Here is a 57,671-nt window from a genome sequence, read left to right as displayed (position 1 = left end):
CTAAATGGGCAAAAAATAGTATTGAATAAAAACAATAACGGTAATTCCCTGCATGGCGGTTTGGTTGGGTTTAGTCAAAAAGTATGGACTGTTGAAAAAGTAACGGATTCAGAAATTACTTTGAGTTATATCAGTCCAGATAATGAGGAAAATTATCCAGGAAGTTTAACAGTCGAGGTAACGTATTCTTTAACTGAAGAAAATGAATTAAAGATTCAATACAATGCAAAAACAACTGAGGATACAATTGTGAATTTGACAAATCATAGTTATTTTAACTTAGATGGCCATTCATCAGATGTGAAAGATCAGGATTTACTTGTAAATACAAACAAGATTTTGGAAGCAACGGCTGACAATATCCCAACTGGTAGGTATTTGGAAGTTGAAAATACAGCTTTTGATTTTTTAACTCCAAAGAAATGCCCTTCCAAAATTGATAATACTTTCGTAGTAACAAAACAAAATGAATTTGCTGCTTCGCTTTTTAATAAAAATAACAATTTAAAAATGACGGTATATACTGATCAGCCTGGAGTTCATATCTACGTTGGCGGAAGCTGTCAAAATAAAGTAAAAGGGAAAGAAAATGCCGATTATCATCCATTGAGCGGTATCTGTTTTGAAACTCAGAATTTTCCTGATGCACCCAATCATGAGCATTTTCCAAGTGCCGTTCTGAAAAAAGGAGAGGAATATACGCAGAATACTGCTTATAAATTCCAATCATTTTAAAATTAGAAAATGCGTAGCAATGAAAAGATTCTTAACTGTTCCGTCAGTGTTTAATTTAAATTAATAGGTTATGAGAAGATTTATTTCAATGACAATTGTTTTGATGGCTTTTTTTACAAGCTGTACTGAGAATAAAGCAATCGCACAACCCAAAACTTCTGCTTTTGCAAAAGGGGGAGATGTGGGCTGGCTGCCACAGATGGAAGCCACAGGATACAAATTTTATGATACTGATGGAGCTGAAAAAGACTGTCTGCAACTGTTGATGGACCGCGGAATGAACACCATCAGACTTCGTGTTTGGGTAAATCCTTCGGATGATAAAGCTAGCGGACACTGCAGTAAAGAAGAAACAGTTGCGATGGCCGTTCGTGCTCAAAAAATAGGAATGCGCATTATGATTGACTTTCATTACAGCGATTCCTGGGCCGATCCAGGGAAACAGAATAAGCCGCTGGCATGGCAAAATCATACTTTTTCAGAATTATTGAATGATGTTTACTTTCATACCGAAGATGTTTTAAATGAACTTAAAAAAGCTGGTGTTACACCGGAATGGGTTCAGGTAGGAAATGAAATTCCGGGAGGAATGCTTTGGCCGGAAGGAAGCACAGACAATTTTAACCAATTGGCACAGCTGCTCAATAAAGGATATGATGCAGTTAAGACCGTAGATAAAAAGATCAAAGTGATTGTTCACTTAGACGAAGGAAATAACAGTGGAAAATTTAGATGGTTTTTTGACAATGCCCAAAAGAACAATGTAAAGTATGACGTGATTGGAATGTCGTATTACCCTTTTTGGATCAAAACAGATTATAAAGAAAATATTACCGATCTGGCAAATAATCTAAATGACATGGCGGCCAGATACAATAAGGAAGTTATGATTGTTGAAGTTGGCGGTGTTGATACACAGGAACAGAATACATATGAAATGCTGGCGGCGGTTATAAAAGCGGTTAAAGCTGTTCCTCATAAAAAAGGGCTTGGCGTGATTTATTGGGAACCTCAAGGTGCTAAATCTTGGAGCGGATATGCATTGAGCGCGTGGAGAGAAGACGGAAAACCATCAATGGCTTTGGATGCATTCAAAGAAAAATAACTGGTACTTTCAGCACAGTTTTTAGCTGAATAGGGCAGGACATAAGAGCCTGTAAAATAGATAGAATAAAATACTTTAGTAATTTCAAAATAACAGTAATTTAAAGAAAATGAACGATTTATTAATTAAAAAAACGACCGATTTTTTTCAAGAGACCTTTGGGAATGCTCCTGAAAAAATAGTACTTTCTCCTGGGAGAATTAACATTATTGGTGAACACATCGATTACAATGACGGCTATGTTTTGCCAGCGGCCATCGACAAGATTATTTGTTTCGCTTTTGCAAAAAGCAATTCGAAGCAGTCTAAAATTGTTGCTATCGATTTAAATGAGGAATTTGAAGTTGATTTGACGCAGGAAATTGTATTGAGCAAAGTCGTTTGGACCAATTATATTTTGGGCGTTATCAAGCAATTGCAGGACAAAGGATTTTCTTTCGACGGATTCAATTGTGTATTCAGCAGTGATATACCAGTTGGTTCTGGATTGTCTTCTTCAGCGGCGCTGGAGTGTGGGACAATTTTTGGAATCAAAGAGCTTTTTGGTTTACAGATTCCTAAAGTTGATATTGCTCTTATGGGGCAAAAAGCAGAACACTGGGTTGGAATCAACTGCGGGATTATGGATCAGTTTTCTAGCGTGATGGGTGAGGAAAACAAAGTAATCAAAATTGACTGCAAAACATTAGAATACGAATACCACAATGCCAATTTTAATGATTATTCACTTATTTTATTTGACAGTAATGTGAAGCATTCTTTGTTTACTTCGGCTTATAATACAAGACGTGAAGAGTGCGAAGAAGGTCTTTCGATCATTAAAAGCAACTTTCCGGAAATTACCAGTTTTAGAGATTGTGACGAAAGCCATGTACTTAGCCTGAAAGATAAAATGTCACCAAATGTGTTTGTTAGATCTCATTTTGTTGTTAAAGAAATTAATCGTGTTGCCCTTGCCTGCGAAGCTTTGGATAACGGAAACATCGAAGAATTAGGCAGACTGCTTTTTGAAACGCACGAAGGATTATCAAAAGAATATTTGGTAAGCTGTGACGAACTTGATTTTATCGTTGATACCTTGAAAAAAGAAAAAGCAGTAATTGGTTCCCGATTAATGGGAGGCGGTTTTGGCGGCTGTACCATCAACTTGATCAAAAAAGGAGAAGAAGAAGCTATCAAAACAAAACTTACTAAATTATACAAAGAAGCTTTTGATATTGATTTAAAAATTTATGATGTAAAAATCGGAAACGGTACATCATTATATGAGCCTGTTGGATAAATAATAATTTAACCGCAAGAAGCGCAATGATTTTTTGAAAAAGAGTGAACACAAAGCTTTGCGCCCCTTGTGGCATATAGATAATTTTTGATAAATCATAGCGCACTTTGCGGTAAAGAACCATAAAATAAATAAGATGAAAAATTTTGATATAAACGAAGATCCGCACAGACGTTTCAATCCGTTAATTAACGAATGGGTATTGGTATCACCGCACAGAGCAACAAGACCTTGGCAGGGACAGAACGAAAAAATCCACACTGATGCACTTCCAGAATATGATCCTGCTTGTTACTTATGTGCAGGAAATGTTCGTGCCAATGGAGAAGTTAATCCTAAATATGAATCTAGTTTTGTTTTCGAAAATGATTTTGCAGCTGTAAAGCAGGAACCAATTTTGTTTGAAGAAGATGCTAAACCTACATTCTTTAAGGCACAGCCGGAAAGAGGTATTGCAAGAGTTGTATGTTTTTCGCCAAGACACGATTTGACTCTGCCTGAAATGGATTTACCAGGAATTGAGACTATTATTAAGACCTGGCAGAAAGAATACACGGATTTAGGAAATGTAGATTACATTAATCACGTTCAGATTTTCGAAAACAAAGGAAGTGTTATGGGATGCAGCAACCCGCACCCGCATGGACAGATCTGGGCACAGTCTTCTTTGCCTACTCAAGTGGAGAAAACACAAAATAGTTTAAAAGCATATTTTGAAAAAAATAACAGTAATCTTTTACTTGATTATCTGCAGGAAGAATTAAAACTGAACGAACGTATCGTTATTGAGAATGAACACTTCGCTGTATTAGTTCCTTTCTGGGCAATCTGGCCATTTGAAACAATGATTATCAGCAAAAGACATATTACAAAAATAACAGAGTTCACTTCTGAAGAAATTTCAGCTTATGCCTCTATTTTAAAGCTATTAACGATAAAATACGATAATCTTTTTGAGACCTCTTTTCCTTATTCTTCAGGAATTCATCAAGCACCTACAGATGGTGAAGAGCATCCGGAGTGGCAGTTTCACATGCATTTTTATCCGCCGTTACTTCGTTCCGCTTCTGTAAAGAAATTTATGGTTGGATACGAGATGATGGGTGAAGCGCAAAGAGATATTACTCCTGAGAAAAGTGCAGCAGTATTAAAAGCACTTTCTGAGGTTCACTATAAAAACAAATAGAATGAAAAAGTTAATCCTTTTAAGCTTTGTTTTCGTTTTTCTTTCTTTAGCTGTAACGGCACAAGAAAAGAAAACGGTTAACGACTGGGAAAATCCGGAAATATTCCAGATTAATAGAGAACCGGCCAGAGCAGCTTTTCTGCCTTATGCTGATGAGCCGTCTGCTATTGCAGATGATTATTCTCGTTCTCCCTGGTTTCTAAACTTAAACGGAAAATGGAAATTCAATTGGTCTCCGACGCCAGATGAAAGACCAATTGATTTTTTCAAAACTAATTTTAATACCACAAATTGGAAAGAAATTTCAGTTCCTGCAAATTGGGAACTGCAGGGTTATGGTATTCCTATTTATACGAATATCACTTATCCATTTGTCAAAAATCCGCCATTTATAGATCATGCCGATAATCCGGTCGGTTCCTATAAACGTACATTTGAACTGCCAGAAAATTGGAACAGCCGAAGAGTTTATCTTCATTTTGAAGCAGGAACTTCGGCAATGTATGTTTGGGTAAATGGAGAAAAAGTGGGGTACAGTGAGAATACTAAAAGCCCGGCGGAATTTGATATTACTAAATATGTGAAAGCAGGTAAAAATCAGCTGGCTGTCGAAGTGTACCGCTGGAGTGATGGTTCCTATTTAGAGGATCAGGATTTTTGGCGTTTATCAGGAATCGATCGCGATGTATATCTGTACAGTACGGCTAATGTTCGTATTGCCGATTTCTTTGCACGTCCTGATTTAGATGCTTCTTATAGAAATGGAAGTATTTCTGTTGATGTAAAGCTTCAGAATAAGAATACGGTTTCAAAAAACAATCATATTGTTGAAGCTAAACTGGTTGACAAAAACGGAACAGTGCTTTTTACAAAAGAAGTTAAGATAAGTGTAAAAGCCAATGCAGCAGAATCAATTTCATTTACTGAGAATGTTGCATCACCTAAATTATGGAGCAACGAAACACCTAATTTATATACTTTACTGCTTTCGCTTAAAGACGAAAACGGCAAACTTATTGAAACGGTGGGAACTTCCATAGGTTTTCGAAAAGTGGAACTGAAAAACGGACAGCTGTTAGTCAATGGTATCCGAATCATGGTTCATGGGGTAAATATTCATGAACACAATCCTAAAACTGGTCACTATCAGGATAAGGAAACGATGATGAAGGATATTAAACTGATGAAGGAATTAAATATTAATGCGGTGCGCTGCAGTCATTATCCTAATAATTTATTATGGGTAAAACTCTGCAATCAATACGGTTTGTTTCTAGTAGACGAAGCTAATATTGAAAGCCACGGCATGGGTTCTCTGCCTTGGATTCCCGATTATGCAAGCCACCCTGCTTACAGACCTGAGTGGCACGCTGCACACATGGACCGAATTTACAGTTTGGTAGAGCGGGATAAGAATCAGCCTTCGGTTATTCTTTGGTCTTTGGGTAATGAATGCGGAAACGGAAAAGTTTTTAAAGATGCTTATAAATGGATTAAAAACAGAGACAATACTCGTTTGGTTCAGTTTGAGCAAGCCATGGAAGAGGATAATACTGATATTGTCTGTCCTATGTATCCAGGTATTGATTACATGAAGGAATATGCTAACCGAAAAGATGTAAAACGTCCATTCATTATGTGTGAGTATTCACATGCAATGGGAAACAGCAGCGGTAATTTTCAGGAATATTGGGATATTATTCACAGCAGTCCAAACATGCAGGGAGGATTTATCTGGGATTGGGTAGATCAGGGTTTTGAAATGACAGATGAAGTAGGCCGAAAATATTGGGCTTACGGCGGGGACATGGGAAGCCAGAATTATACCAACGATGAAAATTTTTGTCATAACGGACTAGTTTGGCCAGACCGTAAACCTCACCCTGGTGCTTTTGAAGTGAAGAAAGTCTATCAGGATATTTTATTCAAAGCGGTGGATTTAAATAAAGGAATAATAGAAATCCAGAACGGTTTCGGTTATACAAACCTTGATAACTATATTTTCAAATACGAAGTTTTAGAAAACGGCCTGGTTATAAAATCAGGTGTGATAGATGTAAATCTTGCGCCGCAGTTAAAAAAGGAAATACAATTAGAATTACCAAAATTAGTGGCAAAAGATGGTGCAGAATATCTTCTGAACATTTATGCTTTCACACGTAATGGTTCCGAAGTTTTGCCTCAAAATTTTGAAGTGGCGAGAGAACAGTTTTCAATTGGTACTGATAATTATTTTGTTAAAGCTTCGAGTAAAGGAGCAAAGCCTATTGTGAAAGAAACTAAAGATGCCGTTACCCTTAGTTCGTCTGGTGTCGAAGTTACAATAAGCAAGCACAATGGTTTAATTCAGGATTATAAATCCAAAGGGGAACGATTTTTCAATCAGCTACCGGTTCCTAATTTCTGGCGTGCGCCTACAGACAATGATTTTGGAAACAATATGCAGTTCGAAAGCAATGTGTGGAGAACTGCTGGGAAATCCAGTAAATTGAATTCTTTTGAAATTAAAGAGATAGGCGGAATAACAACTGTTGTGGCGACGCTGTTCTTGCGAGATGTTGCGTCTTTGTATACTATTGTTTATACTATGAATGCCGACGGAAGTTTGGAGATTTCCAATTCATTCAAAGCAGGAGACAACCCATTGTCCGAAATGCCTCGTTTTGGAATGATATTTTCTCTCAAAAAAGAGCTGGATAATTTTAAATATTATGGAAGAGGCCCTTGGGAAAATTATCAGGATAGAAACACTGCTTCGTTTAAAGGAATTTACAGCAGTAAAGCAGCAGATCAATATGTTCCTTACACACGTCCGCAGGAGAATGGATATAAAACCGATGTCCGCTGGTTAACACTTACTAATAATTCCGGAAACGGAATCGAAATAAATGGTTTACAGCCTTTAGGCGTGAGCGCTCTGCATAATTATCCTGAAGATTTCGATCCGGGCTTGACTAAAAAATACCGTCACCTCAATGATATAACTCCTCGAAATGAAGTAATCGTTTGTGTTGATTTGGCCCAAAGAGGTGTTGGCGGAGATAATAGCTGGGGAGCATTGCCACACAGTCAGTATCAATTAAAAGGGAAGGAATACAGTTATGGGTTTGTTATAAAATCAAAATAATGAATCTTTGAGCTGATTCAATTTACAAAAGAATTTAAAGAAGTAAAAACAAATAAAAATGAGTAAGATAGTCGTTACAGGCGGTTTGGGTTTTATAGGATCTCATACCGTTGTCGAATTACAGAATCAAGGTTTTGAAGTTATAGTGATCGATAATCTTTCCAATTCTTCTATACAAGTATTGGATGGTATCGAACGAATCACGGGTAAAAAACCAATTTTTTCTGGAATCGACTTGAGAGAAAAAAAGGATGTACAGCGTTTTTTCGCAGAACATGATGATGTTGCGGGAGTAATTCATTTTGCTGCTTCTAAAGCAGTAGGCGAAAGTGTGAAAAATCCGTTATTGTATTATGAAAACAACTTGGGAGCTTTGGTTTACATATTACAGGAATTAGAGAAAAAGAAAGAAGCTCATTTTATCTTCAGCTCGTCTTGTACAGTTTACGGTCAGGCCGAAGTAATGCCTATTGCTGAAAATACAGCAATTCAGCCTGCATTGTCTCCTTACGGAAATACAAAACAGATTGGAGAGGAAATTATTGAAGATGTGGTGAAAGTAAGCGGAATCAATGCTATTCTGCTTCGTTATTTCAATCCAATTGGGGCACATCCTTCTGCCGAAATTGGCGAATTGCCAATTGGCGTACCTCAGAATTTAGTTCCATTTATTACTCAAGCAGGAATGGGACTTCGTGCTGAATTATCTGTTTATGGAAATGATTATCCAACTGTGGACGGAACTTGCGTGCGTGATTATATTCATGTAGTCGATTTGGCGAAAGCCCACGTTATAGCACTGCAGAGATTAATAAACAAAAAGAATGCAGAATCATTAGAGATTTTTAATCTGGGAACAGGAACTGGAAGCTCTGTTTTGGAAGTAATAGCTGCTTTTGAGAAAGTAAGCGGGACAAAACTGCCTTATAAGATTGTCGAAAGAAGAGAAGGCGATGTTACTGAGGCCTACGCTAATACGGATAAAGCCAACAATGTTTTAGGCTGGAAAACGGTTTCTACTCTTGAGGAAGCGATGGCAAGTGCCTGGAAATGGGAACAGAAGATTAGAACAAGTCCAGAATTCATGCCGAAAAGTGTTTAGTAAAAAAGATTATTTGGACTTTGTTAATGAGTGTAAAACAAAATAAATGTAAAAAATACATTTATAAGCATTGTCAATATAATTTTTTATTTTACTTTTGGCTTCATAATTCTTAATAAAGTAATAGAATTAAAACATATTTTATATTTTATGTTTGATTTGGGTGAGAAATTCCTCTGTTTTATTGAAAAGATGTGTTATATTGGCACTCCAAAATAGAATAGCATTACAAAATATTAAAAAAGAAAAACAAATATATTAACCTTAAAAAAACTATTTACTCATGAGTAATAACTTGGCTTTTGCAGATTACGCAGTATTTATTATTTATTTTATAGTCGTATCGGTCTATGGATACACTATTTATCGCAAGCGTGAGAGAAACGAGCACGACGCCAAAGCCTATTTCCTTGCAGAAGGAACTTTAACATGGTGGGCGATCGGAGCTTCATTAATCGCTTCAAACATTTCGGCTGAACAATTTATTGGAATGAGCGGGGAAGGATTCTTTTTAGGAATTGCTGTTGCTGCTTATGAGTGGCTTGCTGCTATTGCCTTGATTATTGTAGCAGTTTGGTTTATTCCTGTTTATTTGAAAAACAAGATTTATACCATGCCCCAATTTTTGAAACAAAGATATAACGAATCAACAGCTTTGATTATGGCTGTTTTTTGGCTGTTTTTATATGTTTTTGTAAACTTAACTTCTATTCTATATTTAGGAGCTGTAGCTATCAACGGATTGGCCGGAGGTGAGTATCTTCATGCTATCATGATTGGATTAGCTGTTTTTGCTTTGATTATCTCTTTAGGAGGTATGAAAGTTGTTGCTTATACTGATGTAATTCAGGTAGCCGTTTTGATCATTGGAGGTTTGGTTACTTCTTACATCGCTTTGGCAACTGTTGGAGAATATTTCGGTTTCGGACATGATGCGATTGCAGGTTTCCAAGTATTGATGGAAAAAGCTCCAGAGCATTTCAAAATGATTATCCCAGAGCCTACACAGCAGGTTTCCGCTTCATTTACTCAAAATGATATCGATAAGTATTTAACTTTCCCAGGATTAATGTCATATGCAGCTGGTATTTGGATTATCAACTTGAACTACTGGGGTTGTAACCAATATATTACTCAAAGAGCGTTGGGTGCTGATTTGCAAACCGCCCGTACAGGAATTTTATTCGCTGGTTTCTTGAAATTATTAATGCCGCTTATCGTAATGTTACCTGGTATTGCTGCTTATGTATTATACCAAAATGGACATTTACCACAATTAGTTGGAGGAAAAGACGGTGCTTATTCTGCAATGTTAACTTTCCTTCCTACAGGAATTAAAGGATTATCAGTGGCAGCTTTGACTGCAGCAATTGTTGCTTCTTTGGCTGGAAAAGTAAACAGTATCTCTACTATTTATACTTTAGATGTTCATAAAAAATACATCCAGAAAAATGCTTCAGATAACGCACAGGTAAACATCGGAAGATATACAGTTTTTGCAGCGATGCTTTTAGCTGTATTATTTACTTGGGATGACTTGTTAGGAATTGGCGGTGTAGGTGGTTTTACTTATATCCAAAAATATACTGGATTTATCAGTCCTGGAGTATTTGCTATGTTCTTCCTTGGTATGTTCTGGAAAAGAACAACTGGTACAGCAGCTATCGTTGGTGTAATCTCAGGTTTCTTGCTTTCAGTTTTATTCAATGAATTTGCTCCTGCATTATTTGGAAACCAAACATTATTATACACTGCGTATCAGACTGCCAAAGGAACTTACGAAATTCCTTTCCACATCTGTATGGGATTATCATTCTTATTTACAATGATTTTGATGATTGCTATCAGTATGGCTGGACCAAAAGTGAATCCAAAAGCATTCGAATTGGATACAGAGATGTTCAAATTGAAACCACAGACTACAGTAATGATTATAATCACTTTGTTGGTTATTGCAGCATTATATGTTAAGTTCTGGTAAAATAATATAAATGATTAAAGACGTGAAGCTGAATTTGTTTGGCTTCACGTTTTTTTTTGGTCTAAATATAATTATCCAATATTATTTCTGCGAAAAGCTTAATACAAAGAAGAGCTTTTCGCAGAAAGAAAATTGGTGAAGGCTCAGAATCTTAGCAGATAGATTTGATTTATACTGTGTTGTCTCTGGAAGTTGTTAATGGAATAATTGAAATCAAAAAAGCGGTTTGAAAATATATGTGATTTTCAATCCGCTTTTTTTGCTTTCTCAAACTAGTAATCTTTATTTTTTCTGTGGCATTAAAATTGAAGCTAGAACCGAAATTAAAAGAACACCACCAATTACCATTAAAGAGTACACAGAGTCTACATGATAAAATGGGGAAATGATCATTTTTATTCCAATAAATGATAAAATTATTGCTAATCCATATTGCAGTTTACTAAATAAATGAATGAAATTGTCCAATAGGAAAAACAATGCTCTAAGCCCTAAAATTGCAAAAATATTAGAAGTATATAAAATAAAAGGATCATTTGAAATTGCAAAAATTGCAGGAATAGAATCTACTGCAAATAATAAATCTGTAAACTCAATAACGGTGACTACTACCAAAAGCGGCGTTGCAAGTTTTTTTCCATTTTCCATTGTAAAAAACTTATTTCCGTCATATTTATCGCTTACGCTAAAAAACTTTCGAATTAATCTCGCTCCTCTTGTGTTATTATAATCCACATCATCATCTTCATCTCCCGAAGACCATGATTTGATACCGGCATAAACCAAAAACAATCCAAAAAGAGTCATGATTAAGTTAATGTCATATTTAAATCCTGGATGTCCTGCAAGACTCAAAAGCTTATTTAAATAAGTCAGCTTAATTAAGAAAGCTCCAGAAAAGATAAAAATAGCTCTTAAAACTAACGCTCCGATGATTCCCCAAAACAGCACTTTATGTTTGTTTTGATTGGCAACATCAAAAAAATTAAAGACTAATATAAAAACAAAAAGATTATCAACCGAAAGTGCTTTTTCAATCCAATATGCTGATTGAAATTCATAGAATTTTGATGCTCCTGCAAAGTGAAATATTAAACCGCTAAAAATCATCGCTAAGCTTATCCATACTAATGACCACGTTATGGCTTCTTTATTTGATACTACGTGACTTTTTTTATTGAAGATTCCTAAATCTAATAATAGCATGATAACTACTGCAATCGCAAAAACGATAATTAAGCCGGGATGTTCCAGAAAGATTGGGTGTTGATTCATATTATATATTAATTAAGTTAAATTTAAAATTATGTATTTGCAAATGTCGTCACAATTGCGTTTCCTTCTTCTTTTTTTAGAGAAGTAAATTTTTCCCGTGGCAGTTGTACCGATTAGAATTTATTTTGTCATCGGTTAAATCTTTCAACGAGGAGATTTTTTTTGGTTAGACTAAAGTCATTTACGATAAAAAAAGATAAAATTGCCAGCCACCACCTTTTGCAGCGCAGTTAATTCGTCATTTCTAGCAATATTACGACTAACATGCCATTGAAACAAATATTGGTCATTATAAACTGATAATCCTCGGTTTTCGGATTTGCAGACTGTATCTTAAAAAATTAAGAATTATTAAATTTATTCGATTAGATATTGTAGATTTAGAAAAAATAGCTATACTTGTAGTCAAACTAACCATAAGATTGATTTCCCTTTTTTATGATTGAAGTTCACTTAGAATATAAACTTGATGTCATTTAAGAGGGAAGACAATTTTTAGTCAAGAAAATAACCAGACAAAAATAAAGCAGATGCAGTTATCACTGACCGATAAAATTATTATAGTAACAGGAGGTGCAAAAGGCATTGGTTTAGGAATATGCAGAGTGCTGGCTGCAGAAGGAGCTATTCCCTTTATAGTAGGCCGCAATGAAACTGACAACAAAGCAGTTGTTGCAGCAATTGAAGCTTCGGGCAGGAAAGCATTACAGGTAGCCGCCGATTTGACAAGACCTGACGATTGCCGGATTGCAGTGGAAACTATTATCAAACAATGCGGAGGGATAGATGGTTTGGTGAATAATGCCGGAGTCAATGACGGTGTGGGTTTGGAGAACGGAGATTACGAATCTTTTATGGCGTCGCTTCACAAAAATCTGGTTCATTATTATCTGATGGCGCAGCACGCTTTGCCACATCTTATAAAATCGAAAGGATCAATAGTAAATATAGGTTCCAAAACTGCCGATACAGGTCAGGGAGGTACTTCAGCTTATGCTGCCGCAAATGGAGGACGCAATGCTCTAACCCGAGAATGGGCTGTTGAATTATTAAAATACAATATCCGCGTAAATGCTGTGGTGGTGGCAGAATGTTTTACTCCGCTGTATGAAACGTGGATTAACACATTTGAAAATAAGGAAGAAAAACTAGCCTCAATAACTAGTAAAATTCCTTTCGGGAAACGTATGACAACAGCCGAAGAAATCGCTAATATGACTGCTTTTCTTTTATCCGAAAAATCGAGCCATACTACAGGACAGATTATATATGTCGATGGCGGCTATACCCATTTAGACAGAGCAATTTCTGAATAATGAATTAACAGCTTAATAAAAACACACAAAGTATATGACAGTAAATCCAAAGCAGGAAGAAGTAAACGAAGTTGTTTCTAGTGGAAACAAAAAATGGTTATTCCCTTTTATATTGGTAACCAGTTTGTTCTTCTTCTGGGGATTTGTGCATAATTTAGACCCGATACTTATTCCGCATTTGCGAAAAGCTTTCAATCTTTCAGATTTAGAATCTTCGCTCATTGATTCTTCTGTGTTTATCGCCTATTTTGCTATGGCTTTGCCGGCAGGTTATGTGATGAGAAAATATGGCTATAAATCAGGAATTCTAATCGGGTTAGTTTTATTCGGATTGGGATCTATTTTATTTGTGCCTGCGGCCAATTCGCTTCAGTATATTTATTTCTTGGGCGCTTTATTTATAATTGCCTGCGGACTTACATTTCTGGAAACAGCCGCGAATCCTTATGTGACTATTTTGGGACCGGCTTCGACAGCAACCCGACGATTGAATTTTTCACAATCGTTTAATGGACTTGCTGCTTATATCGCTCCAGCTTACATTGGCCCAATGATTTTGTCAGGCAAAAATTTAACACAAACGGAAATGGATGCCATGAATGCTTCTGAACTGCAAAATTATCTTTTGGAAGAGGCAGCAAGCGTAAAAATGCCATATCTCGTTTTGGGTTTAATTATTTTGGCTGTAGCAGTAGTTATTTATTTTACATCTATGCCTGACATTAAAGATGAAGATAAAGAAGGAGCTGACGGTGCTAGTTTTGCAGGCGCTTTGAAGTCCGTAAAATTAAGATGGGGAATTGTTGCTCAGTTTTTTTACGTGGGAGCACAGGTTTGTGTGGGCAGTTTTTTTATCAAAATGGCGACAACAGCAGCAGGAATAGGAGAGGATTCGGCAGCAAAATATTTAGGTTTTTTTGGGTTAGCATTTATGCTTGGGCGTTTTGCGGGAACTTTTATTATGAAATATATAGATGCACAAAAACTGCTGCTGACGTATGCTTTTATTAATATCCTATTATGCATTTTGGTAATAAACGGAACTGGAATGATAGTGGTGTACGGACTTATAGCTATCGCCTTTTTTATGAGTATAATGTTTCCAACTATTTTTTCGATGGGTATTGAAGATTTAGGACATAATACCAAAATTGGTTCGTCGCTGATTGTAATGGCTATTGTTGGAGGTGCATTATTGCCTCCGGTTTTAGGAATGATTTCAGATAAAACAGGCAGTATTCAAAATGGATATATTGTACCGCTAATATGTTTTGTAGTAATAGTGTTTTTTGCTTTCGCAAGAAGAAATGATAGAATTAATAATAATGCAGGAGAATAAAATGAAAAGATTAGTTGTAAAAATGCATCCTAAAGATAACGTTCTGGTTGCATTAACAGATTTACAAAAAGAGGATGCAGTTGTTTTTGAATCTGAAACATATATTTTAAAAGAAACAATTAAGGCAAAGCATAAGTTTTATATGGCTGATATGACTGCCACTGCTGAAGTGATTATGTATGGCGTTTTGGTTGGAAAAGTGCAGTGTGATGTAAGTAAAGGAAGTTTGATGACTACTGAAAATCTAAAACACGCGGCAGAACCTTATGGATATAAAAAAAGCAGTTTTTCATGGCAGGCTCCTGATGTTTCCAAATATAAAGACAAAACATTTAAAGGATATAAAAGAAAAGACGGCCGTGTGGGAACAGCTAATTACTGGCTGTTTGTACCGACTGTTTTTTGTGAAAATCGAAATTTGGATGTCATCCGTGAAGCGCTTCACAATGAATTGGGTTATTCTGTGAGTGATAAATATACGCAGTTCACGCATCAGTTATTGAAAAGCTATCAAAGCGGTGAAGATATGAATGCCGTTGATTTGCAATTGATGCCAGCCAACACTGCAAATCGTGTTTTTAAAAATGTTGATGGGATAAAATTCCTCAATCATCAGGGCGGTTGTGGCGGTACACGTCAGGATGCGGCTACGCTGAGCGCGTTGTTGGCTTCTTATGCGAATCATCCAAATGTGGGCGGGATTACGGTTTTGAGTTTAGGCTGTCAGCATCTGCAGGTGCAGGATTTTATAAACGATGTCAAAAAACAGAATCCAGCATTTGATAAACCTTTATTTATTTTCGAACAGCAGCAGACTGAAAGTGAAGAAGTATTGATATCCAATGCGATAAAAAAAACATTTCAGGGATTAATAGAAATCAATCAATATGAAAGAGAAGAAGCTCCTTTGAGCGAACTCTGCATTGGCGTAAAGTGTGGCGGAAGCGACGGTTTTAGCGGTGTTTCTGCAAATCCTGCCGTGGGGTATACTTCGGATTTGGTAGTTGGTTTGGGAGGTAAAATTTTGCTTGCTGAATTTCCAGAATTATGCGGAGCCGAACAAGATTTAATTGATCGCTGTGTTTCTGAAGAAACGGCGTATAAATTTATAAATTTGATGGAATCTTATGATGCTTTGGCACATAAAGTAGGTTCAGGTTTTCATATGAATCCTTCGCCAGGGAATATAAAAGACGGTTTGATTACAGATGCAATTAAAAGTGCAGGAGCTGCCAAAAAAGGCGGAACCTCACCAGTAGAAGATGTGCTCGATTATACCGAATTGGTCACAAAACCAGGATTAAGTTTAGTTTGTACACCAGGAAACGATGTGGAAGCTACTACTGGAAAAGCAGCATCTGGCGCAACATTGATTTTGTTTACTACTGGCTTGGGAACACCTACAGGAAATCCTGTCTGTCCAGTTATAAAAGTGGCAACAAATTCTGTTCTGGCTTCAAAAATGAGTGATATCATTGACATAGACTGCGGCCCAATCATTAGCGGAGAAAAAACCATTGAAGAAATGGGTGAAGAAATTTTGGATTACTGCATAAAAGCGGCAAGCGGTGAAATTATTCCAAAAGCAGTACAATTAAACCAAGACGATTTTATTCCTTGGAAAAGAGGAGTGTCGTTGTAAAAAAAGTTGATTTAAGATTTTTGACTAACGATTTAAGATTTCAGAAGGATTAGACTTCGTGAAATTGACAATCTGTAGGTTTCGAATGAGAAAATCAAAAATCAAAAATCGTTAATCTGAAATTAAAAATCATAAATATGTTTTCTTTAAAAAACAAAAAAGCAATTATAACAGGAGGAGGAAGCGGTATTGGAAAAGCAATTTCATTATTATTCGCCAAACAGGGAGCCGAAGTTCATGTTTTGGAACTTTCGCAGGAAAGTGCCCAGTCTACAGTTGATAAAATAACGGCAGATGGAGGCAAAGTGTTTGCACATGCCTGTAATGTTGCCAATCAGCAGGAAGTAATCGCAGCATTCGAAAAAATTGGGAATATTGATATTCTTGTAAATAATGCAGGAATTGCACACGTGGGAAAAGTAGAAACTACTGCCGAGGCAGATTTTGACCGTGTGATGAATGTTAATGTGAAAGGCGTATATAACTGTCTGCATGCTTCGATTCCGCAGTTTAGAAAATCGGGGGGCGGAGTTATTCTTAATTTGGCATCTATTGCATGCTGGGTTGGAATTCCGGACAGGTTTGCTTATTCTACTGGCAAAGGTGCTGTGATGGCAATGACTTTATCGGTAGCTAAGGATTATCTTAATGAAAATATTCGCTGTAATTCGATTTCTCCGGCAAGAGTTCACACTCCTTTTGTGGACGGATTTATCAGCAAAAATTATCCAGGTAATGAAGCCGAAATTTTTGAAAAATTGTCAAAATCACAGCCTATCGGTCGCATGGGACAGCCAGATGAAGTTGCTGCTTTAGCATTATTTCTCTGCAGTGACGAATCTTCTTTCATCACTGGGTCCGATTATCCTATTGACGGCGGCTTTATTAAATTGAATAATTAAAATAGCAACTAAGAATCTAGCTTCTAAGTTGCTAAGATTTTTTGGTTGAAAAAAATAGAAACTTAGATACTCAGAAACTTAGTAACTTAAATAATAAAAAATGAAACTAATACGATTTGGAGAAGCTGGAAAAGAAAAACCAGGTCTTTTAATTAATGATAAAAGAATAGATGTTTCGTCTATTGTAGCTGATTATAATGAAGCTTTTTTCGAAAATAATGGAATAGAAAAACTGCAGGAAGCTATAAAAAACAGCAGTTCTTTTCCAGAAGTTAGCGATACTGTCCGATTGGGATCTCCAGTTGCGAGACCGTCAAAGATTATCTGCATTGGTCTTAATTATGTGGATCATTGCGAAGAAACCGGAGCAGTTATTCCTGCTGAGCCAATTATCTTTTTTAAATCAACGACTTCTTTGTGCGGTCCTGATGATAATCTGGTAATTCCTAAAGACAGCCAAAAAACGGACTGGGAAGTAGAACTGGCTTTTGTCGTAGGTAAAAAAGCAAGCTATGTTTCAGAAGCTGATGCGATGAATTATGTAGCTGGGTACTGCCTGCTTAATGACTATAGCGAAAGAGCCTATCAGCTGGAACGCGGCGGACAATGGGCAAAAGGAAAAGGAAGCGATACTTTCGCTCCTCTTGGACCAGTTTTGGCTACGCCAGACGAGATTGCCGATGTTAATAATTTAACTATGTGGTTAACAGTAAACGGCAAAAAATATCAAAACAGCAACACTTCGAACCTGATTTTTAAAATTCCATTTTTAGTGCATTACTTAAGTCAGTTCATGACATTGCTGCCAGGCGATGTTATTAGTACGGGAACACCTCCAGGAGTTGGTTTGGGAATAAAACCGGAGCCGGTTTATGTAAAAGCTGGTGATGTAATCGAATTAGGAATAGAAGGATTAGGAACCAGTAAACAATTAGCTGTTGCTTATTTTTAAAGTATAAGAACGTAAATCAGCTTTGTTATCTCCATAGGCCTAACAGGTTTTAAAAATCTGTTAGGTCTAACTTTAGCCAGAAATAGCCCAATTTAAAAACTGAACCAATGAAAATCGACAGTCATATTCATTTTTGGAAATATCATCCTGTAAAAGAAGCATGGATTACTGATGATATGAAAGTGATTCAGCGCGATTTTTTGCCAAATGATATTGCTCCGATTCTGGAAGAAAACGCTATCGATGGCTGTATTGCTGTTCAGGCCGATCAGAGTGAAACTGAAACCCATTTTCTGCTACAGCTGGCAGAGGAAAATGATTTTATAAAAGGAGTAGTAGGCTGGATCGATTTTAAAGATTCAAACCTAGAAGAGCGTTTGAAATGTTTCAGTCAATTTAAAAAACTTAAAGGTTTTAGGCATATAGCCGAAGCCGAACCTGATGCTGATTTTTTATTAAATACCGATTTCTGTAACGGTATAGGAAAGTTATCCAAATTTAATTTTAGCTATGACATTCTGGTTTCTGCTCCACAGTTGAAAACAGTTACCGCATTTGCAGAAAAATTTCCTGAACAGTTATTTGTTATCGATCATTTGGCAAAGCCAAATATAAAAAATGCTGATTTTGCAATTTGGGAAAAAGAAATAAAAGCAATTGCAGCATATCCAAATGTACATTGTAAAGTCTCCGGTTTGGTTACTCAAGCCGACTGGAATCAATGGAAAAATGATGATTTCACTTATTGTCTGGATGTTGTTACGTCTGCTTTTGGTATTGAGCGTCTGCTATTTGGCAGTGATTGGCCGGTTAGTTTATTGGCCGCATCCTATAGTCAGTCTACCACAATTCTTCGGGATTATTACAGTCGTTTTTCTCTGGAAGAGCAGAAAGCTTTTTGGGGAAATAATGCGGTTCGTTTTTACAATTTACAATGAAAAGGTTTTTTTGTACCTTAATTTTAGAGAATTAAAAATCGTTTTTCTTACTGTATTACTAAGTTTATTGCCTGAAAACCTATCTACTGTATAATTTTTCCTCTATTTTTTTGTCATATTGAAAAAAGATGCTTATACTTGTAGTCAAATTAACCATAAGTAATTAATTTTTTTTGTGATTCTGTTGTTGTGTTCGAAAGGATAATCTAAACGGATTTAATATTCTAAATAAATAAAATGAAAAAAAACTACTCATTATTATTCTTATTAACTCTTACAGCTTTAGTGGCTCAAGCACAGACAGTCTGGAAAAATGTACAGATTGGGGGTACGGGTTTTGTCACAGGCATTGTTGCAAGTAAAACGGAGGCAAATTTAAAATATGCACGTACTGATGTTGGAGGAGCATATAGATGGGATACCGGCAGTAATACTTGGATTCCTTTGCTGGATTGGACGAGTACTGGACAAGTGGGTTATCAGGGAGTAGAATCGTTAGCTATAGATCCGCAAAATAATAATATTGTTTACATTTTGGCTGGAACGGATTATTTCAATAATGGCAAAACCGCAATTTTGAAATCAGTTGACAGAGGAAATACTTTTACAGAAACAATTGTGACATCGCAATTCAAAGCGCACGGTAACGGTATGGGGCGTTCTAATGGAGAACGATTGGCTGTTGATCCTAATAATTCGAATGTGCTGTTTTGCGGTACAAGACGTAATGGATTGTTTAAAAGTACTGATGGTGGTTCAACTTGGGAGAAAAACAGTGCGCTTCCAGTGACTACTACTGCTAATGATAATGGAATCTGTTTTGTAATATTTGACCCAAATACTGTTTCTGGCGGAAGCACACAGACTATTTATGCAGGAGTTTCCAGAACAGGAGCGTCAAATCTTTATAAAAGTACTGATGGCGGTGCTTCATGGACAGCGGTTGCCAATAGTACAACTGCTTACATGCCACAGCGCGCAGTTCTTGACTCTAACGGAACATTGTTAATTACCTATGCAGATAAAGAAGGACCTTGGAATCCTGGCAGCGGACAAATCTGGAAATTGAATTCGACAGGTACATTGACTAACATAACGCCTGCAGGTGTTACTAAGCCTTTTGGAGGAATTGATGTTGATCCTGCAAATCCTCAGCGAATTGTAGCCTCAACTATGAATACTTATTTACTGCAGTACACGCCGTCGGGTGGCTCTGGAGTTTATGGAGACCGCTTTTTTTTAAGTACGGATGGAGGAACGACTTGGAAAGATCTGGTTGGAACATCGGGGATTAAAATGATGGACAATGGCTGTACTTGGATTTCTGGATCTTCGGCTTCTATTCATTGGACGGGAGACATAAAATTTAATCCGTTCAATACAGCGCAGGCAAGTGTAGTTTCCGGAAATGGGATATTTACTTGTGATGACGTCAATGCTGTACAGACTACTTGGAAGTTTGATGCCAAAGGCCAAGAGGAAAGCGTGCCTTATGATTTAATAAGCATTCCTTCAGGTCCTGCTTTGAGCGTTATTGCCGACTATGATGGATTCAGGCACACAGATGTTTCGGTTTATGCCTCGCAGTATGTTCCTACTATGGGATCGTCCACAGGACTTTCCTATGCAGCCGGCAATACAAATAAATTAGTCAGACTGGGAGATAAAATGTATTATTCTTCAGATCAAGGGACAACTTGGACTTTGACAGCAGCTGCGCTTAAAGGCAATAAAGGCAGTACTGCATTGTCTTATGACGGTACAAAAATGCTGCATTGTCCAGAGAATGCTAACGCAGTATATTACAGCGCAGATAATGGAACGACTTGGACTGCCTCTGCGGGAGTTAATTTCAACACTGTTCCGGTATCAGATCCTGTGACTAATAATAAGTTTTATGTTTATAATTCTGGTAACGGCGATTTGATGGTTAGTACCAATGGAGGTTCTAGTTTTACTAAAGCGGGCAGTGCTGGTTCCGGAGGATCAAAGATAATACGTTCAGTACCAGGAAAGGCAGGTCATCTTTGGATTGCGAAGAATAATGGAGGATTAATCCGTACTATCGATGGCGGAGTAACTTATACTACACCATCAGCTGCGGTAACTGCTGCATCTGCGGTTGGAATTGGGAAAGCAGCTCCAGGAGCAAGCTATCCTACGGTATATATTTGGGGTACCGTAAGTGGTGTGACTGGAGTTTTTCGATCGATTGACCAAGGGCTAACTTGGGAAAGAGTCAATGATGATCTTCATCAATATGGCGGAACTGGTAACGGAAATTTTGTAGTTGGTGATATGAACGTTTATGGGCGTGTGTATATGAGTACCGTGGGCAGAGGAATAGTTTATGGAGATAGTGATCCCACTTTAGGAGTTGATGATTTTGGGAATCCTGCAGATGGTAATGAATTAGGGATTTTTGTTAAGCCAAATCCGGCCAAAGAATATTTTGAAATTAAATTACCCGAAAACACTTCGGATGATTCGGTGAAAGTAACAGTTTATGATGTTTTAGGAAGGATATTGCTTCAGAATAGTTATGAAGTTCAAAATAATACTGTAACTATTTTATTGAATGGAATTTCCATTTCAAAAGGCGTATGTATAGTAACAGTAAAAACAAGTCAAGGAGTATATTCATCTAAAGTATTGAAAGATTAATTCTTAAGTGGCTAAGAGATTAAAATATAAGTTTAGATTTTAAAAAGAGAGTTTTGGTTAGTTATTTAAACTCTGACCCGATAGCCTGATTAACTATCGGGTCTTTTTATATATAACTATTTTGGGATAGCTTATCAGAAGTATTAACCTAGCCTAATGGCTGATATTTATTGGAAATAGAATAAAAGTAAAGTTCAAATACTTGGAATTTTAAACTAAAACTCAAAATTAAATCCTTTTTGAGTCAGCTTCTCATAAATGGCTTGATCGAATTTATATAATTGTGCGGCACGATGGGAAACATCCTGTTGTTTTTCATCTAATGGCACGAGTAGCTTCATGTGTAGTATTTTTCTGCGAAAATTGGATTTATCCATCTCAATCCCTAAAATTTCTTCGTAAAGATGCATGAGCTGCAGCAAAGTAAATTTTTCAGGTAACAGGTTAAAACCTAGTGGAGCTTGACGAACTCTGTTGCGAAGATTTTTAATACTAAAGTCTAATATTTCATTATGATCATAAATTAAATCAGGAATTTCATTAATCTTATACCACTTGGCATCTGAAGCTGTAAAACCAGCCTTTATGTCATAATCTTCTCTTTTTACCAAAGCATAATATCCTATAGTGATAACCCTTCTTAAGGGGAAGCGATCGGGTTCTCCAAATGCTTTTAACTGTTCTAGGTAAATGTTATCCATCCCGGTAAGCTCTGCTAACAGTCGGTGGGCAGCTGCATCTGTACTCTCTTTCTTTTTTATCCATCCTCCCGGTAATCCCCATTTTCCTTTACTAATACCTTCTGCATGTTCGACCAAAAGCACTTCTAGTATACCATTGTCAAAACCAAATATAACACAATCAATAGTAATGGCATTCATCGCAGACTGCTCTGCATTTTGAATTGAATCTTTATCGATAATTTTCTCACTCATAGCCTTACTAAAAATTTTTGGCAATTTAATAATTATTTTAACATTTATATGGCATAAACCTACAAATATTAAAAAAGGGTTTTACAAAAAAGGCTTTTTGTGGAAAAGCTAAAAATTTCATGTTTTTTGTATTATTTGTTGATCAATTTGCTGTTAATCAGTCTTATTTTCTAATATGTGTGTAATCTAAAACCTTTATTTTATTTCTTCATAAACTATCAAATCAATAATTTCACAACTAATTTTTCATATTATCAATAATTTAATTTTAAATTTTTGTTAATATGAAAAATACATCGTATACTTGTAGTCAAATTAACCATAACGTTATGGTTTTTTTGACCAAAAGAGTTATGGTTTTTTTGACCAGAAGTACAAAAGTAGTATTAAGTTGCACATATTAAAAAGAAGATTATGTTTTTTTTAGGAATCGATTTGGGAAGCTCATCTATAAAATTATCAGTATTTGATGCAGATAAAAATAGTACCGTTGTTTCGGTAACTGCTCCTGAATTTGAAATGGATATTATAGCGCATCAATTTGGATGGGCAGAACAAGATCCTAATAAATGGTGGGAATATTTAAAAGATGGCATTCACTCACTTAGGTCAAAACATCATATTGATTTAAAAAAAATTGCTGGAATTGGGATTGCCTATCAAATGCATGGGTTAGTCCTAACGGATGAAAATATAAATCCTGTTCGCTCGTCTATTATTTGGTGTGACAGCAGGGCAGCAGTTATTGGGAATGAAGTTTATGATAGAATGGGACACGAATCCTGTCAGCAGCAGATTCTTGGCAGTCCTGGGAATTTTACTGCTTCAAAATTAAAATGGGTTCAAACTAATGAGCCAGAGGTTTTTCAAAAAGCGGCCTACATGATGCTTCCTGGGGATTTCATCGCTGCAAGACTTTCAGGAAAGGCTCAAATAAGTACTTCGGGCTTATCGGAAGCCGCTTTATGGAACTTCTCGAAAGGAACTTTGGCAACCGAAGTGCTGAATGCTATGGAACTTCCAGTTGATAAGATTCCTGAAATAGTGCCTAATTTTGGTTACCAAGCAACAATTCATCCAGAAGTAGCATCAGAGTTAGGTTTTAATTCGGATGTTAAAATTACGTATCGTGGCGGTGATCAGCCTAATAATGCTATGTCACTGAATGTTCTGAAACCCGGCGAAATTGCAACTACAGCGGGTACATCTGCAGTAGTCTACGCAGTCAGCAATCAGGACATTTACGATAAAGAAAACCGTATTAATACTTTTTTGCATGTAAATAATACCGAAACCGAAAAAAATAACGGGGTGATGCTTTGTATTAATGGTTCAGGAATTTTATACCAATGGCTCCGCAAAATTATGTCGGTAGATAGAACCAGTTTAATTGCTTATGACTCTCTTAATGCTGAAGCAGCAAAAGTTGCAGCAGGAAGTAATGGCTTGCGTTTTTATCCATTTGGCAATGGTGTTGAACGTATTTTTAATAATAAAAATGTCAATTCTGGTATTCAAAATCTAAATTTTAATATTCATCAGTCGGGACATCTTATCCGTTCAGCTTGTGAAGGAATTGTTTTTGCCATGAATTATGGTTTCGATGTTATGAAATCAGTTGGGGCATCAGGGGAAATTGTTAGAGCAGGCAATACTAATCTTTTTTTAAGCCCTGTTTTTAGAGAAATTTTCACGAATACTACACAAACTACATTAGAATTATATAACACTTCGGGGTCTGAAGGAGCTGCAAGAGGAGCTGCGTATGGTTTTGGCTATTATGCTTCTTTGGAACAGGCTTTTGAAGGTTTAAAATGTATAGAAAGAGTTGAGCCAAATCCGATATTGACTTCTCAGTATCAGGAAATTTATCAAGAATGGAAAAATAATATTAAAATAGAATTATAGAATGAGTACAACAACAACACAATCGTATTTTAAAAATATCGATACTATAAAATTTGAAGGTAAGGACAGTTCTAATCCTTTAGCTTTTAAATGGTATGATGAAAATCGCATAGTAGCAGGTAAAACTTTGAAGGAACATTTACGTTTTTCTATGGCTTACTGGCATACTTTATGTAACACCGGAGGCGATCCTTTTGGTGCTGGAACCGAAACATTTGAGTGGAATAAAAGCGAAGATGTTATTCAGCGTGCCAAAGATAAAATGGATGCCGCTTTTGAATTTATGACTAAATTAGGAATACCGTACTATTGTTTTCACGATATCGATATGGTTGATGATGCGCCTACTTTGGAAGAGTTTGAACAGCGTGTAAAAGCTCTGGTTGCTTACGCAAAAATCAAGCAGGAAGAAACCGGAATCAAATTATTGTGGGGAACTTCAAATTTATTTAGCAATCCTCGCTATATGAACGGAGCTTCTACAAATCCAAATTTTGATGTAGTGGCTTATGCGGCAGCTCAAGCTAAAATTGCTATTGATGCAACAATCGCTCTTGGTGGTGAAAATTATGTTTTCTGGGGAGGTAGAGAAGGCTACATGAGTCTTTTGAATACTGATATGAAAAGAGAATTGGAGCACATGGGACGTTTCTTGACTATCTGCAGAGATTATGCCCGCAAACAAGGTTTCAAAGGAACTTTTCTTATTGAGCCAAAGCCAATGGAACCAATGAAACATCAATATGATTTTGATGCGGCTACAACTTTAGGTTTTCTTCATAAGCACGGGCTTCAAAATGATTTCAAACTGAATTTAGAAGTAAATCACGCAACACTTGCAGGACATTCTTTCGAGCATGAATTACAAGTTGCTGTTGATGCTGGAATGTTAGGAAGTATTGATGCAAACCGCGGTGATTACCAAAACGGTTGGGATACAGATCAATTCCCTGTTGATGTTTTTGAAATTGCACAATCAATGCTGGTTATTCTTGAAGGCGGAGGAATTCAAGGCGGAGGAATAAACTTTGACGCAAAAGTAAGAAGAAACTCAATCGATATCGAAGATAAATTTATTGCACACATTGCTGGAATGGATGTTTTTGCCAGAGGACTTATCTGTGCAGATCATATTTTAAAAAATACAAAATACAAAGAATTACGTTCACAACGTTACGGTTCGTTTGACGTAGCGAATGGTGCTAAATATGAAAGTGGAGAATTAACTCTGGAAGATCTTAGCGCTATTGCACGTGCAAACGGTGAGCCTAAACCAATCAGCGGGAAACAAGAATTATTTGAGCAAATTATTGCCAATGCATATTAACTTAGATTAAAAACTTACTAACAACAAATTTAACCAAATTATTAATTATTATGAAAAGCAATTACTGTATTAAAACAACAATGCTCCAGTTTTGCATGGTGCTGTTGCTTACCGTATTTTCTTTGCAGTCTGGTTTTGCACAACAGCAATCCAGATCTGTAAGCGGAAATGTAAAATCGACAGGAGATAACATGGCGATACCTGGTGCAACTATTACAAATGAAGCAACAAAAAAGGCTGCGTCAACAGATTTCGATGGAAAATTTACTTTAGAAGCAAAAACTGGAGATGTACTTGTATTCAGTTTTATGGGGTTTAGAACTCAACGCATCACACTCGGAAATCAAAATACAATCAATGTTTCGCTTCAGACAGAAGTAGCTGACCTTAAGGAAGTTGTGGTTATAGGTTATGGTTCGATGAAGAAAAAGTTGGTAACAAATGCGGTTACTCAGGTTACTGGTGAATCTCTTGCAAAAACAAATACTACCAATGCACTTCAGGCACTTCAAGGACAAGCTGCTGGGCTACAAATTACTTCTACTTCAGGGCAGCCTGGAGAAGGTTTAAATGTGGTTATTAGGGGAGTTGGTTCTACTGGAGGAAGTACTCCTCTGTATGTTGTAGACGGAATTCTTACTAGTGATATATCTTATTTAAGCAATTCAGATATTGAATCTATTTCTGTTTTAAAAGATGCCGCTTCTGCAGCTATTTATGGTTCGCAGGCTTCTAATGGAGTTATCTTGGTATCAACGAAGAAAGGGAAACGCGGTTCTGCAGGTAAAATCACTTTTGATCAATATTATGGTATTCAATCTGTAGCTAGAAAAGTTGATTTGCTAGATGCGACAGAATATGCTACTATTTTAAATGAAGCCTCAGTAAACTCAGGTAAAGCTCCTTATTTTACAAATGCTCAAATTGCAACCTTAGGTAAAGGTACTAATTGGATGGACAAAATGTTAGTTGACAATGCAGCTACTAAAAATTTTGCATTCGGTGCTTCAGGAGGATCAGATAATTCTGTTTATTCAACATCATTGTCTTATTTAGGGCAAGAAGGAGTTGTGGGAGGTAAAGATTTATCAAATTATGAGCGCTATAATTTTAGATTCAATTCAGAACATAAATTATATAAGGATGTAGTTACTTTAGGGGAAAACGTAAGCTTTGCTTATATTAATAAAAACGGTATTGGTGTTGGTAATCAATATAATAATTCTTTAAGAAGTTCTTTTCAAACAACTCCATTATTACCAATGTATGATGACAATGGGGATTATTTTGACACAACTAATAGTACTGAACCTTGGTTAGCAGGTGTTGCAAATCCATACGCAACAATGGTCTATAATAATCAGAATGAAAGTAATAACCAAAAATTATTGGGGAATGTTTATTTACAGATTGAGCCGATCAAAAATTTGACATTTAAGACCACTTTAGGTCTTGATTATTATGCTGGTGAAAATCATTCGTATTCTCCTGAATATCAGTTGTCAATTTATGCATTTAGCAGATTTGACAAAGTCTTTCAAAGCATGAATAAGGGTAAAACACTTACTTGGGACAATTTAGCAACTTATAAATTTAAAGTTGCCGAGAATCATCATTTTGAAACTATGTTAGGTACATCGTCGATTAATTACGATGGAACTTCTATGAGCAGTAGTAATACGGATGCTGTATATAGTGATTTAGATCACGCTTGGATAAATAATACTACTAATAAAGATGGATCCAAAATAGCAATTCGCGGTGCAAAAGAAGAGACTAAAAGAATGTCTTATTATGGAAGATTGAATTACGATTTTAAAGAAACGTATTTAATTAATGCAACTTTTAGAATGGACGGTTCTTCTATTTTTTCTAAGGAAAATCAATGGGGTTATTTTCCTTCAGTATCTGCTGGTTGGGTTGTGTCAAACGAAGCATTTTTGAAAAACTCAAAAGCTATAAACTTTCTTAAAGTAAGAGCAAGCTGGGGACAGGTTGGAAATCAAAATGCAAGGCCTTTTCAATATTTATCACCAATAAAAACAGATTACACTAATTATATATACGGAGATAAGGAAGGTGTTCTTACACCGGGTGCTTACCCTAATAGATTAGCAAATCCAGACTTAAAATGGGAAACCTCAGAACAAATAGATTTAGGTTTCGATGCTAAATTCTTAGACAATGCCTTAAGTGTTACTTTTGATGCGTATCAAAAAACCAATAAAGATTGGATAATTTTAGCACCAGTATTGGCTACTGCCGGTGCTGATGCACCTTATATTAATGGAGGAGATGTAGTTAATAAAGGTTTAGAATTATCATTGCAGTATCAGAATAAAATTGGAGAATTTAATTATAGTGTTAGTGCAAATGGTGCTTATAATGAAAACAAAGTTGGAAAAATACCAACAGAAGATGGCATTATTCACGGACTTAGTAATGAACTTTACGATAATGCCGGCGAATTTTATAGAGCAGAAAATGGTCATCCTTTAGGATATTTTTGGGGATATAAAACAGGAGGTGTTTTTCAAAATCAAGCAGAAATTGATAACTACAAATCAGCAAACGGTGTAGTATTACAGCCTAGTGCGTCTCCTGGAGATATTATTTATCAAAATCTTAATGGAGATGATAAAATTGATACTTTGGATAAGACGGAAATTGGAAAGCCTAATGCAGATTTTACTTATGGTTTTTCTTTAGCAGCAAATTATAAAGCTTTTGATTTTGTAGTTATGGCAAATGGTGTAGCTGGAAATCAAATTGTGCAGTCTTATAGAAATCAAACAGGAGCTTATGGCAACTATACAAGTGAAATATTGAGTCGTTGGCATGGTGAAGGTTCTTCAAATTCAATGCCGAGAGTTACTGAAGATAATAGAAACTTCACTCAGTTTTCAGATTTATATATTAAGAATGGGGATTTCTTGAGAATTAGTACAGTTACAATAGGGTATGATTTTGCAAAATTGAAACTAGGAAAACCATTTTTTGCAAGCCAATTTAGACTTTACTTTTCAGCATTAAATCTATATACTTTTACTAAGTATAATGGTATGGATCCTGAAATAGGATTTGGTTCCTCAAATAATGATCAAAGATTTTCTTCGGGTGTTGATGTAGGATACTATCCAAGACCAAGAACATTCATGATGGGATTAAATGTTAAACTTTAATAAATAAAATAATGAAAAATACATATCTATATATTTTCTGTTTGAGTTTATTGTGTCTAAGTTCTTGTAGTTTAGAAACAGAACCTATTGTTGACCAAACAGATACGAATTTTTACAAAACTACGGCTGATGCTAATTCTGCATTAGTAGGGTGTTATGATGGATTGCAGGTTGCGACGGGAACTAGCGGTGGTGTTGGTGTTCCAGTGATGAGTGAAGTGATGTCTGATGATTGTTTCGGGGGAACTGGAGCTTCAGATGGATACAATTATGCACTTATAGATGAATTTGACCCTGCACGCTCTCCTTCAGATGTAGATTTGCTGAATAATAACTGGATTGCATATTATAAAGCGATTTATCGTTGTAATGTTTTCTTGATGAAAATGGATCAAATTGATTGGAAAGGAGATACAGCTTTAAGAAATACGTATGAGTCCGAAACTAAATTTATTAGAGCCTATATTTATTTTGAAATGGTACGCATATGGGGTAATATTCCTTTATTGACAGTTCCTTCTTCTGAAAATATCCCGCAATCGGATCCAGAGGCGGTTTATAAAGTTATTGCTGAAGATTTAGTTTTTGCTTCAAACAATCTGCCTGCCGTAGCATATAGCGCTACAGTTAATGGACATGCTACAAAATGGGCAGCAAAATCTTTATTAGGCCGAGTATTTTTATATTACACAGGTTATTATGGGAAAACTGACTTAGCAGGTGTTGTAACTAAACCTCAAGCCTTAGGACACTTAGAAGATGTTATCACTTCTAGCGGACATGGTTTGGTGGATGATTTCTCAACATTATGGCCAGCAGCTTCTGGTAATAAATATGCAGGAGAAAGTAATAAAGAAAATGTATTTTCTATAAAATATACATACACTAGTGATTATAACGGAAATACTGATGGTAATGCATGGATGGTTATGTTTGGAATGAGAGAGTTTTCTTCTTTCCCGTATGCTCATGGATGGGGAGTGACAGTTAACTCGAAATTATGGGACGCTTACAATGCCAATGATACAAGAAGAGCTGCAACTGTAATTGGAATTGAGGAAGAAAGTATTCCATTTGATAAGATTAATAGCCAGCGTGAATATACAGGATATTATAACAAAAAATATTCACCGATGATTAATGAAGCTGGAGTAGAGCTTCCAATTGCGATGGGGAGTGCGTTTTGGGATATTAGTCAATTCCAGGATTATACTGTAATGAGATATGCTGATGTTTTATTAATGGCTGCTGAATTAGGAAGTGGTAATGCTCAATCTTATTTTGATCAGGTTAGACAAAGAGCCTATAAAGCTAGTTTTGTAACTCTTCCAGTAAATCAAACTAATATACTGAAAGAAAGACATTTAGAATTTGCCCTTGAAGGAATTAGATATTATGATTTATTGCGTCAAGGTATTGGTGTAGCATCTTCAACTATTGCAGAAACTACAACTTTGCTAAGTGGCGGTGTTGCTGGTACAAAAACAATTTCGGCAGCTAAAATACAAGCTACTCAAGGATTGCAGCAAATCCCTAATACACAAATTACTTTGTCTGGAGGAGTTTTAAAACAAAATGCTGGTTGGTAATTTTAACTAAAATTTAAAAAAAATGAAAAAGACTAAATTATTAATTGCATCATTTTTGATGTCGATGGTACTACTGGTATCATCTTGTTCGCCTGATACTTATTCTTTAGACGATACGATCGATAAATCGGATATATCTTTTGATGTTACTCAGGATTTTGTAACTAATCCTGGAGGGAATGTTATAAAGTTAAAAAACTTAACGCCGGATATTATTCCTTATTGGAGCTATACTGATAGCAAAGGCAATGAGATAGGGCATTCTAATTTGAGTGAGACTACTATTTCGTTGCCATTTGCTGGCACATATAATGTTAGTCTTACGGTTTTTGGACAAGGTGGTTCAGTAACTTCTACTAAAGTAATAACAGTTGAAAAAAATGATACAAGTTTATTTAACGATCCAAGATGGAATTTACTAACCAACGGAGTTAATGGTAAAACATGGGTTCTGTATATGACTGCACCTTTGGAATTTATTGGGAAACCAGCATCATATGAAAATATTGAAACAAATGGTCATGGTTGGTGGCCAATTCTTTCTGATATTTCTTGGGCAGGTCTAGAAAACAAAGATTGGGGCGAAGTTACTTTTGATCTTGATGGAGGTTATAATGTTTCAGTAAAACAAACAGATCCAACAATCGGAAGTACTGTACAACAAACTAAAACAGGAACATTCAATCTTAGCTTGACAGAGGGTTCAAAAAATGACAGAATCGGTTTTAATGGAGGAACAGAAATGTTACATCCAAATGAAGCAAGTTATTTTAGTACTTCATTTAGCTTTACAAATGTACAAATTGTAGAACTTACTGAAACCACTTTGGCTATCATTGCCATCAGAGCAGATAAAGATTATATGATTTATCATTATGTGGTGAAATAAATTCAATACTAATCTAGTTTTGAATAGATACCATGTAAGAATTATGCATTATCAAGAGCTAGTAGTCAAATACTACAGCTCTTGATTGCATATTCAAAAAAACAGGTATTTAAAAATTAAATAAAGATTAAAAAATAATTTAATTTATTGGTAGGTAGTTGTTTACACTTTAATTATATTTAAGACATTATAATTTTTATTGAATGAAAAATATACGCAATTTTATACAAGTGTTGTCACTATTGGGAATTACAGTCCTAGTAATGTCGTATACTGGGAAAGAAAAAGAAACTATTTGCAATTCCAGAAAAACGGCATTCAATTTAGGTTGGAGTTTTCATTTGAACGACAGTATAAAAGATAAAGATACTATTAACAGCTCTACAGCTTGGAGAACATTAAACTTGCCGCACGATTGGAGTATCGAAGGTAAATTTGATGAAAAAAGCGCTGCCGGATATGGCGGAGGCGCTCTTAACGGAGGATTGGGATGGTATAAAAAAACGTTTAAAGTTGCTTTAGAAAACAAAGAAAAAATCACGGCGATCGTTTTTGACGGAGTGTATAAAAACAGCCAAGTCTGGATTAACGGACATTATCTTGGGAAACGACCAAATGGTTATATTGGTTTTCAATACGACCTTTCTCCTTATTTAAATTACGGAGATAAAACCAATGAAATTATCGTTAAAGTTGACAATTCAAAACAGCCTAATTCACGCTGGTATTCCGGTTCAGGAATATTTAGAAACGTATGGTTAGAAACAACCGATAAATTACATGTTGACCAGTGGGGAACATACATTACAACCCCAAAAGTTACTGCCGATAAAGCTTCGGTAAAAATTGAAACTGCAGTTAAAAATCAAAATTCAGTTTCCAAAAATGCGATAGTCACTACGGCTATTTTCAAAAATGATACTAAAGTAACTTCGGTTACCCAAAATATAACAATTGCAGCAAATGCAAATCAGGTTCTCAATCAAGACTTAATTGTTAACAGCCCGATTTTATGGTCTGACGAAAAACCGGAACTGTACACTGCGGTTACCACAATCAGCATTGATAACAAAATTGTTGACGAATATAAGACCAGCTTCGGAATCAGATATTTCAAATTTGATCTAAACAAAGGCTTTCTTTTAAACGGAAAACAAGTCAAAATCAAAGGTGTCTGTATGCATCATGATTTAGGACCATTGGGTTCGGCAATCAACACTAGAGCAATTGAGCGCCAGTTGGAAATTCTGAAAGAAATGGGAGTGAACGGAATCAGAACTTCGCACAATCCTCCTGCACCAGAGCTTTTAGACCTATGTGACAAAATGGGTTTCATCGTTATGGATGAAGCTTTTGACATGTGGAAAAAAGCAAAAAATAAATTCGATTACAGTGTAGACTGGGATAAATGGCATGTTAGAGATTTACAGGATCAGATTCTTCGTGACCGAAATCATCCAAGCATCTTTATGTGGAGTATCGGAAACGAAATTCCAGAACAATGGAGTGATGAAGGGCCGGTTATTGCCAAAGAATTGTCAGCAATTGTAAAAAAACTGGACACCACAAGATTAGTAACAGCAGCAATGAATCCTGCCGTTAATATGAAAATTGATGAGGTAACACTGCAGTTTGAAAAAAACGATACCTATTTCAATAAAATAGCAGCTTCGGGAGCTTTGGATATTATCGGTTACAATTACGCCCATCAGACATTTGAACATCATCAAAAAAATTTTCCAAATGTTCCTTTTATAGGTGCTGAAACTACTTCGGCTCTAGAAACTCGCGGCTATTATGATGCCGTTTCAGATGTCAATAAGAAATGGCCGGTACGCTGGGATAAAAAATTTACCGAAGGAAATCCAGACAATACCGTATCAGCTTATGATCAGGTTCAGACTCCTTGGGGTTCAACACATGAAGCGACTTGGAAAGTGATTAAAAAACACGATTTTCTTTCCGGAATGTACATTTGGACTGGTTTCGATTATATAGGAGAGCCAACGCCTTATGAGTGGCCGTCAATCAGTTCGTATTTCGGAATTGTAGATTTGGCAGGTTTCCCAAAAGATGTTTATTATATGTACCAAAGCGAATGGACGAACAAAACCGTCCTTCATATTTTCCCGCATTGGAATTGGACAGAAGGTCAAAATGTAGATGTTTGGGCATATTATAATAATGCTGATGAGGTTGAATTATTCTTAAACGGAAAATCAGTTGGAACCCGAAGCAAAAAAGGAGATGATCTGCATGTAATGTGGAGAATTCCTTTTCAGGCAGGAACTTTAAAAGCAGTTTCGCGCAAAAACGGAAAAACAGTTTTAGAATCTGAAATAAAAACTGCTGGAAATTCTTCTCAATTAAAATTAACAGCCGACAGAAGCACAATAAAAGCGGATGGATATGATTTGTCTTTTATAACGGTCGATATTACTGATGCCAATGGCGTGCTTTCGCCAAAAGCAAATAACGAAATTCAGTTTTCATTAAAAGGAAACGGAAAAATTGTGGGAGTATGCAGCGGTGATCCGGTAAGTCACGAATCGTACAAAGGTTCAAAACACACTGCCCTTAACGGAAAATGTTTAGTCGTTGTTCAGTCTGCTGCTAAAAGCGGTAAAATTGAATTAACAGCCCAAGCAAACGGATTAAAACAGAAAACAATTATAATTACAGCAAAATAAATATTTAACTAATAACCAAAAATAAACACAATGAAGAAAATACAGTTAGCTTCCTTATCGCTTTTTATGGGCTTTGGTTTGCTGCTTTCACCAAAAGCTTCGGCACAAATCCAGAATGCGGATGTGTTAAACGCTCCAATAGATGTCAGCAAAGATTTTGAGAATTATTTGAACACCTTTTATTTTGCTGATGAGTTGGCAAGTTTCGATCCTGCAACAGGAAAAGGAACTATAAAATACCTGCGTTACAATTACCAGACACGTCAGGCTTTCAACAATATGATGATGAAGCCGGGTGTTGTTCCTGCTAATGAATTTCCAACGACAGAATACGAAGTTTCTCCTGAATTACCTTTTGAAATTCAGTTTGTGTCGGATCGTTCTATCCGTATCAAAACCACTTCAGGACCACAATTTCGTCCACAAAAAGAATCATTGATGCTGATTAACGGAGTTGCTCCGAATCACCCTGAATTATGGAAATCTTCCAAAATTGAAGGAGGATATAAATACACGAGTAAACATGGTTCTGTTGAAATTTTGTCAAAACCATGGCACGTAAAAATTTATGACGAAAAAGGGAAACTGCTAACAAGTACACTTCATAATTCTGATTTCGCAAACGGTTATACACCATCACTTCCGTTTTCATATGTACGCAGAAACAGCGATTATTCTAGAAGTATGGGAGCTGCTTTCAGCTTAGAGCCGGACGAAAAAATATTTGGTTGTGGTGAGTCTTTCACTCAATTCAACAAACGTGGTCAAAAAGTAGTTTTATGGACAGATGATGCAAATGGTATTCAGAACGAAACGATGTACAAACCAGTTCCGTTTTATATGAGCAGCCGTGGTTATGGAGTTTTCATGCATCATTCAACACCTATTACAGTTGACTTTGGAAGATATTTTGGTAGTGCCAATGAAATGTACATTGGTGACGACGAAGCCGATTTGTTTTTCTTCATTGGTGAACCAAAAGAAATTCTTGATGAGTACACTAATTTAACAGGAAAAGCAGCAATGCCTCCGCTTTGGTCATTTGGTTTCTGGATGAGCCGTATTACTTATTTCTCTGAAAAAGAAGGCCGTGATGTTGCCAGAGATTTACGTAAATACAAAATCCCAACTGACGTAATTCACTTTGATACAGGCTGGTTTGATGTAGACTGGAGAAATAACTACGAGTTTGCAAAATCCCGTTTCCCTGATGCACAAAAAATGATGTCTGATTTGAAAGACGACGGATACCATGTTTGTCTTTGGCAGTTACCATATTTTACTCCAAAAAACACCTTGTTCAATGAAATCATGGACAAAAACCTGGCAGTAAGAGACCGCAAAGGAAATCTTCCTTATGAAGATGCTGTGCTGGATTTTTCAAACCCTGAAACAGTTAGCTGGTACCAAGGAAAACTGAAAAAATTATTTGATCAGGGAGTTTCTGTTTTCAAAGTAGATTTTGGAGAAGCTGCACCACCAGAAGGAATCTATCATTCTGGGCGTACAGGTTTTTACGAGCATAATTTATACCCATTGCGTTACAACAAAGCAGTTGCCGAACTTACTCAAAAAGAAAAAGGTTATACTTTAATTTGGGCAAGAAGCACATGGGCAGGAAGCCAGCGTTACCCATTGCATTGGGGTGGTGATGCCGAAACTTCAAATGGAGCAATGTCAGCCGAATTAAGAGGCGGACTTTCATTAGGATTAAGCGGTTTCAGTTTCTGGAGTCATGATGTGGGAGGATTTGCAACAAAATCTCCAGAGAATTTATACAGAAGATGGGCTCCGTTCGGAATGTTTACTTCACACGTAAGAAGCCACGGTGAGCCTCCGCGCGAACCTTGGTTATACAGCAAAGACTTCTTGGAAGGATTTAGAAAAGCAGATAATATGCGTTACGAATTAATGCCGTATATCTACGCTCAGGCTAAAGAAAGTTCTCAAAAAGGACTGCCGATGATGCGTGCTTTGTTCTTGGAATATCCAAATGATCCAGGAGCTTGGTTAGTAGATAATGAGTATTTATTTGGTTCAAGTATTTTAGTAGCGCCACTTTTTGAAGAAGTTACTGAGAGAGACGTTTATCTTCCAGCAGGAACTTGGATTGATTACCAGACTAAAAAAGTATACCAAGGCGGATGGCATAAAATTCAGGCAGGCGAAGTGCCAATCGTAGTTTTAGTAAAAGACGGAACTGCACTTCCTCATATTGGATTGGCTCAGTCTACCAAAGATATGGATTGGAGCAAATTGACATTAAAAGTGTATGCTTCTGATGCTGCAACAACAGCTGAAGCTAAAGTTTTCTTACCAGAAGGCGATGCTGTACAGACTATTAAAGTTGTCAAAAAAGGTAACAATTTTGAAACAGCATCAAATCCGTTAAACGGAAAAACCACTTTCAAAACGGAGTGGGTAAAATAATTAGATTGAGTTTTGTTTAGATTGAAAATCGGGGGTTAGTTAGGGTTTTCCCCCGATTTAAAAAAAATTACAATTAAAAATAATAATACCATGTTAAAAAAAATCATACTTCCCGCATTATTAGCAGCGATTACCGTTGTTGGAACTGCTCATGCTCAAAAAAGCAAATCTTATGAACTGGCTTCTCCAGGAGGAATAAACAAAATTAAGTTTAACCTTGATAAATCAGCTCCAAAATATGCTGTTTCTCACGGGAAAACTCAAGTGATTACGCCATCAGATATGGGTTTTACACTAAAAAACAATGATGACTTCAGCACTAATTTTGAGGTGGTTGATGTAAAAAATACTTCTTTTGATGAAACTTGGGAACAGGTTTGGGGAGAAAAGAAAAAAATCAGAAATCACTACAATCAAATGGTGGTTTTGTTACAGCAAAGAAATGCCGAAAAACGCAAATTGGAAATCCAGTTCCGTGCTTATGATGACGGAGTTGCATTTAGATATGTGTATCCAAATCAAGGAACGAAAGACAGTATTTTCATTATGGATGAAAAAACAACTTTCAATCTGAAAGAAGAAGGCAAAGCATGGTGGATTCCTGCTTACAAAGAAAACCGTTATGAATATTTATATCAAAATTCGACTATAAACGCCATTGACACTGTTCATACACCTTTAACAATTGAAAGCAAAAGCGGATTGAAACTAAGTTTTCATGAAGCCAATCTAATTGATTATGCCAGTACAACATTGGTAAACAATACTGGGACACAATTAAAAACAGATTTAGTGCCTTGGGCTGATGGTGTAAAAGTAAGAGTAAAAGACACCTTTACTTCTTCATGGAGAACACTGCAGATTGGTGAAAAATCAGGAGACTTGATAGAATCTTATTTGATTCTAAATTTAAATGAGCCTAACAAAATGGGCAATCCGTCCTATGTAAAACCATATAAATACTTCGGGATCTGGTGGGCAATGCACATCGGAAAATATACTTTCTGGGAAGGTGAAAAACAAGGAGCAACTACGGCACATGCCAAGGAATATATTGATTTTACCGCAAAAGAAGGCTTACATCATTTATTGATCGAAGGCTGGAACAAAGGCTGGACACAGCAATGGTACGAAAACCACATGCACATGTTCAGTTTCACGCAATGTGCTGATAATTTTGACATAGAAAAAGTGGTTGAATATGGAAAAGAAAAAGGTGTAGAACTTATTGGTTATCATGAAACTGGTTCAAACCTGATTAACTACATGAAACAAATTGATGCTGGTTTTGCATTGTATAAAAAATTAGGAATCCACACCGTAAAAATTGGTCACGTAGGTTCAAAATTGAATATGAAAGAATGGCACCACGGACAATTCGGAGTGAATTATTTTAGATATGTTTTGCAAAAAGCAGCCGAATATGAGTTAGCCGTTTTCTATCATGAACCAATAAAAGACACTGGAGAGCGCAGAACGTATCCAAATATGTTAGCGAGAGAAGCAGCACGTGGTCAGGAATACAATGCATGGAGCGAAGGAAATCCTCCAAATCACGTAGTTATTCTGCCTTTTACAAGAATGCTTTCGGGACCAATGGAATATACTCCTGGAGTTTTGGATGTAGAAATCAAACAAGGATATCCTGGGAAAAGAATACACGGAACAACTGCACAGCAATTAGCGATGTATGTAACGTTTTATTCGCCAATTCAAATGCTGGCTGACCTTCCGGAAAACTATGCTGTGCCAGCTTATCAATTCCTGAAAGATGTTCCGGCTGATTGGTCAGACACAAAAGTATTGAATGCCGAAATTGGAGAATACCTTACAACTGTTCGTAAAGATCAAAACAGTGAAGACTGGTATTTGGGAAGTATGACTAATGAAAAAGCAAGAGATTTAAAAATTTCATTATCCTTCTTAGATCCAAAAGCAACTTACGAAGCTCAGATCTATGCTGATGCCAAAGGAACAGATGAAACACATAATCCATCTGCGGTTGCAATTACTAAACAAACAGTAAAAGCTTCAGATTCTCTAGACTTGCATTTAGGCGGAGCTGGAGGAACAGCTATCCGATTCAAAAAACTATAAATTTAAAATACCCTCTCGTTTTCTTAGCATGATGAGAGGGTTTATAAAATAATTTGGGCGTGCCACCATTCCGATAAAAGGGCTAATTCTCTTTGCGGGTATTCGCCCTTTTACCAGAATGCTGTCGGGCTATCCGCGCTACTTCGGTAGCCTGCTTCTATCCCTCACGCAAACAAGCTATTCGTTTGTTATCAAGTTTTTTTTGACCAAAGAATTAAATGAAAAAATACATCCTATATCTGCTGCTTTTAGTAACTGTTATGCCAATTTTGGCGCAGCAGAATAAGCAGATATATCCTTTTCAGAATCCTAATTTGGATGCCGAAAAACGTATTGATAATCTACTGTCATTAATGACTCTGGAGGAAAAAATAGCAGTATTAAGCACTAATCCTTCCGTTCCCAGATTGGGAGTTGTGGGTACTGGTCATGTCGAAGGATTACATGGCTTGGCTCTTGGGGGGCCAGCCAAATGGGGCGGAAAAGACAAAGAGCCAATTACAACAACCACTTTCCCGCAGGCTTATGGTCTGGGCGAAACCTGGGACACGGATTTGATTCAGAAAGTCGCACAGATTGAAGGATACGAAGCTCGTTATGCACTTCAAAAATACAATCGTGGAGGCTTGGTAATCCGAGCGCCAAATGCAGATATTGCCAGAGATCCGCGCTGGGGACGAACTGAAGAGAGTTATGGTGAAGACGCTTTTTTTAACGGAACAATGACCGTTGCGTTTGTAAAAGGACTGCAGGGGAATAGTCCAAAATACTGGCAGTCGGCTTCGCTGATGAAACATTTTTTGGCCAACAGCAATGAAGACGGAAGAACCTATACTTCATCTGATTTTGATGAACGGCTGTGGAGAGAATATTATTCAGTTCCTTTTAGAATGGGAGTTGAGGATGGCGGATCGCGTGCTTACATGGCAGCTTATAACAAAGTAAACGGAATTCCAGCCACTGTACATCCTATGCTGAAAGAAATTACTCAAAAAGAATGGGGACAAAACGGAATTATTTGTACTGATGGAGGAGCTTTCAAGCTCTTGCTTTCGGATCATAAATATTATCCAGATCAATATTTGGGTGCAGCAGCAACTGTAAAAGCAGGAATCAATCAGTTTCTGGATGATTATAAAGAAGCTGTTAACGGTGCAGTTACTAAAGGATATTTAACTGAAAAAGATATAGACAAAGAAATCCGAGGCAATTTTCGCGTGATGATAAAATTAGGAATGCTCGATGCTTCTGATAAAAATCCATATGCAAAAATTGGAACAGGAAAAGATACGATTGATCCTTGGAAATCAGAGGCGCATAAAAAAATAGCTTTAGAGGCAACTCAAAAATCAATAGTACTGCTTAAAAATGATTCCAAATTTTTGCCTTTGCAAAAAGAAAAAATAAAAACCCTTGCCATAATTGGAATTCGTGCCGATCAGTTGCTATTGGATTGGTACAGCGGAACACCGCCTTATACAATAACTCCTTTACAGGGAATAAAAAATAAATTAGGCGCAAACGTAGAGATTTTATACGCCAAAAATAATGCCGATGGCAAAGCGGCTGAAATTGCTAAAAAAGCAGATGTAGTAATTGTGATAGTTGGAAACCACCCGGTTTGTAATGCAGGATGGAACGATTGTCCAGTTCCGAGTGAAGGAAAAGAAGCAGTTGATCGTCAGTCATTGACATTGGAGCAGGAAGATTTAATCAAAATTGCTTATCAGGCCAATCCTAAAACGGTTGTTGCCTTAATCAGCAGTTTTCCGTATGCGATTAATTGGACACAAGAACACATTCCGGCGATTGTTCATATGACACAAAACAGTCAGGAATTGGGAACCGCTCTTGCAGATGTTTTGTTTGGAGATTACAACCCAGCTGGACGCTTAACCCAGACTTGGGTAAAAGATATTACGGATCTCCCTGAGTTATTGGATTACAATATCCGCAACGGAAGAACGTATCAGTATTTTAAAGGAAAACCGCTGTATGCTTTTGGCCACGGATTGAGTTATGCGGCTTTTAAGTATAATTCGGTTAAAACCAATTCGGAAACCATTAGCAGTAATGGTGAATTAAAAGTAACAGTTTCGATTACAAATACTGGAAATAGAGATGGTGACGAAGTAGTTCAATTGTATGTTAAACATTTGGATTCAAAAGTAGAACGTCCTGAAAAAGAACTGAAGGCTTTTCAAAGAGTGTTTTTTAAGGCGGGAGAAACTAAAAATGTTCTGATAACTGTCAGAGCCAAAGATTTACAATATTGGAATGTAGCCAAACAGCAATTTGAGCTGGAAAATAACACAATAGAATTGCAGTTAGGAGGCGCTTCTGATGCAGTTTATTTAACAAAAAAAATACAAGTAAAGTAGTAGTTATATGAGAAAATTTTTAATACATCTGATGGTTTTATGCTGTCTTTGTAATACAGCAGTTTTTGCACAAAACAGTAATTCCGATAGCAGAATCATAAAAGTAGATTTAGCAAAGACTTCCGGAAAAATGAACACGATGTTCAAAGAATGTATTGGTGCCGGTCGTGCCAATGAAGGTTTACGTGCCGATTGGCAGCAGCAGTTGGCTTTGGCTAAGAAAGAATGTGATTTCAAATACATCCGTATGCATGGTTTATTGACAGATGATATGGCGGTGTATCGTGAGGACAGTAAAGGAAATCCAGAATATAACTACCAGTATGTTGATGCTTTATTTGATTTTCTTGTAAGTATCAAGATGAAGCCATTTGTAGAATTAGGGTTTATGCCTAATGCTTTGGCAAGCGGAAAGGAAACTATTTTTTGGTGGAAAGGGAATGTTACTCCGCCAAAAGATTATAATAAATGGGGTGATTTAATTAAAAACCTGACGCAGCATTTTACAGAACGTTACGGAGCTGAAGAAGTAAAAAGCTGGTATTTTGAAGTTTGGAACGAGCCTAATCTTTCGCCTGGTTTTTGGACAGGCACACAGGCAGAATATTTCAAATTATATGAATATGCGGCAAAAGCGGTGAAAAGCGTAAATCCAGCTTACAAAGTTGGAGGGCCTGCAACTGCTGGTGCTGGCTGGGTTCCGGAAACAATTGATTTTTGTGCTAAAAATAACGTGCCGATGGATTTCGTTTCGACACACACTTATGGTGTTAATCAAGGGTTTTTAGATGAATATGGTTCTACGGGTACAGTATTAAGTAAAGATGAATCCAGTATTAGTGGAGACGTTATTAATTCTAGAAAACAAATAGCAGCTTCGGCGAAACCAAATCTTGAATTACATTATACTGAATGGAGTTCCTCTTATACTCCGGCAGATCCTATTCATGACAGTTACCATTCGGCAGCTTATATTCTTCAAAAATTAAAACAGGTAGGGAATGCTCCAAACTCAATGTCTTATTGGGTTTTTACTGATATTTTCGAAGAGCCGGGACCTAGATTTACTCCTTTTCACGGGGGATTTGGATTAATGAATACGCAAGGAATAAAAAAACCTGCCTATTTCTCTTATTCGCTAATGAATAAATTAGGAGAAACTGAACTGAAAAACAGCGATACTTCTTCGTGGGCAGCCAAAAATACTAAAGGTGATGTACAGCTTTTATTTTGGGATTTTACTTATACTTTACCAGATGCCATCAACAATCAGCAGTATTATATTAAAGATTTACCATCAAAATCAAAAGGTGAAGTTAAAATTGAAGTAGAAGGTTTGCAGAAAGGAAAATACAATCTGGAAATCTATAAAGTAGGTTACAAAGTTAATGACGCTTACACTGATTATTTTGCAATGGGAAAACCAAGCCAGCTGTCTCTTGAACAAGTAAAATCAATAAAGAAAAACAACAACGGCGAGCCAATAGCAATCGAAAAAGTTAGCATTGACGCTACAGGAAAATTTAGCAGAAGTTACAAGATAAATGAGAACGATGTTGTTATGTTCAATTTTGTAAAACAATAGTTAATTAAAATTTCAACCATTAATAATTTGAATAATACCATAATGAAAAATACAATCAAATACGTTGCAATGGCTGTGTCTATTCTAGCATTTGCTGATGGTAATGCACAAACTGCAAAATCTAAAAAGACACAAACAGCTTACATTGGTAAGGAAATAACAAGCGAAAATGATGCCGCTATTGAGAAATTAATTTCGCAATTGACTCTGGAAGAAAAAATCGGAATGCTGCATGGAAACAGTATGTTTACCTCAGGAGGTGTACAGCGATTGGGTATACCAGAATTAAAAATGGCCGATGGACCGCTTGGAGTTCGTGAAGAAATTAATCGTGACAATTGGGGTCCTGCGGGATTGACTAATGATTTTGCAACTTATTATCCAGCTGGCGGTGCATTATCGGCTACTTGGAATGCAGAAATGGGATATACTTTTGGGAATAGTTTAGGGCAGGAAATGCGTGCTAGAGACAAAGACATGCTGCTTTCTCCGGCAATCAATATTGTAAGAACACCGCTTGGAGGAAGAACGTATGAATACATGAGTGAAGATCCATTTTTGAACAAAAAAATTGCTGTTCCGTTAATTGTTGGTCTTCAGGATAATGATGTTATGGCTTGTGTAAAACATTTTGCTGCTAATAATCAGGAAACAAATCGTGATTTTGTTGATGTACAGATTGATGAGCGTACACTCCGTGAAATTTATTTACCAGCTTTTGAAGCATCAGTTAAGGATGCAAAAGCGTATAGCATAATGGGAGCTTATAATAAATTCAGAGGTGAATATTTATGTGAGAATGACTATATGCTAAACAAAATTTTGCGTGATGAATGGAATTTCAAAGGAGTTGTAGTATCTGATTGGGCAGCGGTTCATTCAACTGTAAAATCTTTAGAAAATGGGCTGGATATCGAAATGGGAACTCCAAAAAAGTTCAACGAATTTTTCTTAGCAGACAAATTAGTTGTAGCTGCTAAAAATGGTGAGATTTCAGAAAAAGAAATTGATAAACATGTGAGACGCATTCTGCATACTTTATATCAGGTAAAAGCGATGGGCGGTAAAAAACGTGCAACTGGAAGTATTTCAACCGAAGCGCATTATCAAGATGCTTACAAAATTGCTGCTGAAGCGATTGTACTTTTGAAAAATGAAAATAATGCATTGCCTTTAAAATTAGATGGAGTAAAATCAATTGCGGTTATTGGTAACAATGCAACAAAGAAAAATGCTTTGGGCGGATTTGGAGCTGGAGTTAAGACCAAGAGAGAGATTACTCCTTTAGACGGATTAAAAAACAGATTGCCAGCTTCTATCAAAATTAATTATGCAGAAGGATATTTGGAGCGTTATGACAAGAAAAATGCAGGGAACTTAGGAAATATAACTTCAAATGGTCCAGTTACAATCGACCAATTGGATCCTGCTAAACTTCAGGAAGCAATTGAAACTGCTAAAAACTCAGATGTTGCAATTGTTTTTGCAGGTTCAAACCGCGATTATGAAACAGAAGCGTCAGACCGCAGAGACTTAAAATTACCTTTTGGTCAGGAAGAATTGATTAAAAAAGTATTAGAAGTGAATCCAAGAACAATAGTAGTATTGATTGCTGGCGCTCCTTTTGAAATTGACGAATTAAGTAAAAAAACAAATGCCTTAGTCTGGAGCTGGTTCAATGGATCTGAGGGTGGAAATGCTTTGGCAGATGTATTGTTAGGAAAAGTAAATCCATCTGGGAAATTGCCTTGGACAATGCCTAAAAACTTAATGGATTCTCCTGCTCATGCAACCAACAGTTTCCCTGGAGATAAAGCGGTAGAATATAAAGAAGGAATTCTTGTAGGTTACAGATGGTTTGATACAAAAAATGTTGAGCCTTTATATCCTTTTGGTTATGGATTATCATACACAACTTTTGCTTTCAGTGATGCAAAAACAGACAAACAATCTTATACTAATAACGAAATAATCACAGTTTCAGTAACGGTTAAGAATACTGGAAAAACTGAAGGTAAAGAAGTTGTACAATTGTATTCTTCTAAAACAGATTCGAAAATTGAACGTGCTGCTCAAGAGTTAAAAGGATTCCAGAAAGTATCAGTTGGCGCAAGAAAATCAGCAGTAGTAGCAATTCAGGTCCCTGTAAAAGAATTAGCTTACTACAATACTGCAACCAAAACTTGGACAGTTGAACCAGGAAAATATACATTGAACATTGGGAATTCTTCTCGTGACATCAAAAATAAAATTGAGATTGAAATAAAATAAGATTTGCTGTTAACTAACCATAAACTATTAATTGTGAAAAAAAACATTAAAAAATATAAATTTATTTTTGCTATATGCTTAGCCTTTTTAAGTGTTGTAGCATGCGGTTCAGATAGTGATACTCCAGAAGAAGCGAAACCACAAGTTAAAACGCTGAAAACTGATATCAATAAGATAGATTATGTAGCTAAAGGCAGTACTGCCAATGTTACAGTTACCACTGATGCTAAATCTTGGACTATTGTTTCAAATGTTGGCTGGATTCAACTAGACAAAACTTCTGGAGCAGCTGGGTCTAGTGTAGTGTCAATTAAGGCAGCAGAAAACACTACCACAGCTGTAAGAACAGGTATAGTAACTATAAGTTCTACTGAGGCTGGATCAGTAAAAATTGCTGTGTCGCAAGCTGCTGCTTCTGTTGTTACAGGTTTATATCCTAGTTACAATACAAACCCTATTGCAGATGATGCTGCAGGAATGGGTAGTACGGCAGTTCAATTGGCTGCTAAAATGAAATTGGGCTGGAATATAGGTAATACACTTGAAGCAACTGGAGGAGAAACCAATTGGGGAAATCCAAGAGTAACAAAAGCTTTGATTGATTTAGTTAAGGCAAATGGATTTAATGCGATTAGAATTCCTTGTTCTTGGAATCAAAATGCTAATAGTACAACGGCAAAGATCAGTGCAACATGGCTGGCCAGAGTAAAAGAAGTAGTTCAATATTGCGTAGATAATGATATGTATGTAATTGTAAACATTCACTGGGATGGTGGATGGCTAGAAGAAAATTGCACTGAAGCTAAAAAAGAAGCTAACAATGCTAAACAAAAAGCATTTTGGGAACAGATTGCTACTAACTTACGTGATTTTGATGAACATTTGCTTTTTGCCAGTGCAAATGAGCCAAATGTTAAAGATGCAGTAGGAATGGCAGTCTTGAATTCTTATCATCAGACATTTATTGATGCTGTTCGTTCTACTGGAGGAAAAAATGCATACCGTAACTTAATTATCCAAGGACCATCGACAGATATCAAAACAACAAATGAATTGATGACAACTTTACCAACTGATAAAGTAGCTGATAGAATGATGGCTGAAGTTCATTTTTATCCATACCAATTTTGCCTTTTGGACAAAGATGGGAAAGAAAGTTGGGAAAAAATGTTTTACTATTGGGGAGCAGGAAATCATTCAACTACAGATATAACTCGTAACCCAACTTGGGGAGAAGAAGCTGATGTAGATAAGTTTTTCCTTTCTATGAAAACACAATTTGTCAACAAAGGAATTCCGGTGATTTTGGGAGAATTTGGAGCAATCAGACGCGATTTAACTGGCGACGCATTGACACTGCATTTAAAATCAAGAGCTGCGTTCTTAAAATATGTTGTAAAACAATCAAGAGCTAATGGTATGATTCCTTTTTATTGGGATGCAGGTAATTTAGGAGTAAATACAATGTCCTTATTTGATCGAAGCAATAATTCTGTTTATGACTTGCAAGCATTAACTGCTTTACAAGATGGATTAAAATAATTTCAGGGTTGCTAAGTTACTGAGATTCTAGGATTCTAAGTTTTATTAACTCAGTATCCTAGAATCTTAGTGGCTTAAAAAGAGTTGCTAAGATTCTAAAAATCTAAGTTTTTTTAAGTCTTAGCATCTTAGTATCTTAGTGACTTAGAATCTTTTAAAAACATATATAATGAAAAAAAGTATCGTATTTCTTTTTCTGATGGCAGGATTATTAGTAAACGCCAATGTTCGTGTGCCTTTATTGTTCTCTGACGGAATGGTTCTGCAGCGAAATAAGCAAATTCCAGTTTGGGGTTGGGCTGACGCCAATGAAAAAGTCCAAGTTCAATTTAATAAACAAGTCAAAACCATCATTGCCGACAAAAACGGAAAATGGATGGTCAAACTGGATGCCGAACAAGCGGGAGGACCTTTTGAATTAACCATTTCTGGCAACAACAAGATTGTCATAAAAGATGTTCTAATTGGTGAAGTTTGGATTTGTTCCGGTCAATCTAATATGGAATTTCAGGTTTATAAAACGATGAATTCAGAAGCTGAAATCAGCGATTCCAATTACCCGATGATTCGTCATTTTGGTGTTGCTCAGGATTTAAGCGGTACTCCGAAAGAGGATTTAAAAGCTGGAAAATGGGCAGTTTCTAATAAAGAAAACGTAAAGGATTTTACTGCCGTAGGTTATTATTTCGCCAAAAAATTATATGCTCAATTAAAAATTCCAATCGGAATTATCAATACTTCATGGGGAGGAACTTGTGTAGAAACATGGACAAGCCGTGAAGCTTTCGAACAAAGTGATGACTTCAAAGAAATGATTGCTGGAGTTCCTTCAGTAAATATGGATGCTATTTTCGAAACGTATAAAAAATCACTTTTAGAGAATATCCAAAAAATTCAGGGTTTTGAGGTAACTGAAGCTAACCAGGATCAATTTAAAAATTTAGATTTTAATGATTCAAAATGGCCTGAAATAAAAGTGCCATCTCTTTGGGAAAATCAGCAAATCGGAAATATCGATGGCGTGGTTTGGATGCGAAAAACCATCACGTTTACTGCAGATCAAGCCAAAAAAGAAGCCGTTTTGTATTTGTCAAAAGTAGATGATCAAGATATAACCTATGTGAATGGAGTTCAAGTGGGAACCAATAATATTTGGGATGCCAAAAGAATTTACAAAATTCCTGCTGGAGTTTTAAAAGAAGGAACAAACGTTATTGCAGTAAAAATCATTGACTATTCAGGAGGTGGAGGAATTTACGGAGACCCAGCCGATTTGAGAATAGATTTCAACGGTTCGGCTGTAGCATTAGATGGACTTTGGAAATTCAATGTGGTAAATGTAAAAATATCAGTTTCACCTAATAGTTATCCGTCATTATTGTACAATGCAATGGTCAATCCTTTAATTCCTTATGCTTTTGAAGGAGTCTTATGGTACCAAGGCGAAGCCAATGTTTGGAGAGCAAATCAATACAAAAAAGCATTTCCGCTGATGATAAACGATTGGAGAACCAAATGGAATCAGGGGAGTTTTCCTTTCTATTTTGTTCAATTGTCAACTTTCGATGAGTTTGGCGGAAACAGTGCAAAAGGAAGCCGTTGGGCTGAACTTCGTGAAGCACAAACTGAAACTCTGAAATTGCCAAACACTGGAATGGCCGTATCTACTGATATTGGTAACGCGAAAGACATTCACCCAACCAACAAACAAGATGTAGGATTACGTTTGTCAGCTATTGCATTGAATAATGTATACGGTAAAAAACAGGTTTACAGCGGACCGATGTACAAATCACAGGAGATTAAAGGAAAACAAATCATAGTAAGTTTTACTTCCCTAGGAACAGGATTGTCAGCTTCTGATAAAAATGGAGTACTAAAAGGTTTTGAAATTGCTGGCGCCGATAAAGTCTTTTATCCAGCGAAAGCAATAATCAAAGACAATAAAGTAATTGTTTCAAGCGAAAGTGTTCCAAATCCAGTTGCAGTTCACTACGGCTGGGCAGATGATGATACTGAAATCAACCTTTTTAATAAAGAAAATTTCCCTGCATCGCCTTTCAGAACTGATAATTGGGAAATGGTTACCGCCAACGAAAAGTACAATGTAAGCAAATAATTTGTCAAGAATTTTAATTATGAAAAAAAGCATTCTATTATTTATTTTTTCACTGTCGCTTGTCGTTAGCGCACAGCAGCAAAGCAGTCAGCAGAATAAGGATTCGTATAAAAACCCAATTTTTGCTGGTGATTATCCAGACCCTTCGATTCTTCGTGATGGCGAGGATTATTATATCGTTCATTCTTCGTTTAATTATTATCCGGGATTATTAATTTGGACTTCCAAAGATTTAATTAATTGGAAACCGGTTACGCATGCTTTAAATAAAAGTGTGGGTTCAGTTTGGGCACCGGATTTGGTTAAATATGACAACAAATTTTATATTTATTTCCCTGCGAATAATACCAATTATGTAGTTTCAGCAGATAATATCAATGGGCCTTGGAGCGATCCGATTGATTTAAAAATTGACGGTATAGATCCAGGACATTTTGTAGATGATAAAGGCGATCGTTATCTTTATTTCAGTAATGGAGGTTATGCACCTCTTTCCAAAGACGGACTTTCGGTAACAGGAAAAACTACACATACTTATGACGGCTGGAAAATACCAAGAGATTGGTCTATCGAATGTTTTTGTCTGGAAGGTCCAAAAATAATTAAAAAAGGTGACTATTATTATCTAACCGTTGCCGAAGGAGGAACTGCTGGGCCGGCAACCAGTCACATGGTAATTTCTGCCCGTTCAAAATCGCCTTTCGGGCCTTGGGAAAACGCTCCCAATAATCCTATCATCAGAACAAATAGCAGTTCCGAAAAATGGTGGTCAAAAGGCCACGCAACTATTATTGACGATGTAAAAGGTAACTGGTGGATGGTTTTTCACGGATATGAAAATGGCTATTACAATATGGGACGCCAAACGCTTTTACAGCCTATAGAATGGACAAAAGATGGCTGGTTCAAAATGAAAGAAGGTATTAAAACCGAAGGTGAAATAAAAAAACCAGCAGGGCAATCGATAAAAAGTGATTTCACGCTTTCAGATACTTTCACGGGATCTAAACTAAATCCACAATGGCAATTTTATGATGAGTATGATTCCAAAAGAGCAACATTCTCGCCAAATGGGATAAAGATTAAAGGAAAAGGAACGGGTATTGGTCAAAGTTCTCCATTGTTATGTACTCCTTCAGACCATTCCTATACTGCCGATGTTGAGGTAGAATTAGAAGGTGATGCATCTGCTGCATTAGTTCTTTTCTACGACACTAAATTATTCACCGGAATCGCTTTTGATAAAGAGAATATTATGGCGATTCTAAGAGTTTGGCAGTTTCCTACCGAGAAAGGAATTAATAAGAAACATTTATTTTTACGCCTTGAAAAAAAGGAACAATTGGTAAATATGTTTTATAGCATTGATGGAAAGGATTGGTTAAAAACCGAAAATTCTGCTGAGGTTTCTTCTTTTAATCATAATGTATTAAGCGGTTTTATGAGTCTTAAAATTGGGCTTTCTGCAGTGGGTGATGGCTCGGTGACCTTTAAGAATTTTGTTTACACGCCGAAATAATTTGCTATATTTGGGCGTGACCACATCCCGATAAAAGGGCTATTTCTCTTTGCGGTTATTCGCCCTCTTATCGGGATGCGGTCGGGCTATCCGCACTACTTCGGTAGTTTGCTTCTATCCCTCACGCGGAGAACTGCTTCTCTAAAATTTTGCGTTTAAAACAACAAAATATACACATATTCTTATGCAGTCAAAATCTTTTTATAGACCAGTTTTATTTTTCATTTTTTACATTTTCTGCGGAAAAATCGCGGCACAATCCACCCACAAATTGTGGTACAAACAGCCAGCCGATTATTTTGAAGAAACGCTCGTTTTAGGAAATGGTAAAATGGGAGCTACTGTTTTCGGAGGAGTCAATTCGGATAAAATATATCTGAATGATATTACACTTTGGTCGGGAGAACCTGTAAATGCCAATATGAATCCCGAAGCATACAAAAATATTCCTGCCATTCGTGAAGCATTAAAGAACGAAAACTACAAACTTGCCGAAGAATTAAATAAAAAATTGCAGGGTAAAAATGCTGAATCCTACGCACCATTAGGAACGCTGGAAATCAATAATTTTCATACCGGAAAAACTTCAAATTATTATAGAGAATTGGATATTTCCAATGCGGTTTCAAAGGTTAGTTACGAAATTGACGGCGTAAAATACACCCGTGAATATTTTGTTTCTGCACCCGATCAAATTATGGTCATTAAATTGACAAGCAGTCAGAAAGGTGCTTTGAATTTTGATATTCATTCGAGCAGTTTACTGACTTCTAGTTCGGAACTCAAAGACAACGTGCTTGCGCTAAATGGCGTTGCACCGATACACGAAAACGAACAATACTCCGTTCCGCTTGCTTTTTTGGCCAACAAAGAAAGAGGAACACGCTTTACAAGTTTGGTAAAAATCAAAAGTACGGACGGAACAATCGTAACTTCTGATAAGAGTTTAGGAATCAAAAATGCATCCGAAGCTGTGATTTACGTTTCGGTTTCAACGAGTTTCAATGGGTTTGATAAAAATCCGAACACGGAAGGTCTGGACAACAAAGCGATTGCCTCGGATAATTTGAATAAAGCTTTTGGAAAAACTTTCGATAAATTAAAACAATCTCATATAACCGATTATCAAAAATTCCATAATCGTGTTTCATTGGATTTAGGGAAAACAACAGCGCCGGATTTACCTACCGATGAACGTTTATTACGCTATGCGGATGGAAAAGAAGACAAGAATTTAGAAATACTGTATTTTCAGTATGGTCGTTATTTATTGATAAGCAGTTCAAGGACTTTGGGAGTTCCTGCCAATTTGCAGGGACTTTGGAATCCATATGTGAATCCGCCTTGGAGCTGTGATTATACATTGAACATTAATGCACAGGAGAATTATTGGCTGGCGGAAAACACTAATCTTTCCGAAATGCATTTGCCTCTTTTGGGTTTGATCAAAAATCTTTCGGTGACGGGTAAGATTACAGCGAAAACTTTTTATGGAGTTGATAAAGGCTGGACAGCGGCTCACAATTCAGATATTTGGGCGATGAGTAATCCAGTTGGTCAGTTTGGAAAAGAAGATCCAATGTGGGCCTGCTGGCCGTTGGCTGGTGCTTGGCTGAGCACACATATTTGGGAGCATTACGTTTTCACACAGGATAAAAATTACTTGAAAAATGAAGGTTATTCATTGATGAAAGGCGCCGCTGAATTCTGTTTGGGTTGGATGGTTACTGACAAAAATGGAAATTTAATCACTTCACCATCTACTTCCCCAGAAAATCAGTATTTGACACCGGATGGTTTTGTGGGAGCGACATTATACGGAGGAACAGCCGATTTGGCGATGATTAGAGAATGTTTTGACAAAACCATAAAAGCTTCAAAAGTCTTAAATATTGATGCTGATTTTAGAGGAAAACTAGAAGAAGCTTTAGCTAAATTACATCCTTATCAGATTGGAAAAAAAGGAAATCTGCAGGAATGGTATTTTGATTGGGAAGATCAAGATCCAAGGCACCGTCATCAATCACAGTTGTTCGGGCTTTTCCCTGGAGATCATATTACACCATCTAGAACTCCTGATTTGGCCGAAGCTTCAAAAAAAACTTTGGAAATAAAAGGCGATGAAACGACAGGATGGTCAAAAGGCTGGAGAATCAATCTTTGGGCTAGACTTTGGGACGGAAATCGTGCTTACAAAATGTTCCGTGAATTGCTTCGATATGTAGATCCTGACGGAAAGAAAACAGAGCATCCAAGAAGAGGAGGAGGGACGTACCCTAATTTATTCGATGCACATCCGCCGTTTCAGATTGACGGGAATTTTGGAGGTGCTGCAGCTATTGCCGAAATGCTGGTTCAGTCGAATGAAAATGAAATTAGATTATTGCCTGCTCTGCCGGATGCTTGGGAAAGTGGTTCGGTTAAAGGAATTTGTGCCAGAGGAGGATTTGAAATTTCTTTGGAATGGGATTCCAAAAAGCTAAAAACTGTTTCTGTTTTTTCTAAAAATGGCGGAAATACAATGATTATTAGCGGTGATAAAAGACAAAATATAAGTTTGAAGAAAGGGCAGAAATTGAATATTGTCTGGTAATTTGAACTTGATTGTATTTTTTATAGGTCTTTGCATAAGAGCAGATTGTTGTCATTTAGCCCCGATTGAAATGAAAATCCTTTTGGACTGGGGTTCAGTCCAAAAGATTGCAATGGAAAGCGGGAGGATGCTTGCTGAAAACATCTAATCTTTCTGCTCCAAAAAAAAAAGGAGATGTCAATAAATTGATGTCTCCGTTTTTTTTCGCAATCTTTTTAAATTGAATTTCCTATTATTTGATCCATCACCCAGCTAGTGTGGGTAGCTGTAAATGCGTTGGATGGATGATTGGATTTACCTAATAGCTGTTCACGCATTTGCTCAACATGATGGAGCTGAATATTTTCGGGATGATCTATGATATGTTTTGATTCGCCTTCTGCTGTTTTCAGAATCAGTGGCACATTTTCGAAAACCGAAAAAGTGATTTTTCCTTTGCTTCCATAAATTTCAACTACATCTTCACGTTCAAAAGAGCCAAAGTTCCAGCTTCCGCTGCCGGTAATTCCTGATTCATGGATCCAGTTTGCCACACAGGCATCTTTTGAAGTGTAAAGCCCCTGCTGATTTAAGCTAATTCCTGAAACTTCTTTTATTGGACCTAGATAGTGAATGAACAGATCGAGTCCGTGGCTGGCTAAATCATCAAAATAGCCTCCTGTTGCGATTTTTATGTCAGTTCTCCAATTGTATTCACCAGAACGATCCTGATCGCTTGCAGGCTTGCTTAAATGCCATCTGATATGTCTGATTTCGCCAATGGTTTTTGTGTCAATCCAGTTTTTAATTTGTTCAAATCTTGGAAGAGTACGCCTGTAATAAGCAACGAACACTGGAATGTTTTGTGTTTTAAAAGCTTTGGCAATGTCCAAGCAGTCTTGATAATTTGGCGCCAATGGTTTTTCTATACAGCATGGTTTTCCAGCTTCGGCAACTTTCAAGCCATAAAATTTATGAGTGTCGGGCGGTGTTGCAATATAAACCGCATCAATTTCTGGATCGTTTATTAAGGCATCGGCATCGGTATAAAATTTTGAAATACTGTGTCTTTTGGCGTAATCTGCTGCCTTTTCAGGATCTCTGCGCATAACTGCACCGATGGTAAAACCTGCAGTTTTTTGATAGGCGGGACCGCTTTTTAGTTCGGTTACGTTACCGCAGCCTATTATTCCCCATCGCAGGGTTTTTGTTGTTTCGTTCATAGTTTTGTATTATTCACAGCCATCAATACCACAGCTGTTTTCATCAGGGGTATTTTGAAGTTTTAATTTGGTTTCAAAATTACCTTCTTCCCAAGCTTTTTCTAAGGTTTTCAAAAAAGTATCTGTTGGTTGTGCGCCAGATACAGCATATTTATTATCAAATACAAAGAATGGAACTCCTGTTACTCCAAGTTTTTGTGCTTCCTGCTGATCTTGGCGTACCTCTTTTGTATAAATATCAGTATCTATGAGCTGTTTGATTTCGTCAATAGGCAATCCCGCTTTTTGCCCAATTTCCTGCAGGGTATTCCAATCATTCACGTTTTTTCCTTCTGTGAAATAAGCTTTAAAAAGCAATTCTTCTAACTCATTGCCTAGATTGTTCTTTTTTCCTAACTGAATTAATCGGTGTGCATTTAATGAGTTAGCCAAAACCGATTTTTCAAAATTGAAATCTAAACCTGAAAGTTTAGCAGTTTGTGCTGTATTTTCCAGCATGGAGTGTGCCCAATCAATATCTCTGCCGTATTTGTCAGCCAAGTGGTCTGCAATACTTTCATTGGGTGTTGCTTTAAACGAAGGATCCAATTCAAAACTTTTCCATTCTATTTCGACTGAATCTTTGTTTTCAAATTTTGTTAATGCTTCTTCTATTTTTCTTTTGCCTATATAACAAAACGGGCACATTACATCGGACCAGATTTGTACTTTTAATTGATTTTTCATTTTCATTTTTTTTTATTGGCTTTGCCAAATAATTCTAATTACAAAATTAAAGAAATTGAATTCCGTATAATTTTCATTTAGGTTTTAATTATGATAATTCCGTATCACTTTGGCTGATATTGTTTTTTTTGCTTGGAAATTGGTAATTGTGCTGTTTCAAATGCAATTTAGCTACCTTTTTTATTTTTGGAATAGGAGAAGGTTTAACTATCTCTATTTCATTTGATAATAATTTGTTTGACAAATAGTTTGTGAAATACTTTTTGAGAACCTGTATTTTTTCTACTTCAATGGAATAAATGGTTTTTTTTCCAATGTTTTTTACATTGAGCAAATCTGCTTTTTTTAATTCCAGTAAATGTTTGGAAATAGTAGATTGTGCCAAGGGAATTAATGTAACAATCTCTCCGCAGGTCCTATGGTTCTTATTCCATAGAAGGGTCATTATCTGCATTCGTGTTGGGTGTCCCAATGCTTTGCAGATTTCGGCTATTGCATTTGTTTCCTGATCGAAATCTTGTTTTTTAGTTGTTCCCATAACCGCTTTATTTCATATCGTAATTTAGCGATTATATTCGATATATAATTACTTTTTTGCATTTCTTTAGGATTTGGGCTAATAAGTCATAAATGATATTAAGGGTTTAGTTTTTTAAGGACTTTTAAAACCTAAAAACTTATATTGAAAAATCAGGTATAAATACGCTAAAATTTAAGTTTCGTATTTAATAAATTTGAATGTATTAAGCTTATTGGGAAAGTTTATGTAAGCTGTTTTTATAATCTTTTGGTAAAGCTGGATTATAAATATTTGTTGGCTTAAATTTTAGGTTTAATTAGATTAGGGGGGAAATGCCATCAATTCATTTAATTGATGGCTTTTTTTATAAAGATAAAGGCCAGCTAATTCTAGCTGGCCTTTATCTTTATTCGAAATAATGTTTTTTCTATGCTAATAAATCTAAAACCAATGAAGGGAACAATCCAATAATTATATTTAGAAGAATAGCAACTACTGCAACCGCGTAAATCAAGAATGGTTTTGCTGTGCGGGTTTCGTTCGGTTCTTTAGTATACATTGCCAGTATCAATTTAAAGTAATATCCAACACTTATAATTGAGTTGATTACAGCAAATATAACCACTACTAAATAACCTGCCTGAATCGTTTGGCTGAACAAAACTAATTTGGCAAAGAAACCTGCAAATATTGGAATACCTGCCATCGAAAGCAATGATGCTGTTAAAATAGCTGCCAATAACGGATTTGTTTTTCCTAAACCGTGGAAGTTTACTATATCTTCGTTTTCTCTGTTTTTACAAACGTATAATATAACGCTGAAAGCAGCAATACCCGACAATGCATAAGCCGAAGTGTAATACAATAGACTTCCTGCCGAAGTTGATAAACTCAACAATGCCATCAACATAAATCCTGCATGCGAAATACCCGAAAAGGCAAGCATACGTTTTACATTAACCTGTCTTAAAGCCATGATGTTTCCAACAGTCATAGAAGCAATAGAAATGATCACTACAACTATTTGAAATGAGTAATTAATATCGGCATTCATTGCTGATAATAATTTATAAAGTGTTGCGATAGCTACAACTTTTGCTAAAGTACTCATTAAAGCTGTAGTCAGAGTAGGAGAACCTTCGTAAACATCAGGAGCCCAAAAATGAAACGGAACAGCTGCAATTTTGAATAACATTCCAATTGTAACTAAAACAATACCGATTGGAAACCAAATAGGAAGTTCAGCCGATTGTGACATATCGCTTATTTCAACGATGTCAAATGATCCCATTGCACCATAAATCATACAGATTCCAAATAAAATAATTCCAGAGGCAAAAGACCCCATCAGGAAATATTTCATACCGGCTTCATTACTTTTTATGTTTACTCTGTTACTTGCTGCAAGAATATAAAGTGAAATAGATAATATTTCGATTCCTAAAAAGAACATCGCCAAATTTCCAAAAGAAACCATTGCTACGGCTCCGGCCAAAAGGAATATTTTTATGGCAATATAATCAGAAAGTTTGCTTTGGTGATTATCATAAAAATTATGGCTCAATGCTATTAAAAAGATTGTCAAAACAATAAACAAGCTCGAAAATGAAACCGAAAACTTACTCACCACAATCATATTGTTATAGTAACTTTCAGGAGAATTAAATTCGGACACGGTAAGTCCCAGAATGGCTAACAGTCCGATAATTGTTACCGGAATAATTGCTTTTCTAAAATCAAAGATTTCAAAAATAAGGCTTAAAATACCTAATCCTACTATAGCTATTAATGTTGTCATTTATATTATGCTTTTTACTTAATTGTATTTATTAATAGTGTTTAAAATAGTTTCAAGACTTGGTGTTATCAAATCGTTGATTGGTTTTGGATATAATCCAAAGAAAAACAATACAGCAATTATAATTACCAATGTTAATCCTTCGGATAAAGTTACATCGGCAAAAGTCTTTGTATTGGTTTCTCCAAGCATTACGTGCTGAAACATTTTAAGCATATAATAAGCTCCTAAAATAATTGTGGTTCCTCCCAAAATAGCAAACCAAATATTTACTTGTGAAAGGCTGTACAAAACGGTAAACTCTCCAATAAAGTTGAAAGTAGTCGGTAAAGCCACAGATGCCAATACCAAAATCAAAAACATAGAAGTGAATTTTGGAGACTGAGCACGAATTCCGCCCAAATCTGCAATTAGTCTTGTCTCATATCTTCTGAAAATGATCTCAGCAGCGAAAAACAATCCAACCACTACAAAACCGTGGGCAATCATTTGTAAAACTGCACCTCTAAAACCGTCAAGGTTTAAAGCATACGTTCCTGCTGCAATTAATCCAACGTGAGCAAGGGAAGAATAAGCTAATAATTTTTTTAAGTCTTTTTGTCTAAGAGCAACAATTGAACCGTAAATTACTCCGGCAATACCAACTCCGATGAAGATGTACATATATTCTTTAGCAGCTAATGGAGCCAAAGGCAATTGCCAGCGAATCAAACTGTACAATCCCATTTTTAGCATTATACCTGATAAAAGCATCGTTCCAAGAGTTGGAGCTTTTTGATACACATTTGCCTGCCAAGTATGAAAAGGAATTAATGGAATCTT

At 36.4% G+C, this 57,671-nt stretch carries 36 protein-coding genes (2 of these 36 cut by a window edge); 29 read left to right on the top strand and 7 right to left on the bottom strand.

Features of this window, described 5'->3' with window-relative positions:
* The 7 genes from C8P67_RS15320 to C8P67_RS15290 form a co-directional block, all read left to right on the top strand.
* Nucleotides 1–735 carry the 3' portion of an aldose epimerase family protein gene (locus C8P67_RS15320; RefSeq protein ID WP_115814044.1) on the top strand. Its footprint begins 309 nt before the window's first position, so 735 of the gene's 1,044 nt are visible here — the last part of the coding sequence; the start codon falls outside the window, past its left edge; its stop codon occupies nt 733–735.
* 70 nt (nt 736–805) lie between these two features.
* Nucleotides 806–1,840 (top strand): glycoside hydrolase family 53 protein, encoded by a 1,035-nt coding sequence (locus C8P67_RS15315; RefSeq protein ID WP_115814043.1) that lies wholly within the window; start codon nt 806–808, stop codon nt 1,838–1,840.
* A 109-nt stretch (nt 1,841–1,949) separates the two neighbouring features.
* On the top strand, nt 1,950–3,122 hold the full coding sequence (galK, locus tag C8P67_RS15310) for a galactokinase (RefSeq protein ID WP_115814042.1): 1,173 nt from the start codon (nt 1,950–1,952) through the stop codon (nt 3,120–3,122).
* A 136-nt stretch (nt 3,123–3,258) separates the two neighbouring features.
* A complete protein-coding gene (locus C8P67_RS15305) occupies nt 3,259–4,308 on the top strand; it encodes a UDP-glucose--hexose-1-phosphate uridylyltransferase (protein ID WP_115814041.1) in 1,050 nt (349 codons plus the stop codon).
* 1 nt (nt 4,309) lies between these two features.
* Nucleotides 4,310–7,435 (top strand): glycoside hydrolase family 2 TIM barrel-domain containing protein, encoded by a 3,126-nt coding sequence (locus tag C8P67_RS15300; RefSeq protein ID WP_115814040.1) that lies wholly within the window; start codon nt 4,310–4,312, stop codon nt 7,433–7,435.
* A 58-nt stretch (nt 7,436–7,493) separates the two neighbouring features.
* The gene (gene galE / locus C8P67_RS15295; RefSeq protein ID WP_115814039.1) at nt 7,494–8,537 is read left to right on the top strand and encodes a UDP-glucose 4-epimerase GalE; all 1,044 of its coding nucleotides are present in this window, start codon (nt 7,494–7,496) and stop codon (nt 8,535–8,537) included.
* Nucleotides 8,538–8,820: 283 nt separating this feature from the next.
* Complete coding sequence (locus tag C8P67_RS15290) at nt 8,821–10,518, top strand: sodium/sugar symporter (protein ID WP_115814038.1); 1,698 nt, start codon at nt 8,821–8,823, stop codon at nt 10,516–10,518.
* A gap of 282 nt (nt 10,519–10,800) precedes the next feature.
* Here the strand turns inward: C8P67_RS15290 and C8P67_RS15285 are convergent, their stop codons facing one another.
* Nucleotides 10,801–11,793, bottom strand: a complete 993-nt coding sequence (locus C8P67_RS15285) for a TerC/Alx family metal homeostasis membrane protein (RefSeq protein WP_115814037.1) — start codon at nt 11,791–11,793, stop codon at nt 10,801–10,803.
* 530 nt (nt 11,794–12,323) lie between these two features.
* Between C8P67_RS15285 and C8P67_RS15280 the strand changes: the two genes are divergently transcribed.
* The 7 genes from C8P67_RS15280 to C8P67_RS15250 all read left to right on the top strand — a co-directional run bounded on the left by C8P67_RS15280 (nt 12,324) and on the right by C8P67_RS15250 (nt 21,546).
* The gene (locus C8P67_RS15280) at nt 12,324–13,109 is read left to right on the top strand and encodes an L-fucose dehydrogenase (RefSeq protein WP_115814036.1); all 786 of its coding nucleotides are present in this window, start codon (nt 12,324–12,326) and stop codon (nt 13,107–13,109) included.
* Nucleotides 13,110–13,143: 34 nt separating this feature from the next.
* The gene (gene fucP / locus C8P67_RS15275; protein WP_115814035.1) at nt 13,144–14,448 is read left to right on the top strand and encodes an L-fucose:H+ symporter permease; all 1,305 of its coding nucleotides are present in this window, start codon (nt 13,144–13,146) and stop codon (nt 14,446–14,448) included.
* 1 nt (nt 14,449) lies between these two features.
* Entirely contained in the window at nt 14,450–16,090 is a 1,641-nt protein-coding gene (locus tag C8P67_RS15270) for a UxaA family hydrolase (RefSeq protein WP_115814104.1), read from the top strand.
* Between the two features lie 137 nt (nt 16,091–16,227).
* Nucleotides 16,228–16,992 (top strand): SDR family NAD(P)-dependent oxidoreductase, encoded by a 765-nt coding sequence (locus C8P67_RS15265; RefSeq protein WP_115814034.1) that lies wholly within the window; start codon nt 16,228–16,230, stop codon nt 16,990–16,992.
* Between the two features lie 100 nt (nt 16,993–17,092).
* Nucleotides 17,093–17,944 carry a fumarylacetoacetate hydrolase family protein gene (locus C8P67_RS15260; protein WP_115814033.1) on the top strand — a complete coding sequence of 284 codons (852 nt, stop codon included), beginning with the start codon at nt 17,093–17,095 and terminating at the stop codon, nt 17,942–17,944.
* Between the two features lie 107 nt (nt 17,945–18,051).
* Nucleotides 18,052–18,882, top strand: coding sequence for an amidohydrolase family protein (locus C8P67_RS15255; protein ID WP_115814032.1), 831 nt, complete (start codon nt 18,052–18,054; stop codon nt 18,880–18,882).
* A 237-nt stretch (nt 18,883–19,119) separates the two neighbouring features.
* Nucleotides 19,120–21,546 (top strand): T9SS type A sorting domain-containing protein, encoded by a 2,427-nt coding sequence (locus tag C8P67_RS15250; protein WP_115814031.1) that lies wholly within the window; start codon nt 19,120–19,122, stop codon nt 21,544–21,546.
* A 215-nt stretch (nt 21,547–21,761) separates the two neighbouring features.
* On the opposite strand, the gene C8P67_RS15245 is transcribed toward C8P67_RS15250, so the two are convergent.
* Nucleotides 21,762–22,481, bottom strand: coding sequence for an NUDIX hydrolase (locus tag C8P67_RS15245; protein WP_115814030.1), 720 nt, complete (start codon nt 22,479–22,481; stop codon nt 21,762–21,764).
* A gap of 414 nt (nt 22,482–22,895) precedes the next feature.
* Here C8P67_RS15245 and C8P67_RS15240 point away from each other — a divergent pair, with 414 nt between their 5' ends.
* From C8P67_RS15240 to C8P67_RS15170, 15 genes are all read left to right on the top strand, one after another.
* Nucleotides 22,896–24,389 carry a xylulokinase gene (locus C8P67_RS15240; RefSeq protein WP_115814029.1) on the top strand — a complete coding sequence of 498 codons (1,494 nt, stop codon included), beginning with the start codon at nt 22,896–22,898 and terminating at the stop codon, nt 24,387–24,389.
* 1 nt (nt 24,390) lies between these two features.
* A complete protein-coding gene (gene xylA / locus C8P67_RS15235; protein ID WP_115814028.1) occupies nt 24,391–25,716 on the top strand; it encodes a xylose isomerase in 1,326 nt (441 codons plus the stop codon).
* A 50-nt stretch (nt 25,717–25,766) separates the two neighbouring features.
* Nucleotides 25,767–28,898 (top strand): SusC/RagA family TonB-linked outer membrane protein, encoded by a 3,132-nt coding sequence (locus C8P67_RS15230; RefSeq protein ID WP_115814027.1) that lies wholly within the window; start codon nt 25,767–25,769, stop codon nt 28,896–28,898.
* A gap of 11 nt (nt 28,899–28,909) precedes the next feature.
* Entirely contained in the window at nt 28,910–30,487 is a 1,578-nt protein-coding gene (locus tag C8P67_RS15225) for a RagB/SusD family nutrient uptake outer membrane protein (RefSeq protein ID WP_115814026.1), read from the top strand.
* A gap of 22 nt (nt 30,488–30,509) precedes the next feature.
* Nucleotides 30,510–31,376: a hypothetical protein gene (locus C8P67_RS15220; RefSeq protein WP_211319920.1), complete on the top strand. Its 867-nt coding sequence runs from the start codon at nt 30,510–30,512 to the stop codon at nt 31,374–31,376.
* A 203-nt stretch (nt 31,377–31,579) separates the two neighbouring features.
* The gene (locus tag C8P67_RS15215; protein WP_211319919.1) at nt 31,580–34,066 is read left to right on the top strand and encodes a glycoside hydrolase family 2 TIM barrel-domain containing protein; all 2,487 of its coding nucleotides are present in this window, start codon (nt 31,580–31,582) and stop codon (nt 34,064–34,066) included.
* Nucleotides 34,067–34,096: 30 nt separating this feature from the next.
* Nucleotides 34,097–36,496 carry a glycoside hydrolase family 31 protein gene (locus C8P67_RS15210; RefSeq protein WP_115814024.1) on the top strand — a complete coding sequence of 800 codons (2,400 nt, stop codon included), beginning with the start codon at nt 34,097–34,099 and terminating at the stop codon, nt 36,494–36,496.
* Nucleotides 36,497–36,586: 90 nt separating this feature from the next.
* Nucleotides 36,587–38,593: a glycoside hydrolase family 97 protein gene (locus tag C8P67_RS15205; RefSeq protein ID WP_115814023.1), complete on the top strand. Its 2,007-nt coding sequence runs from the start codon at nt 36,587–36,589 to the stop codon at nt 38,591–38,593.
* 218 nt (nt 38,594–38,811) lie between these two features.
* A complete protein-coding gene (locus C8P67_RS15200; RefSeq protein ID WP_115814022.1) occupies nt 38,812–40,974 on the top strand; it encodes a glycoside hydrolase family 3 C-terminal domain-containing protein in 2,163 nt (720 codons plus the stop codon).
* Nucleotides 40,975–40,981: 7 nt separating this feature from the next.
* Nucleotides 40,982–42,559: a GH39 family glycosyl hydrolase gene (locus tag C8P67_RS15195; protein ID WP_115814021.1), complete on the top strand. Its 1,578-nt coding sequence runs from the start codon at nt 40,982–40,984 to the stop codon at nt 42,557–42,559.
* 42 nt (nt 42,560–42,601) lie between these two features.
* On the top strand, nt 42,602–44,830 hold the full coding sequence (locus C8P67_RS15190) for a glycoside hydrolase family 3 C-terminal domain-containing protein (RefSeq protein WP_115814020.1): 2,229 nt from the start codon (nt 42,602–42,604) through the stop codon (nt 44,828–44,830).
* A 33-nt stretch (nt 44,831–44,863) separates the two neighbouring features.
* The gene (locus tag C8P67_RS15185; protein WP_211319918.1) at nt 44,864–46,372 is read left to right on the top strand and encodes a cellulase family glycosylhydrolase; all 1,509 of its coding nucleotides are present in this window, start codon (nt 44,864–44,866) and stop codon (nt 46,370–46,372) included.
* A 169-nt stretch (nt 46,373–46,541) separates the two neighbouring features.
* Nucleotides 46,542–48,491 (top strand): sialate O-acetylesterase, encoded by a 1,950-nt coding sequence (locus tag C8P67_RS15180; protein ID WP_115814019.1) that lies wholly within the window; start codon nt 46,542–46,544, stop codon nt 48,489–48,491.
* 19 nt (nt 48,492–48,510) lie between these two features.
* On the top strand, nt 48,511–50,010 hold the full coding sequence (locus tag C8P67_RS15175) for a family 43 glycosylhydrolase (RefSeq protein ID WP_245980472.1): 1,500 nt from the start codon (nt 48,511–48,513) through the stop codon (nt 50,008–50,010).
* Nucleotides 50,011–50,194: 184 nt separating this feature from the next.
* Complete coding sequence (locus tag C8P67_RS15170) at nt 50,195–52,603, top strand: glycoside hydrolase family 95 protein (protein ID WP_115814018.1); 2,409 nt, start codon at nt 50,195–50,197, stop codon at nt 52,601–52,603.
* A gap of 215 nt (nt 52,604–52,818) precedes the next feature.
* Here the strand turns inward: C8P67_RS15170 and C8P67_RS15165 are convergent, their stop codons facing one another.
* From C8P67_RS15165 to C8P67_RS15145, 5 genes are all read right to left on the bottom strand, one after another.
* Nucleotides 52,819–53,805, bottom strand: a complete 987-nt coding sequence (locus C8P67_RS15165; RefSeq protein WP_115814017.1) for a Gfo/Idh/MocA family protein — start codon at nt 53,803–53,805, stop codon at nt 52,819–52,821.
* 9 nt (nt 53,806–53,814) lie between these two features.
* Entirely contained in the window at nt 53,815–54,531 is a 717-nt protein-coding gene (locus tag C8P67_RS15160) for a DsbA family oxidoreductase (RefSeq protein ID WP_115814101.1), read from the bottom strand.
* Between the two features lie 88 nt (nt 54,532–54,619).
* Nucleotides 54,620–55,069, bottom strand: a complete 450-nt coding sequence (locus C8P67_RS15155) for an ArsR/SmtB family transcription factor (RefSeq protein ID WP_115814016.1) — start codon at nt 55,067–55,069, stop codon at nt 54,620–54,622.
* Between the two features lie 409 nt (nt 55,070–55,478).
* Entirely contained in the window at nt 55,479–56,849 is a 1,371-nt protein-coding gene (locus C8P67_RS15150; protein ID WP_115814015.1) for an NADH-quinone oxidoreductase subunit N, read from the bottom strand.
* A gap of 18 nt (nt 56,850–56,867) precedes the next feature.
* Nucleotides 56,868–57,671, bottom strand: the 3' portion of a protein-coding gene (locus tag C8P67_RS15145; protein WP_115814014.1) for a complex I subunit 4 family protein. The gene runs 639 nt beyond the window's last position; only the last 804 of its 1,443 coding nucleotides appear in the window; the start codon falls outside the window, past its right edge — the gene reads right to left on this strand; it ends in the stop codon at nt 56,868–56,870.

It is taken from the genome of Flavobacterium aquicola (genome assembly GCF_003385115.1).
Taxonomy (GTDB): Bacteria; Bacteroidota; Bacteroidia; order Flavobacteriales; family Flavobacteriaceae; genus Flavobacterium; species Flavobacterium aquicola.
The sequence above is the reverse complement of the archived record's forward strand: the minus strand, read 5'-3'. Positions and strand labels throughout refer to the sequence as shown.

Coding starts and splice junctions, on each gene's coding strand:
- C8P67_RS15175 (WP_245980472.1), top strand. CDS start 48,511: ATGAAAAAAAGCATTCTATTATTTATTTTTTCACTGTCGCTTGTCGTT.
- C8P67_RS15305 (WP_115814041.1), top strand. CDS start 3,259: ATGAAAAATTTTGATATAAACGAAGATCCGCACAGACGTTTCAATCCG.
- C8P67_RS15205 (WP_115814023.1), top strand. CDS start 36,587: ATGTTAAAAAAAATCATACTTCCCGCATTATTAGCAGCGATTACCGTT.
- C8P67_RS15220 (WP_211319920.1), top strand. CDS start 30,510: ATGAAAAAGACTAAATTATTAATTGCATCATTTTTGATGTCGATGGTA.
- C8P67_RS15195 (WP_115814021.1), top strand. CDS start 40,982: ATGAGAAAATTTTTAATACATCTGATGGTTTTATGCTGTCTTTGTAAT.
- C8P67_RS15285 (WP_115814037.1), bottom strand. CDS start 11,793: ATGAATCAACACCCAATCTTTCTGGAACATCCCGGCTTAATTATCGTT.
- C8P67_RS15250 (WP_115814031.1), top strand. CDS start 19,120: ATGAAAAAAAACTACTCATTATTATTCTTATTAACTCTTACAGCTTTA.
- C8P67_RS15315 (WP_115814043.1), top strand. CDS start 806: ATGAGAAGATTTATTTCAATGACAATTGTTTTGATGGCTTTTTTTACA.
- C8P67_RS15290 (WP_115814038.1), top strand. CDS start 8,821: ATGAGTAATAACTTGGCTTTTGCAGATTACGCAGTATTTATTATTTAT.
- C8P67_RS15165 (WP_115814017.1), bottom strand. CDS start 53,805: ATGAACGAAACAACAAAAACCCTGCGATGGGGAATAATAGGCTGCGGT.
- C8P67_RS15280 (WP_115814036.1), top strand. CDS start 12,324: ATGCAGTTATCACTGACCGATAAAATTATTATAGTAACAGGAGGTGCA.
- C8P67_RS15225 (WP_115814026.1), top strand. CDS start 28,910: ATGAAAAATACATATCTATATATTTTCTGTTTGAGTTTATTGTGTCTA.
- fucP (WP_115814035.1), top strand. CDS start 13,144: ATGACAGTAAATCCAAAGCAGGAAGAAGTAAACGAAGTTGTTTCTAGT.
- C8P67_RS15190 (WP_115814020.1), top strand. CDS start 42,602: ATGAAAAATACAATCAAATACGTTGCAATGGCTGTGTCTATTCTAGCA.
- galK (WP_115814042.1), top strand. CDS start 1,950: ATGAACGATTTATTAATTAAAAAAACGACCGATTTTTTTCAAGAGACC.
- C8P67_RS15270 (WP_115814104.1), top strand. CDS start 14,450: ATGAAAAGATTAGTTGTAAAAATGCATCCTAAAGATAACGTTCTGGTT.
- galE (WP_115814039.1), top strand. CDS start 7,494: ATGAGTAAGATAGTCGTTACAGGCGGTTTGGGTTTTATAGGATCTCAT.
- xylA (WP_115814028.1), top strand. CDS start 24,391: ATGAGTACAACAACAACACAATCGTATTTTAAAAATATCGATACTATA.
- C8P67_RS15240 (WP_115814029.1), top strand. CDS start 22,896: ATGTTTTTTTTAGGAATCGATTTGGGAAGCTCATCTATAAAATTATCA.
- C8P67_RS15265 (WP_115814034.1), top strand. CDS start 16,228: ATGTTTTCTTTAAAAAACAAAAAAGCAATTATAACAGGAGGAGGAAGC.
- C8P67_RS15260 (WP_115814033.1), top strand. CDS start 17,093: ATGAAACTAATACGATTTGGAGAAGCTGGAAAAGAAAAACCAGGTCTT.
- C8P67_RS15245 (WP_115814030.1), bottom strand. CDS start 22,481: ATGAGTGAGAAAATTATCGATAAAGATTCAATTCAAAATGCAGAGCAG.
- C8P67_RS15210 (WP_115814024.1), top strand. CDS start 34,097: ATGAAGAAAATACAGTTAGCTTCCTTATCGCTTTTTATGGGCTTTGGT.
- C8P67_RS15255 (WP_115814032.1), top strand. CDS start 18,052: ATGAAAATCGACAGTCATATTCATTTTTGGAAATATCATCCTGTAAAA.
- C8P67_RS15160 (WP_115814101.1), bottom strand. CDS start 54,531: ATGAAAAATCAATTAAAAGTACAAATCTGGTCCGATGTAATGTGCCCG.
- C8P67_RS15200 (WP_115814022.1), top strand. CDS start 38,812: ATGAAAAAATACATCCTATATCTGCTGCTTTTAGTAACTGTTATGCCA.
- C8P67_RS15230 (WP_115814027.1), top strand. CDS start 25,767: ATGAAAAGCAATTACTGTATTAAAACAACAATGCTCCAGTTTTGCATG.
- C8P67_RS15215 (WP_211319919.1), top strand. CDS start 31,580: ATGAAAAATATACGCAATTTTATACAAGTGTTGTCACTATTGGGAATT.
- C8P67_RS15170 (WP_115814018.1), top strand. CDS start 50,195: ATGCAGTCAAAATCTTTTTATAGACCAGTTTTATTTTTCATTTTTTAC.
- C8P67_RS15300 (WP_115814040.1), top strand. CDS start 4,310: ATGAAAAAGTTAATCCTTTTAAGCTTTGTTTTCGTTTTTCTTTCTTTA.
- C8P67_RS15155 (WP_115814016.1), bottom strand. CDS start 55,069: ATGGGAACAACTAAAAAACAAGATTTCGATCAGGAAACAAATGCAATA.
- C8P67_RS15180 (WP_115814019.1), top strand. CDS start 46,542: ATGAAAAAAAGTATCGTATTTCTTTTTCTGATGGCAGGATTATTAGTA.
- C8P67_RS15150 (WP_115814015.1), bottom strand. CDS start 56,849: ATGACAACATTAATAGCTATAGTAGGATTAGGTATTTTAAGCCTTATT.